This window comes from Methanobrevibacter sp., assembly GCF_017409525.1.
In the GTDB taxonomy this organism is placed as follows: Archaea; Methanobacteriota; Methanobacteria; order Methanobacteriales; family Methanobacteriaceae; genus Methanocatella.
Map to the genome: position 1 here is coordinate 1 of NZ_JAFQSO010000002.1, position 57,671 is coordinate 57,671.

The window sequence follows — 57,671 nt, forward strand, 5'->3', positions numbered from 1 at the left end:
ATCCAGTGGTAATTATAATAGGGATACTGGTGTTTGGACTATTGGCAACTTAAATAAGGGGGCAAGCGTCAGTTTAGATATTACCTGTAGAGTTAATGCAACCGGTTTGATTGAAAATGAGGTATCTGTTTCAGGAAATGAATACGACTATGATGAAACAAATAATTTTGACTCTAAAAGCATAATGGTTAAGCCGGCAAGCGATTTAGCAATCTCAAAGTTAGTCGATAAAAGCATTGTGAATTACTTGGATGTAGTTAAGTGGACTCTAATTGTTACTAATAATGGTCCTGATGCTGCTACTGGTGTTAAGGTTTATGATGCTTTGCCTAGGGGTTTTGTTTATTTGAATTCCACTATGCCTTTGGTTAATAATGAGATTGAAATTGGTAATCTGGCTGTTGGAAGAACAGTAACTGTGGATATTTATACTAAGGTCAATATCACTGGTAGCTTTGTTAATGTTGCTAGTGTCAGTGGTAATGAGTTTGATCAGGATTTATCCAATAACAAAGCCAATGCATCAATTCTTGTTAAGCCCGCAACTGATTTGGTAGTCAGTAAAGTAGTTAATCAATCCAAGCCTAACTTCGGTGATTTGGTAAAATGGGCTATTTCAGTTTTCAACAGGGGTCCTGATTCTGCAAATGGTGTTGTAGTAAACGATTTGCTTCCAAAATCATTGATTTGGATTAGCGATAATTCATTAGATAAATATGATGCCGCCACTGGAATCTGGAATGTTGGAACTATAAATAAAGGGGAAACAAAAACCTTAGAGATAATTACCAAAGTCAATGCAACTGGTCTATTTACAAATAATGTTTCTGTTTCAGGCAATGAATTTGATTACAACATGTCAAATAATCAGGATAATGAAACAATCAACGTTTCAAAAGCATCTGATCTATCTGTTGTCAAATTCGTCAATTCTACTTCAGTAGAGTACCTCCAACTAGTGAAATGGACAGTAATTGCATATAATAATGGACCGGATAAGGCCACTGAAGTCATAGTCGATGATATCTTGCCGGATGGTTTAATTTTACTTAACTATACTGCAACAAAAGGAGTTTATGACAATGGAATGTGGTCGGTATGCTGCATTGAAAATGGGGATAGTCAATCATTGGAATTAATATGCCAAGTAAACAAGACAGGAACATTGACAAACATTGTTGGAATCACCGGAAAGGAATACGATCCGGATTTATCAAATAATGCCGACAATGCATCTGTTTTTGTACCTACTTCATGTGACCTTGCAATTGCTAAAACAGTTGATAATTCATTCCCTGATTTTGGAGATATTGTCGAGTGGCATATTGTAGTCACTAATAATGGTCCTGATGACGCATTTGATGTTACTGTAGTTGACAGGATGCCTGATGGTTTGGAACTGATAGAGTCCATTGTCAGTGCTGGAAGTTTTGGTGAGAATATCTGGTATATTCCTAATTTGGAAAATGGCGCCAGCGAATATCTCACTCTACGTTGCCTGGTTAAGACATTGAATGATGTTGAAAACATTGCAGAGGTAATCCCATCTCAATACGATTGGAACAAATCAAATAATAGGGATGATGCATCAATTACCATAAATCCTGTTGCCGATTTGGGCATAATAAAATTCATTGATGAGCCTCAAGCAAATTATTTGGATTTGGTTAAATGGACATTGATGGTTTTCAATTATGGGCCAAATGATGCAACAAATGTCTTTGCAAGAGATGTCATTCCTGATGGTTTAACTGTTGTTAGCGTAACTGGAGATGGAGAATATTTCGATTCAATATGGGAAATCGGCAATCTAAAAAACGGTGAATCCAGAAGATTGGATATTGTATGCAAAATCACCTCAACCGGTAAGTTCACCAATGTCGCTGAAGTCTGGGGTGATGAGACTGACCCTGATTTGTATAATAATGACTGTGAGGAATACCTTTTTGTACCTCCGGCAAGTGATTTGTCCATTACAAAAACAGTTTCCAAATATACGTATTCAGTAGGGAATATGGTTAGATATTCAATAAAGTTATCCAATAACGGTCCGGATGTGGCTGAAAATATTGAAGTCAATGAAATTATGGATGATTCCTTAATGATGCAATCATTTAAGGTTAGTGCTGGCAATTTCAATAAATTGAATGATGTTTGGTCATTGGATTTATTGGATGTAGGCGAATCAGCATTCCTAAAAATTAATGCAATAGCTAAAAAATCAGGTTCTGCTAGAAATAATGTTTCCGTTACTAGTGATAATTATGACCCTGATTTGAGCAACAACGATGATACTGTTTTGGTAAACATCATCAATGATTCACATAAGCATAATTATCCTAAAAACAATAAGACAATTGAAAATGATCCATTAGGGAAGTTTTCTTCTATTATTTTAGAAAACTACAGGTCAGGCAATCCATTTGCCGTGGTTCTGATTTTAATTGTGCTTTTGATGGGTACATTTTGTACTAGCGATATCTTAAAGAAAAGATGATTTAAAGTAGCTTTTAAGCTACTATTTTTTATTTTTTTAAAACAGTTTTTTCAAATTTTGTAACTATCAAAATTATTAATTTCACGACAAATTATTTTTATAGTTGTGTCTATAACTTGCCAAATAAAGCCCCATTTTTACAATTTAATCAATACCTTTAAATAAAAGTTCTGATAAATGTATTAGTAGATATTGATGTATTCATGATTTTTTTTAAAATTTGAAGCATAAATCAATATTCTTAATTAATTAAATGAGGTGTAATTATGTCTGACGAAGAAATGATTGAAACTTCTGAAGAATATCTTGATGAAGACGAAGAAAAATTACCTTTCGCTAAAGCTGAAGTTGTACGTTTAATGAAAGAAAATCTTGATGATGACAAGATGATTAGGGAAAGAGTAAAAGTAGAAATGAATAAGTTCTTAGGCGATGTCTTAAAAAACGTATGTAAACAATTAAACGATTATCCATACACCACAATCGAATATGAAATGCTTAAAGAATCTACTTACCCATACACCAACATCGAAAGAATCAATCAAGAAAAAGAAAGAATATTATTACACTTAGAAGCTATCAAAGCAGATTGTAACGCTTTAGCTATGGATGTTCAAAAAACTTTAAAATTAAAAGATGTTGTTGAAGAGGATTCATTTGCCAGTTTTTCAGCAAATGATGATGAAGAGGAAGAAGAATAATTCTCTTCCTAACCATCTTCAATATGGCTAAAACCTGTTTTTAATTCACGCAATTCCTCTTCGGGAATTTCTAAAATTTTCACACTATCACTTACGATATTGCTTTGTCCGAATGGATCTTGGATAATTAATGTAGCGGTGCCATTTCCTTTTTTTAGTTCTTGAATCTGATTGAGGGTGTTTTTCGCATTTTTTTGAGATTCGTCATCTTCAAACAATTTCAATGCCTTTTTCACGGCATCTTCGAAGCGATTGAGTATTCCTTCAACATTAGTAACATATCCCTCTGACTTTGGACCAGGCTCTACTTTAATTCCAATTTCAGGTATTGAAACGGTAGCTGATTGTGACCTTACAACACGCACTGTCAATGTGTTTTTGTTTATTTCAAGCACATATTTTGCAGGGTCGTTCTGTTCAAGTGCAATGATGTCGCTGTGTTTGAATCCGCATGATGGGCATTGGATGGTTGTTTCCAAAACCTTTCCAAAATGAGGTATTTCAAGCTCTTTCATAATCGATTTGGCTTTGCCTTCAACAGAACATGCAGGACATTTTATAATCATTTCAGTTAATTGGTCTTCATTCATTTAAAACATATCCTCTTTCGGTTAATTCATTTATGATATTATCTAATTTTTCCTGGTTGGAAGCGCAGATGGTTGTCTTCCTGTATTCGGATAAGTTATATAACTCATTTAAGTATTCTTTTTTATTTTTATCCTCATTAATATTTTTAATAAACTTTTCGGCAGCAGAAACATCAGATACATTGATATTTCTAATCAGCGGTTCCTTAAACCCTTTAATGTTGTAGACGATTTTTTCTATACTTCCATTATTCTGGTTGATGATGATGTCAATTACATCGGCCAATTCATCAACGCTGTTGGTCAAGTTTATTGTTGCGCAGGATTTATTGATTATTGCCAGGATTTTATCGAGAGTCTTATCGATAGTTTCAGTATTGATGATGTTCACGTCATTTGCACGGGCCTGCTTTAAGAGATGGTCATGGATAATTCTATTTTCTCTAAAGAAATCCAATTGTTTTCCACCCCTATGTATTTGAACTGCCCTTTTCACGAACCTCTCCTTATGGGAATCTTCATCGGAACTCAATACAAAGAAATAGATGTTTGCATATTCTTTGAATTGTTCAATATTGATCAATCCCGGAACCAAATGGACTCCTTCAATGATTATATCATCATAATCGGTAATTGCCCTTTGGATAACTTTTTCTAAAGCAGGAATAACAGATGCAGCATGCTCATCGAATCCTGCTGAAACTAACTCATTATAGCTTTCATAGCGATTTTTGTTTCTTAAATGTTTATATGCATCATAAGATGAGCTGTGAAGTGCGGGAGCATACTCTTTTCCTATGATTCCTCTGACAACCGCTCTGATGAAGTCACTTTCAATCAAATGCTTTATGTTCAATGTTTTAGCTAGTTCGGCAGCGATTGTTGATTTTCCAATTCCTGATGCGCTCCCGATTAGTATAACATAAGGTTTTCTCATGTTAATTTCTCCTATTTAATTGAATTTTCACAAATATTTTTATAATTATATATTGAATAATATAACATAAAACATTATACTTTATTAATGTGAAAATCAATAGTTAATTATATATCATTTTTTGAAATAATTTTTTGAAAAATTAGGATAATGAAATTACATGGTTAGTTATAAGTTATAAATTATAGGATTAGGGGTGAAGTTATTGTATTCAATTAAATCAGTTAAAGAAATTCAGGATTTAAATCCATTCATTGTTGTCGGTTGTGGCGGAGGTGGAGAAAAGTTCTCCAACCTTGATGGTGTTGAAACAGTAGGTTTCATTGATGATGATGAAAGAAAGCAAGGAAAACAGTTTTGCAATCATGTTGTTTCCGGTAGCTTGAAGAAATGTTTAGAGGGAGCTCCAGATGCAAAATCACTTGTAATAATGTTGCCTATTGGTGCTGAAGGTTCTGCATTAAAATATGCAGTTCAAGCCATTGACGCTGGTTTAAATGTTGTTACATCTTTTAGGTCTTTATCCCTTGAAGATAACTTGTCATTAAAGAAATTTGCCGATTCAAAAAATCTTGTAATTAAAGACATCGGCCCAAGATTAGATGTTGTTGAACAAATAGCTGGAGTTGCCCCTGAAAAATCATGTGAAGTTTTACCGAAAATATCCTATAATCCTAAAGCTCCAGTAATTTTTGTTGGAGGCACTTCTCAAGAGTGCGGTAAGAGGACTACTACAAAAATGCTTGGTGTGGCTAGTAGTCAGAGAGGTTTGACTCCTGCAATCATATCAACTGATGAAATGGGTTTGGAAGAACCTACTGATTTTAATTTCAGAGCAGGAAGCTTGTCTGCTATGGATGTTCCTGCAGCAGTATTGTCTGCAATCAAATATGTTGAAGAAACCAAACATCCAGATATTATTTTTATTGAAGGTCAATCTAGCTTAACTGAAAATGGCAATCCTCATCCAAGGGGTTTATCTGCAGCAATTTTAATTGGTGCCGCTCCGGATGCTGTTATTGTTGGACACAGGCCAAATCATCCTTATAGGGAGCCTAGAGGTATTGTGGAAGAAATCAAAGCTATTGAAGCTGTAGAACCAACTAAAGTTGTTGGTTTATCTATCAACTTTAAAAATGCCAGCTTGGATTTATGTCCTGAATACTTCGAGTCCAAGTTTAATTTGCCGGCTGAAGATGTTTACAATAACGGTGCTGATAAGTTATTAGATGCAATTCTTGAATATTTAGAGGGGTAATTGAAATGAGTTTTATGGATAATTTAAAAAGAAGTTTAGGTTTTGAAGAAAATGAAACTGGCGATAATAAGGAAAGCGCTCTTTCCAATATATCTAACATGTTAAATAATCTGACAAATTCTTCAAATAAAAATGATGGACATCAAAAGCATAATAATAAACAATACGGGCAAAATTCAAGACCTACACCAAATCCCGCTCCTACTCCAACCCCGGTTTATGATGAGTATGAGGGGTATGATGAGTATGAGGTAATTATTCCGGATCAATCATTTTATGAAATTGTTCTAATTAGACCGAAAACTATTGATGATATCAATTACGTTATAGATCAAGTAATTGAAGAGAAAAATCCTGTTATTTTAGATTTATCCTTTTTGGAAAGAGAAAGTGCTGCTAACTTTAAACTAGCTGGAGAAAAAATTAAACAGATGAGAGAAAGATTCGGCGCTCAGGCATTATTGCTTGCAAGAACTGAGGATAAGGATTTGCTTATTGTCTCTCCTAAAAAGGTAAGAGTAATTAACAAGGGATAAGTAGATTAATTTCTACTTGTTACTTTTTTTAAAAATTTCAAATATCTTATTAAGATATATGTCACGATTATAATAGCTATTGCTATTTCTATTTTTAATATTGGGCTTAATATGGTGGCATATCCTATTTTGCTTACCACTCCTTTTGTTGCAATGGCGCTTATTACGAATGGGAATGTAAATGCCGCAAAACTGGGGAAGAAATCTAAATTTCTATATTCTATGAGCTTAAATAGGGCGAATATGTAGAAAATACATGCAAAGAAGTATAGGATTATTATAAACTCATTGGAAATGTTTTGCGCTGAATTTAGATATCCTACTATTAATATGCTTAAAAGTGCCGTAAAGATACAGATTAATGGTTTATTAGCATCAGGGATATTGGGATATTTCAAATATCTATAGATTACAAGGGGCAGGGTGATTATCATTGCTATGAATCCGACAATGAAAAATAAGAATCCGATTTCTTCCACTCCATGCACATTGGATGTAATCGCACACATTGTAATTCCGACAAACACTATCCAGTATGTGGGATAGACATCGGAAATATTGAAATTGTGTGCAATAAAATGGTAGGAAAAGTAAAACATCAGTAGAATGTGTAAAGCTATTCCACATATCCATAGTGCATATGCCAAAGTCGAGTCAAATTGGATGACATATGTAGATAGAATCATCAAACTCATGGAAAATGTTCCGGAACTGCTTACAATTACCGGATTTTTAAAGTCCTCTTCAATGTTTTTCGGATAAGAAAAGATTTTTATAATTATTAAAATTAGGAGTATTGTCCCAATGCCTCCAAACAGGTACCTTAAATACGGATGGAGGTCTTGTGTTAAATTTCCAAGGGACAACAATGCAAGAATCAATCCGCAAATGGGTATTGGGATATTTTTAATCAAATTCATCATGTGCTCCTAATGGGGTTTTTAGATTCCGAAGTATTCCTGAGCATTCCTATGGGAAATTTTTTCAATTTCCTTTTTTTCAAATCCTAATCGTGTTAATTCACGGATAGTCTTTGCAACAGAAAGGGGATCTGACGGTTTGTTACTGATGTCACTATTTAATAGAAATCTGTCAAAACCATATTCTTCTAAAATAGCTATCGCATCCTCTTTTTCCATTTTTTGGGGCTGAACAGTTAACCCCAACATGCAATCACTATTTATGGCCTCGCTTATAACGTTTGGATTGATATGGTCAATAACTGCTTGTTTTTCATCTAAATGTTGGGGAACAATATCTAAAATTTCTTTTAGGACTTTTTCTTTATTTTTTCTTGGGGTGTGAATAATCACTTTTGAATTGGTCTCGTCTGCAATGTCTAGCTGTTTTTTAAAGATTGATATTTCACTTTCAGTTAGGTCTTCAAGACCAATTTCTCCAATCGCTACAATGGAGTCATTTTCAATCCATTTGTATAGATTTTCATATATTGGTTCAGGGTTATCGATTGTGTTTGCAGGATGTATTCCCAATGCTACTTTCAAATCAAGGCCATATTCGGATGCCCTTTTTGTATCATAATTTAAAATTCTATTCAGATGATTTAAAAGCACGCTTTCATTGTCGATTTTATATGGATAAAAACTACAAGTTATGGCTGTATCAATTCCTGCTAAATACATTTTTTCAAAATCTTCACTGCTTCTTGAGTCGGCATGCATGTGGGTATCAATCATTTAATCACGTCTGTAAAATTTATCTAAGTTCATTTTTGTTAGTTATATTTTAAATAAATATTTAATAATTATAATCTTTTTTAAATCTTTTGGAAGTGTTATTTGGTGTAGTTGTTCACTTTAATAGATTTTATATTTTTTAGTAATAAAAATATCACTATAAGTAATACTACATAGGTGGTTTAAAATGTTTGAAAATCAAGAAAGTCTGAAAAATTTTGAATCTATTTTTGAGGATGTAAAATTTGTATCAAATTCGTTTGTAAGGCTTAAAATATTGGCTGCCTTATTTATCATACCTCAAAATATGAAAGCATTGACAGAAAGTACAAATTTAAGTTATAGCTCAATTTCAAGCAATATGCATGAATTAGAGCTTAAAGGTTTTGTATATCGTGAACAAAATAAATATTTCTTATCCAATTCTGCAAAAGTTAGAATTGAGGACATGATAGAATTTAAAAGAATTATAGATTTATTAAATGATTTTTTTAATATTTTAGATAGTCATGTTGTTGACATGATTCCAAATGAATCTGTAGCTGAACTGTATTTGCTTGGAAAAGCAAATTTGATTGAATCCAGTGGAATCGATGCATACAAAACATATAATTTCATTAATAAATGTTTGGCAATGGCGGATGATGTAAAATGCGTATTGCCCTTTTATTACAAACCTTTTTTTGATAGTTTAGAAAGTTTGGTTTCTCAAAATAAAGAAGTTGAATTGTTTGTTCCTGAAGCTATATTGGAGAGATTTGATGAAAGCTTTAAAGTTAAAAATATTTCCTTTTTTAAAGAGGATAATATCTTTTTGTTAATCGTCACAAATCAGGTCATGATTTTAGGTTTATTTATGGATAATGGTTATTTCGACCAAAACAGATTGTTGGCTTCTAAAAATGATGATTCGATAAAATGGGCAAATAACCTATTTGAAAATTTTAAAAAGTTAAATAAATGAGTTTCAAACTCATTTATAATATTTTTCCAGATATTCGTTAATTTCAGAAATTGCCACTCTCTCCTGTGCTTCTGTATCCCTGTCTCTTATGGTTACTTGATTATCTTCAAGTGTTTCAAAATCAACAGTTATTGCGAGAGGAATGCCGATTTCATCAGCTCTAGCATATCTTTTTCCTATTGTTCCAACAGCATCGTATTCAACAGTAAACCCTGCCATCCTTAATTTTTCAGTTAATTCCTGAGCAATTTCACGAGGGCCTTCTTTGTTTACGAGAGGGAAAATTCCAAGTTGCACTGGAGCTACGGATTTGTCAAATTTAAAGTAATCTTTCTCTTCGGTTTCACAGAACGAATGCAATAACACGGAATAGGTTATACGATCGATACCGAAAGATGGTTCAATTACATGAGGAGTAATTTTTTCTCCGGTAATTTTTTCCTCAACCTCTTCAAAAATGAGCAAATCTTCAGTTACTTCATAAGTTTTGTCTAATTCAACTGCAAATTTCCCGTCGTTTTCTATTGCTTTTTTAATTTCATCAACGTCTGCAGTTTCAATAGCCTGTTTTACTTTTGGAGAATCTCCTTTAAATATAGGTCCAAATTTGGATAAATTAGGCTTTACAATAGTTTTTTTAACTATTTTAGGTTCATCATATTCAACAAACACATTCAGCTCATCGTTACTGTACTCGGAGTGGGAAGTTAAGTCATAGTCGCCTCTATCAGCTATTCCTATAATTTCAACCCAACCATATTTGTCGGTTTTTACTTCCACATCCCAACAATCAAGAGCATAATGAGCCATCTCTCCAGCCAAATGCTGTCTAAACCTTAAAACATCTTCAGGAATTCCAATTTCAGTTAAAAATTTACGGGCCAGGTACAATTGATAAATTAACATTTCATTTGCTACAATTCCTTTATCAAGTGCTTCACGTGCAGTAATTTCTAAAGGTTCTAAGTTTTTTTCCTGAACTTCCTGTGAATTTAAGCGCAAAATCACCTCTTCAATTTGTGAGAATTTTGGATGAGTTTTATCTTTTGGATTTAAAAATATTTCAGCTTCGGCTTGTGTGAATTCTCTAAGTCTTATGACTCCTTGTCTTGGTGAAATTTCATTTCTATATGCTTTTCCAAGCTGTACTGCACCAAATGGAAGTTTTCCTCTGAAAAATCTTTCCAATCTTTTAAATAAAATGAAGATGCCTTGTGCTGTTTCCGGTCTCATGTATCCGACTTTATCTCCTTTAGCACCAATTTCAGTTTTAAACATCAGATTATAATTCCAAATGTTTGATAGTTTCCCTCCACATTCTGGGCAAGTGATATTGTTGTCAATGACAATTTGGTCTAATTCTTCATTTTCAAGACTCTCTACATCTTCACCAATTACCTCTTCAATAATATGGTCCGCTCTAAAAACTTCTCCACAGTTTTCACATTTGCACATCGGGTCTGTAAAGTTGTCAACATGTCCTGATGCTTTTAAAACTTCTTTCGGCATCACGGTTGGGCCTTCAATTTCGTAAAATCCTTCACCAGAAACATATTGTTTTCTCCATTTTTGCATGATATTGTTTTTTAAACTTGCTCCAAGAGGACCATAATCTGTAAAGCCGGATACTCCTGAATAAATTTCAAAAGATGGCCATAAAAATCCTCTTTTTGCACTGATATTTGACATTTTATCATGATTCATAAATATTATCTCCAATTATTTTTTTAATTCATAATCAAGTTTTACTCTACTACTTTCCGGGCTGGTTTGCCCCATATATTTACTATTCCTATCCGGATGTCCGTAAGGTATTTCTGATGGGCTTGTCATTGTTTCGAAAACAATTTGACAAACTCTTTGGCCAGGATAAAGAGCTACGGGCATTGCACCGATATTAGATATTTCCAAAGTGATTTTTCCTTCAAAACCAGGGTCTATAAATCCTGCGGTTACATGCATTGTAACGCCAAGTCTACCCATACTTGAACGACCTTCAACTCTTGCAACCAAATCAGCAGGTAGTTTTACATATTCTAAAGTAGTAGCCAAGGCAAATTCATTAGGATGGATTATGAATGCTTCACCTTCTTCAACAGTTGTTGATTCCATATATGATGTAAGGTCATCTTCATCTTTAGGATCAATAAATGGTTTTCTGATAACTTTAAATACTTTAAATTCATCTCCTAATCTCATATCAACAGAAGATGGTTGTATTTGTTTTTCATCCATAATGGGTTCAATCGCTATTTTGCCTTCATTTAAATATTTCTTTATATCTTTATCGCTTAAAATTGCCATTTTTTCACACAAGTAAGTTTATAAGTATTATAATTCTTTAATTTCTATTAGATTGTCTAGTCTATTAACTACATTGTCAATAGCCTCTTTAGTGTAACTGATGCTGATTGCATCAAATTTGCATGTATTTGAGCAAAGACCGCAACCTTTGCAGATGTCATAATCAATTGTAATCTTATTGTTTTCCATTGAAATCGCATCAAACATGCAAACTTCATCTAAGCACTTTTTACATTTCTTACAATTCTCTTCATGAAGTTCTACAGTAACTCCTTCGAGTTTTTCTAATTTATCGCTAATTTCATCATCTAAATTAGGATAAACTTTCCACAAACAACAGCATGGACAGCAATGACAGATTGTTAGAAGTCCTTTTCCAGGGTGCACATTCATCCAAACGGTATCTATTTTATTTCTTCCAATAATATGGCTTAAACCTGCAGCATCAGCTTTGTCCACTTGCGCTAAAGCTTCTTTCACTGTTGCCTTTTTTCCAACATGTTTTGGAATTTTTGCGGCTGTTGGTCCAAGGAAAATACATCCAAGGTCTTGAGGATAATCTTGACAGTTATTTGAGGTTCTACAAAGGCAGGAATTCATAATAACAATTTCATCATTACGTTTAATTACTTCTTTAATTATTTCAGTGGGCAGGAATTCAGAGCCTTCAGATTCGACTTTTTTATTAATAGGGATAGTATTTGGCACAACAATAATCTCATCATCTTTAAATAATGCAAAATCGATTATTTTTTTATAGATTTTTGATTTTTTAGTAAATTCAGCTATTCTAAATCTCCAATTGAAGATGTACTTAAGGATAAATCTGCTGAAATCTACAATTCTAGGTCGTCTCATTGTTCACCAAGTTTATTTTTCAATCTTCTCAATATACCTTTAAAGGTATGTGCTTCTCGCCCTGTTATAAATGCTCTTGAAATGATGTTATTGAATGTTTTAAGACCATTTCTTTTCTTATGTTCTGGAATATCCAGATAATCAATTATTTCTTCCATGTCTTTGATTAAATATTCTTTTTCTAAATCTGTACTCTCATTTACTCCTTCAACACCGTATTCATGTTTGTTTTTAAATAATTCATAGAATATAATTGCTGCCGCATGAGATATATTCATTATTGGATAAGTCGGATCAGTTGGAATGGAAACGCAAATATCACAATCTTCTATTTCTTTATTTGTAAGTCCGTTTCCTTCTCTTCCAAATAAAATTGCAATTTTATTTGAAATATTCATAGATTTGCCAAGTTCTTCGGGTCTAATTGGAATTCTTGATAAATTATAGCTTCCTCCAGCCATTCCGGTAGAAGCAACTTTAAAATCAATTCTTTGGGATTGATAAAAGTCATCAAGTGTGGGAAATATTTTAGCATTTTCCACTATGTATTTTCCATGAGTGGCTTGATAATATGCCTCATTTGTTAATGTTGGAGGATTGATTAATACCAAATTTTTCAATCCAAAGTTAGCCATTGTTCTTGCAAGAAAACCAATGTTTCCAGGGGTTTCACACTCCACGAAAATAATGTAAATATTTTCTTTAAAAAGACGGATTTCTTTTTCTTCTTCTCTTGCAAGTTTTGCTCTAGCAGCTCCTCGGGATTGTTTAGTTGATTTTGCTTTTTTTGTTGAAGTTGATTTCTTTTCGGGTTTGCTTTCTTTTTCTGCATCCGGTGAACTCATAGTTGTGGTTTCCACAACTTTTTCTTCACTTACAGCGGCATCTCCTCCTATTTTAATCAACTCCTAATATAATTATTCATAAGCTTTATCCAACAATTCTAATAGATGCATGCATTTAATATCTTCACAACCTATTGAGTTTAGACCATCTTGTAAGTTCAATTGGCAAAATGGACAGATAGTAATCACGGCATCAGCACCTGTGTCTTTAATCATTTTTGCTTTTGACTGGGATAATTCTAGTGCAATTTCTGGTTTTCCGGATTTGATTCCTCCACCGGCGCCACAGCATTGGCAAGGATATAGCATTTCCTTAAATTCAATGCCGGGTATTTTTTCAATAATGTCTCTTGGCGCATCTTTAATGCCCTGTCCTCTTCCTAAGTGGCAAGGGTCATGATAGGTAACAGTCATATTGACCTCTTTTAGTTTACTTTCATCAAGTTTATCTACTAAAAATTCACTGATGTCCATTACATTTAATTTTGAGCCAAATTCCGGGTGGTTATTCTTCAAAGTAGAGCCGCATCCAGAGCAAATAGTTATTATTGTATCATAATCTTTAAAGACTTCTTTGTTTTTATCAACGAGATTTTGAACGATATCGGTCTGCCCGGTTCTTAAAAGTGGGGAGCCACAACAGACCTGCCCTTCAGGAACGTCAATATCAATTCCATTTTCTTTTAGGATTTTAACTAAAGTATGGCCAATTTCAGGGAATTTATAATCAACCATGCAACCGGTAAAGAAAGCTACTTTCGAACCGGTATAGTTATCTGCCTCTTCAATAAATGATGTTTTATCAGTTTTTATGGACCTTCCGCTATTTAGGATATTTTCTCTAAATGCTACATGTTCTGGAAGAGGTCCTGAACCATTTGCAACCGCAATAGCCCTCATTTTTTCTATTGCATCTCCAAATGTATTGATATTTTTTGGACAGACTGCTAAACATTTGCCGCAACTTGTACAATTATAGAGGCCTTCATCCAATGCTTCTTTTAATCTATCAAAATCTTCTCTAGGGTCACTTTCAAATTTACGTATGTACCTCATTAGGTAAGGTCCGCCAAATTCTTCTGTGGCAATATTTACAACAGGGCATGTTGAATAGCAGGAATAACATTCAATACAGCTTCTAACATTTTTAGTGTCTTTTGTCTCGTCTTTGGTAATTGAATTATCAAGTTCACTACATTCATGGTCACATTGAAGGGATAACTCTAAATCTTTAACCTTAGCTTCAATACTGGATTTGTCAACGATTAAATCTTTAATGACCGGGAATCTGAGAGGTTCAATGATTGCTCCATCCTTTATTTCTTTTTGACAAGCCAGGGCCCCATTTCCTTTAAATAGTATTCCGCAAGATCCGCACTGGCCAGCTCTACAAGAACTTCTAAAACTAATGTCTGCATCATATTTTTCGTTAATAGCTTGCAGGGCATCGAGAACTTTCATGTGAGGTGTTTTTTCAATTTCATAACACTCTAAATGAGGTTCTTCATCTGTTTCTCTATCAAATCTTGAAACATAAACTTTAATCATCATTTACCTCCAATTTTGTTAAAAGCTTATAAACCATTATAATATACATATTTATACATCAAACTATTATATAATATATTGTATTAATGATTTTTTTGAGGAAAATATAATGAATTTAAAAGAATTAGTTACGGGAGTTGCCGGTGATAAGCAATTTTTGCTTGGTAATGAAGCTGCTGTAAGGGGAGTTATAGAAGCTGGTGTTTCTATTGCAGCCACTTATCCAGGGACTCCATCATCAGAAATTGGAAATGTATTATCTTTGTTGGCTAAAGAAGCCAATATTTATTTTGAATTTTCTACTAATGAAAAAGTCGCAATGGAGGTCGCTGCTACTGCAGCCGCTTCTGGACTTAGGTCATTTACATTTATGAAGCATGTAGGTATGAATGTAGCTAGTGATTCCTTCATGACAACTGCATATTCTGGTGTCAATGGGGGCATGGTTATTTTATCTGCAGATGATCCATCACTTTTTTCATCTCAAAACGAGCAAGACACTCGTAATTATGCAAGGTTAGCTAATGTGCCTATTTTGGAACCGTCCAATTGTCAGGAAGTTAAAGATATGGTTAAATATGCATTTGATTTATCCGAACAATTTAACTTGCCTGTTATAGTAAGAACAACCACTCGTGTATCCCACATGAGGGGAGTTGTTGAATTTGGTGATGTGAATGATAATTCATCAAACAATGAAAATCATTGGAAAAGAGGTCATTTTAACAAGGACCCTTCAAAATATGTTCCGGTTCCTGCATTTGCGGGAGATATGCATGTAAGATTGTGGGATAAAATCCATAAAATCGAAGAAATTACAAATAAAAGTGAATATAACTTTGAAATGGATTTTGCTAGTGATAAAAAATACGGCCTCATATCATCCAGTAGTGCATATAACTATGCTCATGACGTTGTCAAATTCAATGGTTTGGATGTTGATGTTTTAAAATTGGGGTTCTCTTATCCTTTTCCACAGGATTTGGTTGCCGAATTTTTGGATGATTTGGATGAGGTATTCATAGTTGAGGAAGTTGACCCAATTATTGAAAGGGATGTTTTGGCCACAATTGGAGCTAAAAATCTCAATGTTTCTGTTCATGGAAAATTGGATGGGACTTTTCCACTTTTCCACGAGTTTAACTCTGATGTTGTAAGTGATGGTTTAAATAAGATATTAAACTTTAAAGATGATGAATTAATTAAGTATTCTTCAAGTTTAGAAAAGCTTGAAGAAGATATTCCAAACAGAGCACCGGTTTTATGTGCCGGATGCCCTCACAGAGCAATGTATTATGGAATCAATAAGGCAATTGATGAATTAGGTTTGAAAGCATCTGACGTGGTGTTTGCGTCAGATATCGGATGTTACACATTAGGTATCAATCCTCCTTATAACTGTGCGGATTATTTATTGTCTATGGGTTCTAGCGTTGGAGACGGATGCGGATTTTCAGTTTCAACTGATCAAAAGGTAGCTAGTTTCATTGGAGATTCAACATTTTTCCATAGTGGTGTTTCACCGTTAATCAATGCGGTTCACAATAAGCATAACTTTGTTTTAACAGTTTTGGATAATAGGATTACTGCTATGACTGGAGGTCAGCCAAACCCTGGAATTCCTATTGATGGGATGGGTGATGAGGCGCCGGAGATATCAATTAGAAAACTGGCTGCTGCATGCGGATGCGATTATGTACGTGTAATAAATCCATTTAACTTGGAACAAGTAATCAAAACCTATAAAGAAGCATTCCAAAGAGAGGATACTGCAGTCATTGTTTCAAAAGCTCCATGTACATTGATTAAAGGTTTAACTAAAAAACCGCCAGTTAATTTTGTTGAAAGTAATTGTAATAATTGTGATAAATGCGTAAGTGAACTTGCATGTCCGGCTATTTCAAAACTAAATGGTAAAATCACTGTTGATAAATCTCAATGTGATGGATGTAATGTATGCATTCAAGTTTGTAAATATGGGGCGCTAGAGGCAGGTAGGTGAGAAAATGGATAATCATTATAGTATTTATATTTGTGGTGTAGGGGGCCAAGGAATTATTAAAACTTCTACAATAATTGGAGAAGCTGCTATGAATCAGGGTTTGGATGTTGTCATGAGTGAAATTCATGGAATGTCCCAACGAGGAGGATCAGTTTCCACGGAACTAAAAATCGGCGGATATAACTCTTCAATTATTCCAAATAATGGGGCAGATATGCTGCTTGCTTTTGAACCAATTGAGACAATCAGGGGCCTTGATAAGGTAAATTCAGAAACTAAGATTGTATATAATACTCATCCAATTGTCCCTTCGTCTTCTGATAAGGCATATCCTAATGTCGATAACATTACTAAAATATTGAAAGAAAACTTTAAACATGTCCTTCCAATCAATGGAACTGAACTGGCTATTGAAGCGGGAAGCGTTTTGGCTTTAAACATGGTTCTTTTGGGTGCAGTCACTGCTGATGATAAGTTTCCACTAACAAAAGAGTCTGTAATTGATGCAATGAAAAACAACTTGAAACCAAAATTCCATGATATGAATCTGAAAGCTATTGAAAGCGGATACGATTCTATCAAAGGTTAAATTTTAAATAGTATTTTAACTAAAAATTTAAGTAGATAATAAAGTTGTGGTATTATGGCTTATAAAATTGACAATGCTATTGTAAAAAAAGATATTGCAGGTAATTTGACATTAATTGACCCAGATAATGTTTTCGAAGATGAAGATGCATTTATAGCTGTTAAAAGTGATGATTTAATTACTATCCAACTATTAATCAACGGTATTATGAGTAATGATTTTAAAAGTTGGAGAGAATTAGGCGTTATTCCTGAAACCGAACCTTTAAAAAGCATTTTTGTACGCTTAGGTTATTCTAAAGAAGACATAGCTAATTTATTAAAAGAATTTTAGTTATTCTTTTACTATTTTTTTTTAAACTATATTTTTAATGCATATTAATCTTTAAAAATAGGATGTAGAAAAGAAATTAATCTTTTCTATAAATCTTTAATGTCGTTTTCATCTAAAATTTTAACATTGCTTTCATTTAAAGCATCGATGGCTTTTTCCATGTTTTCCAATCTCATCACTACAATAGCTTCATCAGTTTTGCTGCTTACAAATGCATATAAATATTCTAGATTAATCCCTTTTTCATCAAAAACAGCTAATGTAGAGTTTAATCCATTAGGTTCATCTGGAACAGATAAGATAATCACTTCATTTTCCTTTACAATGAAATTGTCTTTTTCAAGAGCTTCTATTGCTTTTTGATTGTCTGAAACGATTAGTCTTAAAATTCCGTATTTTGTAGTGTCGGCTATTGAAAGTGCACGAATATTAATGTTTTCTTTAGCTAGTGTATCAATAGCTTTTTTGATTCTACCTTCTTTGTTTTCCACGAAAATTGAAATTTGTTTCACTGCCATTTTATCACCTATTCAAAATTCCTTTCATCAATTACGCGAACAGCTTTACCTTCACTTCTTGGAAGTGTTTCCGGTTCACAGATTGTAACATCTACTCTTAAACCGGTTTCTGATCTAATGGATGCTTGAATCTCTTTTTCAACTCTTTCCATTTCTTTCATTTCATCTGAGAATAGTTCTTTGGATGCTTCTACTTTTACTTCAACTTCATCTAATATGTCTGGTCTTGTTACATGAATCATGTAATTAGGGCTTATGCCGCTAATTTTAAGCAATGCCTTTTCGATTTGTGATGGGAAAACCATGACTCCTTTGATTTTCAACATGTCGTCACTTCTTCCAGTGATTCTTGTCATTCTAACTGTGGTTCTTCCGCATTCACATTTTTCAGCTATAAGTGAAGTTAAATCTTTTGTTCTAAACCTTAAAATTGGCATTCCTGTTTTGGTTAGGGAAGTCAATACCAGCTCACCTTTTTCGCCATAATCCAAGGTTTCACCAGTTTCGGGGTTAATCAGTTCTGGATAAAATTGATCGTCTTGGATGTGCATTCCATTTTGGTATTTGCATTCTTGAGCAACACCTGGCCCCATGACTTCAGTTAGGCCGTATATATTATGTGTTTTAATTCCCAATGATGATTCGATTCTTTTTCTCATCTCATCAGTCCACATTTCGGCTCCATGAATTCCTGCTTTTAGATTTATGTCATCTAGAGAGATTCCTGCTTTTTCTCTTGATTCACCAAGATACATTGCATAAGAGGGGGTGCATGTTAAAATATCACTTTGGAAATCGACCATTGTATCAAGTTGTCTTTGCGTATTTCCTGCAGATATTGGTATTGTGATTGCTCCCATTTTATTTCCTCCATGATGGATACCGAATCCTCCAGTAAACAAACCATATCCATATGCATTTTGAATAATGTATTCTTTTTCTGCTCCTGCCATTTTAAGTCCACGTGCAATACATTCTCCCCAAATGTCCAAGTCATTTTGGGTGTATGCGGTAACGGTAGGTTTTCCGGTTGTGCCTGAAGATGCATGAACTTCTACAATTTCTTCACGAGGAACAGCAAGTAAACCTAATGGATAAGCTTCTCTTAAATCACTTTTAGTTGTAAATGGAATTTTTTCAATATCTTTTAAAGTTTTGATGTCCTCTGGCTTAATGCCCGCTTCATCGAATCTTCTTTTGTAAAATTCAACATTTTCATATGCTATTTTTACAGTTTTTTGCAATCTTTCAAGTTGAATTTTCTCTTTTTCGTCTTTATCCATACATTCTGATTTTTCATTCCAAAACATGATATCCCTATTTTATGAATTTTTTATTCACTGTTTAATTTTGATATTCATTTAATATAAAGTTTATAATATTGTTTAGTTTTTTTTAGGTTAATTTAGGTTCATTGTCTACATTCAAATTTTCATATTGATTTAAGAGTGTTATTTTACTAAATAATGTAAATATTTACTTTATTTTTTCAATAAAGTATTTATAATCATTTAAAAATAAATTTAACCGGTGTTTAATATGGATTCTAAAATTAACAGAGGAAGAATCGAATTTAATAATGAAAATTATGAAAAGGCATTAAATTATTTTGATGCTGTAGATGAGGACGATGAAGATTATGATTATGTTTTGATATTTAAGATTACTTGTTTGATGGAATTGGAGCGATATGACAAAGCATTATTCATTATTGAATCTCTTTTAAAGGAAGAGCCTGCTGATGAGCTGTTATTGTATGAAAAAATCAGATGTCACATTGCATTAAGTGAAAAAGTTGAAGCTATGGAAACTCTGAAAAACTTTGAACGCATTATTGCAAAGGACAACAAACAAATGATTTTGGATGTGGCTAGGTTTTATAAGGTTTTGGGTGAGTTTAAAAAAGCTTTAAGATTTTGTAATCTTGCCTTGTCAGTTGATGAGGATTTTGAAGAAGCATTATATGAAAAATCGTTGGTTGCAATAGCATTGAATAATGATGATATAATCAATAATTGTGCTGATAAACTTTTAACTATGGTTGATGAGGATAAATATATTGTTATCCATGTGTTCTTGTTGAAAATGTATTCTGGGAGATTGAGGGATTGTGTGGATATAATTGATGATTATGGGGGTAAATTTGAAAATGACATATGTGAAATGCTTAAGACAGTCGTTTTCAATCAATTATGCGAAAAATTGGATGTCAATGTCCATCTCATTGAAGAGGGTGATGTGTCTGTCAGTGAGGCTATTGAATTGCTGTTTGATTATGAACGAAACGGCATAAAATACGGAATCATAAACGATGTTGGTTTTGTAATAATGTGATTGTACAAAAATGTACATCAATGTACTTTAATAGTAATGTTTAAATAATTTCATCTATTAAATTAAATATTGTAAATATTATTTTGTATTAATATTTTTTTTAGAGGTAATTATTTATGGACGTAATGATTTTGGCAATTGTATTTATAATCTACATTTTTGCACTTGTTTTTGTAGGTTATTATGCATACAAAAAAACTAATTCCTCTGAAGACTTTATGATTGCTGGTAAAGATACGCATCCATTTATCATGGCAATGAGTTATGGAGCTACTTTTATTTCGACAGCAGCTATTGTTGGTTTTGGAGGGGTTGCTGGTGAATATGGTATGAGTGTTTTATGGTTAGCATTCTTGAACATTATTATTGGAGTATTCATCGCATTTGTATTTTTAGGAAAACGAACTCGTAGAATGGGTCATGCTTTAGGATCACTTACATTCCCTGAGTTTTTAGGAAAACGTTTTGATAGTAAATTTATCCAATATGCTTCTGGTTTGATTATTTTCTGTGCAATGCCGATTTATGCGGCAGTAGTATTAATCGGGGCAGCAAGATTTTTAGAATCATCTCTATTAATTGATTTCAGTATTGCACTGTTAATTTTATCAATTATTATTACATTTTATGTATTATTCGGTGGAATACGTGGTGTAATGTATACCGATGCGCTCCAAGGGACAATCATGGTTCTTGCAATGGTATTCTTACTTGTATTTGTATATTGGTTGCTTGGAGGAATTGACACTGCAAATACTGCACTTTCGAATATGGTTAATTTGTATCCTGCCGACGCTATTGCAACGGGCGGAACGGGATGGACGGCATTTCCGGAATTTGGAACTCCATTCTGGTGGTCTTTGGTTTCATCCACTCTTATCGGTGTAGGTATTGGAGTGCTTGCTCAACCTTCATTAATTGTAAGGTTCATGACAGTTAAATCAGATAAGGAATTAAACAGGTCTGTTTTAATTGGAGGTATTTTCATTGCAATCATGCCGACTACAGCATATATTGTAGGATCACTTTCAAATGTTTATTTCTTCGATAAATTAGGTCAGATTGCAGTGGATGTTGTTGGAGGAAATATCGATAAGATTATTCCAACATTCATTACAATGGCATTGCCGGAGTGGTTTGTATACATTTTCCTGCTCTCTTTAATTGCAGCTGCAATGTCTACAATATCCTCACAGCTTCACACCCAAGGAACTGCATTTGGTGTGGACATATATTCAACTTTGAGAGATAAAACAAAAAGAAAGTTGGATGATGTTTCCATATCAAGGATAGGTATTTTAGTAGCTATTATATTGGCATTAATTATGGCATATTCACTTCCGGGAAGTGTAGTTGCACTTGGAACAAGTTTGTTCTTTGAAATTTGTGCAGCGGCATTCCTGCCAGTATTTTTAGGAGCACTTTACTGGAAAGGAATTACAAGACTGGGGGCCATTGCAGGTATTCTTTCAGGAACATTCGTCAGTTTATTCTGGTTAATATTTGTATTTAAAAAGACTGCAGTAGGGCTTGGAATCTGTAAATTCATTTTAGGTGTAGAGACAATATTGCCTAATGCTCCATGGCCATTTATTGATGTGATGTTAATAGCTGTGCCGTTTTCTGCTTTATGTACAATTATAGTAAGTTTACTTACCAAACCTCCTGCAGATGAGGTTGTAGATAAGGCATTTTCAAACATAGACAAAAAAGGAAGTGATGCATAATGGGAATTTTAGGTATTGAAGACCCATGGATTTGGGGTGTATATCTTGGAATTATATTATCCACACTTTTATGTGTTGTTTATGGTATTGTAAATTGGAATAAGGGAGATTAATTTCCCCCATTCTATTTTTTTTATTTTTTAACTACAGCTGTTTTTGTAACACTTAATGAAGAGTATTTTGCTTGATATTTAATGGTTGCACCTACTTTAAGCTTTTTAAGTATATTTTTTCCAATAGTTACTTTTGCAACTCCTTTTGTGTTGGTTTTAGCTTTGTAAGTTTTACCATTAAATTTAAAAGTAATCTGTTTGCCGCTTATTAATGTAGTCCCTTTTTTAAGTGCTGCTGTTAAAACAAGTTTGTTTGCAGATTTTTTAACGCTGACAGTATTCAAGGTTAGTTTCAAATAGTTGAACACGCAGTTTGATGTAGTTCCGCCGTAGATGTCTCTTCCTGTTTGAGCTTTATTGTCAGTGAAAGTACATTTAACGGCTTTTGCACAGTGTATCTTGTCACTGTCGGAGTGTCTAAATCCATATATTGCTCCACCTTTGCTTGCAGAGTTTTTGGTGAATGTTGAGCCTTGTATTAGATTAGAATAATACACGATTTTAGGAGTCCAGGTACCATTTATATAGCTTCCGCTTTGTTCATGGCATTTGAAGTAGACAGCTCCACCATACAATGAAACGGTGTTGCTGTTGAATTTGGAATTTGTTATGTATAAGTCCATATTTCCAAATACGGCGCCTCCTTTCTCACCAGCTTTATTGGAATTGAAGGTACAGGAAGTAATGTCTATGTTGGTAAATGCATATAATGCACCGCCATTTGCATTAGCACTATTTTTTGTAAATGTGCAGTTGTACACATATTCTTTTCCAAATTTGATGTTCAAATCGATTTCGGAGATGAGTTTTGCTAAGATGGCTTTTGTTAAATTTTCTCCAATTATGTCTTTGTCGAATTCATCGAAAAAGTTGACCGATTCAATTGATAGTGAAAACATGGCTCCTGCACTGCCATCAGCTGAATTTTTATAAAAGATGCAATTGTTTGCATTTAACCATCCTAAAGAATTAATTGCTCCACCTGCAGTTCCTGCATGATTATTTGTAAAAGCGCAATTGTTGATTGTTAAATTTGCAAAGTTCAATATTGCCCCTCCGTAAATTTCAGCATTGCCGTTTTTGAGGTTAATGTCGTTTAATGTAACCTTGTTGTTGTTTATCAAACCGGGGGTTATGAAAAAAATTCGAGAATTAGACAATCCATTTAAAGTGTGTCCATTACCATTTATAGTTAAACTTTTTGCAATAACTATTCCAGCATCGCTAAATCCTTCATTGTAGGTATAATCTCTTTCTAAAGTAATGATGTCGCCAACTGAAGCGTTATTAATTTTCTTTTGCAGAGCTGTAAAAGTTCCATCATCACTATCCAGCAGTAAATCGTCTTGTGATGTTGCAAGAACATCACCATTTCCATCTTCAGTTACTTCGTTTGCACTGGTTACTGTATCATTAACATCACTGGCCGCAACACAAGAAATGCTAAACAATATACATAGAATCAACGAAATAACAAGTAATAATCCTTTAAATTTCATTGTTTAACTCCCTATATCAATGTATATAATTTTTTTTGTTTTACCTATTTATTTGTTTGGATGATTTAAAGCAATTTTTAAGTTAAAATACATAGTTTTATATAAATTTAAGAATAAATCTTATATTATTAGTTTAAAATGGGAGTCGAAATTAATATATTTTAATTTGAATAATTGTGATTTGATTTAATAAATTTTTAAATCAATTTTAATATTTTTCCAACATATGAAAAGTGAAGACTTCCTATAGCATATATTAAGTGAGGTATCAAATGAGTGGGAGAGATGTAGGCAATATTGTTGAGATAATGAAGAATGACTTTAAGAGTGCATTTTCAAATCCTATAGTGACAATTGTATTGATTGCAATTATTATTTTGCCGTCCCTTTATGCCCTTTTAAATATTCAGGCATGTTGGGATCCTTATGGGAATACTGGTGACATTCAATTTGCAATTGCCAATCTTGATGAAGGAGCTTCCTTTGATGGTGTGGAAATAAATGTTGGAAATGAACTGGTTAGCGATCTTAAGAATAATGATAAGTTTAATTGGACATTTGTCACGGAAGATGAGCTGCGGCAAGGCGTTTATGAGGGCAAGTATTATGCTGGAATTATAATACCCAAAAATCTGAGTTCGAATATAGTTTCGATTATGGGCGATGACCCTCAACAGGCAAAACTTGAATATGTTGTAAATGTCAAATCAAATCCAGTGGCAACCAAATTAACTGATTCTGGTGCAAATGCTGTTTATATGAATCTTAATGCGAGAATAGTTCAAATCATAAATCTGGCAGCATATGGAAAACTTGGAGATTTGCAAGCTGGTCTTTCCTCAGGCGCAAACCAATTAGCCAGTGGTGGAAGTCAACTTGCGGCAGGTTCATCACTAATATCTTCGGGTGCAGGCCAGGTTCAAAATGGTGTAGGTCAGGTTCAAAGTGGGTCCAATGCTGTTTCTCAAGGTGCAGATCAAATTCGCCAAGGTTCGTCAGCAGTTTCTCAAGGTGCAGACCAAGTTCAACAAGGTTCGGAAGAATTGCAATCCACTGTTGACCCATCATTATTGCCTGATGGTCCTGTGAGGGATTTTGTAGACGGAAATATGAGGCTTGCAAATGCTAGTAGTCAGCTGGCCAGCGGTTCTTCTCAACTTGCTGGAGGTTCATCGCAATTAGCTGATGGAGCTAATGATTTGGCTGCAGGTTCTGTAGAATTGGCTGAAGGTTCATTAAGCCTTGCAGCTGGAGCTCAATTACTTTCATCGTCTGCATCACAAGCGCTATTTACTGCAGCAAGTGCATTATCTGCTTCCGCTAATTCACTTTCAGACATAACTGGAATTAATGAGACCATGCTTGGAGAATATTTCTATGCCCCTATAAAATTGGAAAGAAATGAAGTATTTTCAGTACCGGATTATGGATCTAATGTGGCTCCATTCTATATTGTGCTGTCAATGTGGGTTGGTGCTTTGATTACATGTGTCATGATAGAGCCTAAATCCAGTGTCGGAACCAAGTATTCTCCATTTGAGATGTATGCCGGTAAGCTATTGATATACATTATAATGAGCATATTTCAGGCATGCGTAACGATAATTGGGGCTTGTATTTTAGGGGTCTATATAGATAATTATCTGTTATTCATATTTTCCGCAATATTAGTGTCGGTAATATTCATGATTTTGATATACTCGATAATTTCTGCACTCAGAACTGTTGGAAAAGGTATTTGTGTAGTTTTATTGGTACTTCAAATATCTGCAACAGGTGGAATTTATCCGATTCAAATCATGCATCCGTTTTTCCAAACATTGTATCCGTATATGCCGATGACGTATGCGATATCATTAATGCGTGAAGCACAGTTGGGTGTGGTCTGGTCTAATTACATACCTGCATTAATTATTCTTCTAGCTATCGGTATTGTAACTGTTATTGTTGCAATATTTATTAAAGAAAGAGCGGATAAACGTTCAAAATACTTTGAAGAAAAATTAGAAGAAAGCGGACTATTTTAGAAGTTTTTAACTTCTATTTTCTATTTTATTTTTTTTTAACAACTTTTTTTATAAATTATTTTCAATTCTTTTTCTTGGTTAAATCGTAGGGTCAATTCAATCAAATTTACAAATAACTATATATAGTATCATTCATCACATTAAATCAAATGGAAGTGGTATTATGATATACAAATGTACAATTTGTGGTCACATACATAACGAAGAAGCAACCGGAATACTTTTAAATGAGCTAGATGAATGTCCAATATGCAAACAGGACATTTCCAAATTCGTTGAGGTTGAAAATTCCAAATCCAGTGAAAATATAGAGATAAACACAGAATTAGCTTATGATAAGAATTATGCAAAAAGCGATAAAGACATAAGGGCAATGGATGCAATTCATCAGATGGCCATTACAGGTGAAAGCATTGTTGCTGCAATGTATACTGAACTTCCAATGCCAAACTGGGATGATATTTTGCTTTTAGGTTGTCAGCTAAATCCACAACCCTTGGAAAGCGATGTCGAGGTAAATGCCCAAACAATAATTGGAAAAAATGCCAAAAAGCCATTAGTCATTGAAAGTCCAATCTATATAACTCACATGTCTTTCGGTGCTCTTTCAAGGGAAACTAAAATCGCTCTTGCAAAAGGCAGTGCAGCCGTTAAAACCGCTCAATGCAGTGGTGAGGGAGGAATATTAACAGAAGAGATGGAAAATGCATATAAATATATTTTTGAATATGTTCCAAATAAATACTCGGTTACAGATGATAATCTAAGGAATGCAGATGCAATTGAGATAAAGATTGGCCAATCTACAAAACCTGGTCTTGGAGGTCAGCTTCAGGGTGAAAAGGTTACTCCGGAGATTGCAGATGTGAGGGGAAAGCCTGTTGGTGAGGATATTCATTCTCCGGCAACAATACCCGAGGTCAATTCAAAAGAGGATTTAAAGGAATTGGTTAAGGAGTTAAGGCAATGTTCTGATGGACGGCCAATAGGTTTGAAATTTGCAGCAGGCCGGATTGAAGATGATTTGGAGCATGTGATATATGCAGAGCCTGATTTCATTACAATTGACGGGCGTGGAGGATCAACCGGTGCAAGTCCAAAATTGATTAGGGATTCAACATCCGTTCCAACAATTTACGCTCTTTCAAGGGCTCGCAGGTTCTTGGATGAACATGGAAGTGATATTGATTTAACAATAACTGGGGGTTTGCGGGTATCCTCTGATTTTGCAAAGGCTCTGGCTATGGGTGCAAATGCAGTTGCTGTCGGAACAGGGGCAATGATTGCGGCCGCTTGTCAACAGTATAAGATCTGTGATACTGGAGAGTGTCCGGTTGGTGTTGCAACTCAAGATGATGAGTTGAGAAAAAGATTAAAAATAGATGTTTCAGCTAAAAGGGTTGAAAACTATCTTAAGGTATCCACTGAAGAGTTAAAAACCTTTGCAAGAATCACTGGACATGATGATGTGCATGATTTAAATATTGATGATTTGTGCACTACCAACTCTGAAATATCGGATTTCACGGATATTAAACATGTTTAATTAAATATTGTAGAAATGATGATGCATTTGATGATGTTGTGGTTATTTATCACTTTTGGTATTTGGTGCAATGTCATTGAATTTGCATTTTCTACATAAACTTAGTTTTCAGTGATTTCAATAGTAAATTTATTTATTTCGATTTTTGATGGAGTGTTGTGAATTATAGTAATGCTCGTTATTTTACTTAAAAGTTGTTTTTTATAGGTTTTAACTTTATTTAATGGAGATTTAATTTTTCGATATTATTATATTTTCTTATTTTCACAACAAAACTTTTATATTTACATTACAAAAAAATATAACTGATATAAGTATTTTTCACAACGTTATATTTAGAATTGGTGTGTACATTATGGAGAATAAGAAAATATTTATGATTGGGGTTATCATAGCAGTCATTGCGGTTATAGGCATTGCTTACTTTACAGGAGCATTTGGAAATACCAATGGGGGTTCTAATGAAACGGGCTCCATTACTGTGTATGCAGGAGCGGGTTTTTCAGAACTTGGGGACGATTTGGTAGAGGAATTTAATAAAAAATATCCTAATATTGAAGTAAACATGAGGTATGGTGGAAGTGGTGAACTGTTCTCCACCATGGAAACTCAAAGAGACGGGGATGTTTTCTTCCCAGCTGCATACAAATACATGGGCGAAGCTATAGAAAACGGCTATGTTGAAAATGACACTGTAAAAAATGTAACCAAGAACATTCCGGTTATTATTGTACAACCTGGAAATCCTAAAAACATCACCGGAATAGAGGATTTGGCGAGAGATGATGTGAAAGTTGGTTTAGGAGATCCTGAAGGCCCAGCTATTGGCAAGTCTTCACAGGAAATTTTAAATAAATCTAATGTTACTGTTGATCCTACAGTGACAACAACCACAGTCAATCAACTTGTAACTTACATTACTTCCGGCGAGATTGACGCTACAATCGTCTGGAAAGCAATGACTACATGGTCTGATAATCAGGGTAAATTTGATGTGATTGAAATTCCTGAAGACCAAAACAAGATAAGTACCATTCCTATTGCGGTTACAACATTTACTGAAGATGAGGACTCTTCCCATGCATTTGTGGACTTTGTAACTAACGATCCGGATGCACATGCTTTATTTGAAAAATGGGGATATGAATTATTATAATTAACTCCTTTTTTCTTTTTTCAAATTTAATTAAGGATTGAGTTTATGCGTTCAAAATTTGAAATCTCATTTATTTCCATAACTGTAATTATTACTTTAATTTTATTTTTAGTCATTGGAAGCATGTTTTTGGTGACAACCCCTGAAGGTTTTGTAAAATCTTTATTCTCACATGAGCTTGCTTATTCTATCTGGTTAACCATCTCCACATCTTTAATATCTGCGACTTTAGTTATTCTTTGCTGCATTCCAATGGCATATAGTTTAACTAGATTTGATTTTCCGGGAAAATGGTTTTTTAGAATAATTTTAGATATCCCTATGGCTCTTCCAGAGATTGTTGTGGGTATTGCTCTTTTAATGTTTTTGGGAAACTATGGGATTGGGGGTTGGTTAGATGATTTGGGAATTAAGCTTGTGTTTAATAGCGTTGGTATAATTATAGCCGAGTTTTTGGTTGCTCTTCCATATGCAATTAAAATGTTGCATTCGACATTTAATTATATTGACCCCAGATATGAATTTGTTTCAAGAAGTTTAGGTTACAGTGATGTGGATACTTTCTTTAATATTACGCTCCCTCTTTCTAAACAAGGTTTATTTGCAACTATCATTATTACAATTGCAAGATGCATAGGCACTTTTGCAGCAGTGCTTTTTGTTGGTGGGGGCATATTGCAAAAAACGGATACATTATCAATTACAATGTATTTGCATTTATCTACAGGAAATATGGACTTGGCGATTACTGCAGGCATTATTTTAGTAATAATATCAGTTATTACAATTGCCATTATGGAGAAATATGCTCCTGAAACTTATAATCATAGGTGAAATTATGTATTTGGAAATTGAGAACTTAAATGTTGATCTTGGTGAGTTTCACCTAAAGGATATTAGTTTTGAAATTGAAAAGGGAGAATATGTAGTTTTAATCGGCCCTACCGGTTCTGGAAAATCTGTCCTACTTGAAACGATAATTGGATTTTATCAACCCGATTCAGGAACTGTAAAACTTGATGGAAATGTGTTAAATGATGTTCCTCCAGAAGAAAGAAACATTGGTATCGTATATCAGGACCATGTATTGTTCCCGAATATGAATGTTTATGACAATATTGCATATGGTCTGAGAAAGGACAAGTCTTTATCAAAAGAGGAAATAGACAAAAAAGTAAAAAACATTGCAGAAACAATGAATATTTCACATATTCTTCATAGGGACATATTAACGTTAAGTGGTGGAGAATCTCAAAGGACTGCCCTTGCACGCGCACTCATAGTTGGGCCTGATATTATTTTGATGGATGAACCTTTCTCTGCATTGGATGTGACAACACAGGCAAAACTAACATCCTTGATTAAAGACATAGGTGCGAAGTATGAAACAACATTTCTTCATGTGACTCATAACTTTAATGACGTATGGAACTTAGCAGATAAGGTGGGGGTCATGAAAGATGGCATTCTTCATCAATTGGACTATATCAATAAAGTGTTTTCAAAGCCGGCAAATGATTTTGTGGCTAGTTTTGTAGGTGTAAACAATATCTTTGATGGAGAAATAATAAACACCAAACAAAATTCCGTTACAGTGAAATTAAATGAAAATATTGAAATTCAAAGTACTGATGATGAATATTGTAACTTGGCATCCCATGAAGTTATTGGAGAAAATGTTTTAGTTGCAATTAGGCCTGAAAATATAATTTTTGCAAAATCCACATTCGAATCATCTGCAAGAAACCAACTTAAAGGTAAGATTACTAAAATAAATGAATCAGGACCTATTGTTAATGTTGAAACTGATGTTGAAGGCATATTATTTAAAGGAATTTTAACAAGAAATTCATTTGAAAATCTTGATTTAAACATGGGTAGTGATGTGTATTTAATCTTTAAATCAGTTAATGTAAATATCTTAGATAGTTATAATACATTTAAACTATCTTAATTTTTCTTTTAAAATTTAAAGCAATATTTTTGATGATTATCAATGATTCCAATAGCTTCAAGATAGGAATAGATTATTGTTGGGCCTACAAATCTCATTCCTCGCTTTTTTAAATCTTTTGAAATAGATTTAGATAACTCTGATTCGGTTAAATATTCATGTTTTATAACATTTCCATCAGTAAAACTCCAAATATATTTGTCAAAGCTTCCGAACTCTTTTTGAATTGCAATAAATACTTGCGCATTGTTGATGGCTGAAGTAATTTTGCCTTTATGGCGGATTATCCCCTCATTTTCTCTTAACTCATTAACTTTATCCTCATTATAATCGGCCACTTTCACAACATCAAAATTGTCAAATGCTCTTTTGAAGTTTTCACGCTTTTTTAAAATGGTAATCCATGATAATCCTGCTTGAAATGATTCCAAAACCAGCAATTCAAATAAATCTCTATCATCATGGGTTGGAACTCCCCATTCTTCGTCGTGATATCTTATATAAACTTCATCATCAGTTACCCAATCGCATCGCTTTTTATTCATGATAAATACTTATTATAGACTTCACTTAAATATATTATCATACATTAAATCACGTTAGATTTAAACGTTAAGATAAAGCAATTGCATATTCTGCATCAAATGTATAAAATTATTTTAAGAAGAGGGGATTAGTATGACAAATTTGGGCTTTGGGATGATGAGGCTTCCGCTATTGGATGAAAATGACTTTACAAAGATTGACTATAATCAAGTTAACCAGATGGTTGATGCATATATGGATGCAGGTTTTAATCACTTTGACACTGCATATATTTATCATGAGGGAATAGGCGAGATTGCATTTAGGAAAAGCGTAGTTGAAAGATATCCTCGCGATTCATTTAAGATAGCTACTAAATTGCCTTTATTTGTAATTACTGAAGAATCGCAATTGGAACCAATATTCGCTGAACAACTTAAAAATTGTGGTGTTGATTACTTTGATTATTATATGTTGCATAATGTAAGTGGATATACGGAAAACGCATGGAAAAATGTTGATTTGTACTCATTCATCAATAAGAAAAAAGAAGAGGGATGCATTAAGCATATAGGATTGTCCACACATGGAAATGCCGAATTTTTGGAAGAAATTTTATTCGAACATCCCGAATTAGAATTTGTCCTGCTCCAGATAAATTATCTTGACTGGGAAGATGAAGGAATAGAATCTAGGAAATGTTTGGAAGTTGCAAGAAAATACGGCAAACCTGTAATGATAATGGAACCTTATAAAGGCGGATTTTTAGCTGATGTGCCTGAAGAAGCGGAGAAAATCATGAAAGAATATGATTCTGATAGGTCTGTCGTTTCTTGGGCGATGAGATTTGTAGCTAATCTGGATGCATGTGTTGTTTTAACTGGAGCCAGTAGTCTGGAACAGCTTGAAGACAATATCAAAGAATTCGAGAATGCAAATCCGTTAAATGATGCTGAATTGAAAATTCTAGAGGAAGTTTCAGAGATAATTAACAGTAACATTACAGTGGACTGTACAAAATGCAGATACTGCGTTGATGCTTGCTCTGAAGACATTGACATTGCCAAACTCTTCGATTTATACAATAAGCATAAAATGCAGGGAGAAAACGATTGGACACAGTATGGAAATGCATATTTAAATTATTCTAAGCTTCCGGATGTTGGAATAGCTTCAGATTGTATAGAATGTGAGGTCTGCATTGAAGAATGCCCTCAGCAAATCAATATTCCTGAAGTCTTGAAAGATGTTGCAAAAACATTCGAAACTGAAGGTTATGGATTCACAGATTAATCCATATTTTTATTTTTTTATAAATGGGAGCAAATTTTAATAATAATTAATATTAAATCTATTTATAGTTAATTGATTGAAGGTTTTAAAATGATACCTGGTATGAATAAAAAACAAATGAAACAAATGGAAAGACAAATGAAAAAGATGGGTATGAAGATGGAAGACCTTGACGGTGTTCGTGAAGTAATTATCCGTTTTGATGATAAAGAGTTAATCATCGATGATCCTAGTGTAAGTTTAATGAATGTAATGGGTCAGGAAACTTATCAAGTTGAAGGTAAAGCACGTGAAGTGGAACTTGAATATGAAGTAGAGATTCCTGATGAAGATGTTGAAATGGTGGCCAATAGCGCTAATGTTTCTGAAGATGAAGCAAGGGCTGCACTTGAAGAATGTAAAGGCGATTTAGCAGAAGCTATCATGAAATTAAATCAATAGATAAAAATGACAATCATTGCACATATCTCTGATTTGCATGTCAGCAAATCTGAATTTGATGAGGAAATGTTCATGCAAGCTGTAAGCGAGATAAATCACTTGCAGCCGGATATGATTATTTTAACAGGGGATGTCACGGAACATGGATATCATGTTGAATATAAACAAGCAACCAGATATCTTGCGATGTTTGAAGCACCTTTATTCGCTGTTCCTGGAAACCATGATTCTCGTAATTTAGGTTATCAAAGTTTTGAAGAATTGATAGGTGAGAGAAGTTGGAAATTGACATTAGGTGAAAAATTCACTGTTGTTGGCCTTGACAGTAGTTCTCCAGATGAGAATAGGGGCCATATTGGTGCTCCTCAGCATATGTGGTTAGAACATCAATTAGATGAATGTGTAATTAATGAAAATTTTTCTATTGTGGCCTTACATCACCATGTAATTTCCATACCTCAAACAGGTCGTGAACGTAATGTTTTATCTGATGCAGGCGATATTTTAAAGACATTAACCACTCATGAAGTGGACATGGTTTTATCAGGGCATAAACATGTTCCCAATATTTGGAGAATCAATGATTCTATTGTCGTTAATGCAGGTTCATTATGTTCTAGCAAGCTGAGAGGAAAAAATTGCAATTCTTATAATGTTTACAATATTTCAGATAGGGAAATTGAAATATTCCTCCATAATGTCGGTGGCGAAAAATTTTTATTTGGAAAATATCCAAGAAATAGATTATAAATATAAAATTTAAATATTGAATAAAATAAATATAGTATACTGAATAATTTTTTAGGTGATATTATGAAAGTTGTCGTTGATGCTTCTAATGTAGCACACTATGTAAAAAACGAAAATGGCCAGCCAAAAATGGCTAATATTCTTGCTGCTGTTAAAGCATTAGAAGAAGGTGAAGATGAATTTGTAATTATTGCTGATGCATCACTCCGTCATGAAATTGATGATAAGGAAAAATTCTCAAAATTATTGGAAAGTGAGAATGTGGAAGAAGTTCCTGCTGGAAATGATGCAGATCATTTTATTCTTGAAATTGCCACTAATGAAAAAGCAAAAATTTTATCTAATGATAAATTTAGAGATTATGCTGCCGAATTTAGAAATATCTCTTCAATGAGGATTCCATTTGTGATAGATAATAATAGGCTCACATTCGGAAAACCAAAACAGCCTAAAAAAGACAAAAACATTCTTCAACACATTTGTGATGAAATTATTAAGGAATTAAACTTTAAAAGATGGGAAATCTATACAGGTAAAGAGGGATTGGAGATTTCTCCATTAAATATAGCTAAACAGGCTATTATCCGCATTGATAATGAGAGCAACACTGAATCTAAACTGGAAAACATCTTTTCAAAAATTCCAATGTTCAATAAAATTGTAGAAATGGTTGATGATGTTGAAATTGCCGCTCCTTATGTGATTTTTGTATTGGTTCATCCTAAAGATTACAAACTTGCCGTTAAAAATGCAGGCAATATTTCAGTCACTATAGCTGACAGATTAGGTCTTGAGAAAAAGCCTCTAATTGCAGTTCGTAATGATTTATTCACTAAACCAGGTAATTTTGAATTAAATATCTTGCTTGCGGATGAAGTGACTGAAAATGCGCCATATAATATTTTGGTTCGTGTAAGTGCTCATGATGAAGTATTCATTAAAAGAAACTCCAGAAATATTGCAAGTACTATAGCTGGTAGGCTTGGGTCATGGAAGTTTCCTTTTGTATCTGTTAAACCAGACATGCTTTTAGAAAAACCAGGTGAATTTGAGATAGAGCTGGAGAAGGGAGGATCATTTGATGACTAGTTTTTTTACTAAGTCTTTAATTAAAACAACCACTAAACTCACTCCCATTTCAGTTGGAACAAAATTTTTTCCAACCAATAATCTTGAAACGGAATATGTAGAGTTATTCAATTATACTCAAACCATTCTATTTGAACTTGAAAAGGCTGAAATCACATCAGATACGATTTTGCAGAACTTGATTCGTGATGTTGGAGCCGAAAACATTCCAACAGATTACACATTTTACGAATTGAAACCTGCAGAAAATAAAATTGAAGAGTATGCTTTAGTAAGTAATATTATCATGGGTAGTGACCGTTATTTGTACATTGAACTTCAACATCCTTCTAATTTAATTAATATATTTGTTAAGATCATTCAAAATGAAAAAGGAGAAATTGTCGAAAAAACTGCAACAGAACTTGTTGCAAAAATGTTAAGTAAAAACGATGCTATTCGTGTTGCAATCGAACTTATAGGTATAGGATTGTCAGAAGGAATTCAGGTTATTTCGGCTGTAGGAATGACTGGTGCCGCTTCAATCGAGAGAGCTATTCACTACACTCAAAATGTTGGGAGTTTTCCAGGCATTGCATTTACAAAGCTTGGCGGTGAATACGCTTTAGTTTTTGATGAACCGTTTTTGCTTAGAGAATCTAGACCTATTGATTTGGAAAATTATTTATTCATCGATTTAATCGATTCCACTAAATTCATAGATAAAAAAGGTAGAAATCAACTTGTTGACCTTATGACTGGAATAAAAAATTTCATCGAAACGGAATGTGAAGGTGAACTAGAAGGTTATAGGGAAGGAGGGGATGATTTTATTGCAAGATTCCCATCTAAAGATTTAGCTATTCGTGCAGGACTTGATGCCGCTTGGTTTGCTCTTGATAATGGTGCAAAGATTAGAGCAGGTGTTGGTAGAAGTAGGCGTGAAGCAGGCGAGAGGGCTCAACTTGTTGATAATATTGACTCCACATCTCCTTTATCATTGGTGGTGTTTGAATTAGCTAATGGATTATATGCTTACAATATTCCATCCGAATTTACAAGAACCTTGATTAATTTGGTTGAAAATGAAAAATCTAAATTAATTGGCGTTTTCATATTTGTATTCGTATTTGTATATTTGATGTCTATTTTAGGACTAGGCATCTTTGGATTTATTGGAATTATATTGGCTTTAGTTTATGCACTTGTGGCATGATAAATTAAGAAGAGAATTACTATGAGACGAAAAAAAGACGATAAGAGAGTATTAAGGCCGGGAAACGGTTCTTCCTCTCCTCGAGGTGGTCGAAAAAACACTAGATTTAAGTCAAAAAATAATAGATTTAAATCAAACAGGAATCGTAGTTCTCCACCCCACATGAAGCAAAAAAAGAAAAGAAAAAATAATGGCAAGCTGGTTCTTGTAATGATTATTGCATTAATTGCATTTATTATCGGAGCGGCCGCCGGAATCTCTTTGAGTTTTGATGATGGAAGTGTGGATGAAAATACCACCCAATATGAAAATGTTACAGACCAGATGGTTACTAATGTAACTGACTCAGGCCCTGTCGTTTATAATAGTCCAGATTCGGCTGACAGTAATCAAAATCAGTCAAGTTCAATTTCAAATCATAGTAGAAATTCAAATTAATTTATGATAATTTATTGATTTTTGTGATTATTATGAGTTTTATTAGAAATCTAGATGGTGGATTTTCAGTAATTGAAAATCTTAAGGTGTCTGGAGCTAAAGAAGGGAAATATGGAGTAAGCATTATTCTTTGTCCGGATAGTAATGCTTCTGCAGTATTCACTACAAATAAAGTCGTTGCAGCTCCAGTTAAGTATACTAAGAATGTAATTAAAAACGGTGTTGTTTCTGCTGTTTTTGTAAATAGCGGTAATGCTAACTGCTTTACTGGTGAACAGGGGTTCAAAGATTGTGAAACCTTAGTTGAACTGGTTGCTAAAGATTTAAAAATACCAGTTAGTGAAATTGCAATAGCCTCAACAGGGGTTATTGGTCGTGAAATGCCTATTGATATCATCTCTAAAGTGGCTTACGAATCTCTTTCTAAATTAGGAAATGGGGCGGAGAATTCTCTTGCAGCTGCAAAAGCTATCATGACTACAGACACTTTTCCAAAAGAATGCGCTGTTGAAGTTACTTTGACAACTGGAGAGGCAGTTAAAATTGCTGGAATTACAAAAGGAAGTGGGATGATTGCCCCAAATATGGGAACAATGTTATCTTTTATTGTAACTGATGCAGTTATTCCTCCTAAGGAGATTAATAAGGCATTAAAACAGGCGGTTGAAACCAGCTTTAACATGATTGTTGTCGATGGTGATGAAAGTACTAATGACACTTGCTTGATGATGGCAAATGGGGCATCAGGTGTGGAAGTAATAAAAGATGGTGAAATTGATTCGAATTTCCAGAAAGCTTTAAATTATCTATGCATTGATTTGGCTAAAAAAATGGCTCGTGATGGTGAAGGAGCTACAAAATTCATAGAAGCAAATGTTTTTGGTGCAAAAGATTTAAATGATGCGCGTCTTGCTGCAAAATCCATTATATCATCAAGCCTTTTTAAGTCTGCAGTATTTGGCGGCGATCCAAATTGGGGCAGGATTGTTGCGGCAATTGGTTATTCAGGCTGTGATTTAAATCCCGACATTGTTACAATAGCTATTGCAGATGATGCCGATGAAGTGGATCTAGTTAAAAATGGTGAAATATTGGCATTTGAAGGAACTCCTTATCTTGAAAGAGCTGAAAAGATAATGCAGTCAAAAAATGTTATTGTAAATGTGGATATGGATTTAGGTGATGGTGAAGCAACCGCTTGGGGTTGTGATTTAACTTACGATTATGTTAAAATAAATGCAGAATACACCACATAAAGAAAAGCTTTAAATATCTTGAAAACATATATTTTTTTGTTATACAATAATTCTAATATTATTATTATCAAATTTAAGGAGGGGAAAATATGGCAAAAGTTAAAGGAACTAACAGAAGAACCAGGCAAAAAAGAAGTTATACCAAACCTGGTAGTAAAAGGGGCAGAGGAGTAAAACAAACTTGGAAAAAATAATCCTCTTTAACTTTTTTTATTTATTTTTAACTATTTTTACACTGTTTTGTAATTGATTTCACATTGAAAATTATTATATACTATTTTTTTAAGAAATTATAATTAAGGTGAAATTATGATGATGCCGGAAAATGGACACAGAGCTCATGGATTTTCAAGCGCTTTCTTTTTGGATTCCGATGAGATTTTAAAAGAATTAGATATTCAGAGTGATGAAACTTTTATGGATGCTGGATGTGGCGATGGACACAATGCGATAAAAGTTTTGGAAGATTATAATCATAAAGGAACAGTTTATGCAGTAGATATTTATGATGCATCCATTGAAGATATGGAAGCATATAAGAAAGAAAACAATGTTGAAAATTTAATCAATATTGAAGCGGACATCACTGAAGGCATTCCTGGAGTTGAAGATTCTTCAATTGATATTGTATTGATGGTGAATGTTTTCCATGGTTTTAAAGCATCTAGAAAATTGGATGAAGCTATCGAAGAGCTTAAAAGAATAGTCTCTGATGACGGTAAAATAGTCATTATGGATTATAAGGCATGGGATGTTCCAAATGGACCTCCAACAAAAGTGAGAAGTTCTCCTGATGAGTTGGAAGAATTATTCAATAGGCATGGACTTAAAAAGATTTACTTGAATGAGGAAATAGGGGAAGACATTCCTGAAGGAAAGTCCCACTATTTAATAATGTTTAAGAAAGATTAGTTTTTTTTCTAAAATTTTTTTCCTCTTTTTTTTTAAATTGAAAATAATTAAATACTATTTTTTAAAGATTAATATTTAATTAAATATGGTGATTAATATGGAACATAAGCATCATGGAAAGTCAAGTGCGACCTTTCTAAACTCTGATGAGATTATTAAAGAATTGAATTTCAAAGGCAATGAAACATTTATGGATGTTGGCTGCGGTGATGGTTATATTTCACTTAAAGCAATCGATGAATATCTTCCGGAGGGAACCGTTTATGCGGTGGATATTTATGATAAGGCTATTGAAGATTTAAAAGAGTATAAAAGTGAAAAAAATATCGAAAACTTAATTCCGATTGAAGCGGACATCACTAAAGGAATATCCTTAATTGATGATGATTCAATCGATGTTATTTTAATGCTTAATGTATTCCATGGTTTTAAGGAATCAGAAATTAGAGCTGATGTGATAGAAGAACTTAAAAGACTAATAAAGAATGATGGAAAAATTGCCATCATGGAATTCAAGCCGATTGAAATGCAAAAAGGACCTCCAGTTGATATTAGAGTTTCTCATTTTGAACTAGAGGAGCTATTTGTTAAGCATGGTCTTAAAAAAGTTTACTTGAACGTGGACATTGGTGAGAAAATTCCTGAAGGCAAGTCCCATTATATCATAATATTTCAAAAGGAGTAATCGCAGATGATTTTTGCAGCTATTTTAGCAGGAGGTATTGGATCTAGAATGGGGGGAACGGACACTCCTAAGCAATTCCTGCCCCTTGGCGACCGCCCGGTAATTATTCACACTATTGAAAAATTCATAATCAATAAAAGCGTAGACAGAATCATCGTTTTAACTCCTCAAAACTTTATCAATCATACTGTTCATTTAATCGAGGAATATATTGATGATAACTCTAGGATTGTAGTTATTGAGGGTGGTAAAACAAGAAACGATACCCTGATAAACAGTATTGGTTATATTGATGAAAATTTCGGAATGGATGATGAATCAATTATCATAACCCATGATTCGGTAAGGCCTTTTGTAACTCATAGGATTATTGAGGACAACATCGATGCTGCAAAAAAATATGGGGCCTGCGATACAGTTGTTCCGGCTACAGATACAATTGTCGAAAGTGTGAACGGTGAGAAAATTTCAAACATTCCTGTGAGGTCAAATTATTACCAAGGCCAAACGCCACAGAGCTTCAATATAAACAAACTTTCTTCATTGATTAATAGTTTAACCGAAGATGAAACCAATATTCTAACAGATGCTTGTAAAATTTTCACATTGAAAGGTGAAGATGTATATCTAGTGGAGGGTGAAGTGACAAATATTAAAATCACATACCCTTACGATTTAAAATTAGCCAATACGATACTTGAGGATAATCATGATTAACATTGTTTACAGATTAAAATCTCCAAAATTTTTTGAGGAGTCAATAGATGAAATTGAATTGGATGGTGTTGTCGTCAGACCAACTTATTTGTCCATCTGTCAGGCGGACCAAAGATACTATCAGGGGTCAAGACCTGCAGAAATATTAGATAAAAAGTTACCAATGGCTTTAATCCATGAAGGAATCGGCGAAGTTGTCTTTGACAGTGAAGATAATTTCAAATCTGGCGACAAAGTTGTGATGATTCCTAACACTCCTTTTGGAGAGGATGTTTGCAGAGCCAATTATTCTTATAAATCTAAATTCAGAGGCAGCGGATTTGATGGATTTACTTCTGATTTGATTAAATTGGAATCCGATAGGGTTGTGAAAATTCCTGAAAATTTTAATTTACAAGTTTCAGCTTTCATTGAGTTAATCACTGTTGCCTATCAGGGAATTTCCAAATTTGAAGAGATATGCGTTACTCCAAAAGATGTGCTGGGTGTTTGGGGTGATGGAAACTTAGGTTTTATTACAACATTGCTCTTAAAGGAAAAGTTTCCTGAATCTAAAGTAATTATATTCGGCAAGCATCAGGATAATCTTGATTTGTTTTCGTTTGCCGATGAGATTTATAGGATTCATGACGTGCCCGAAGAGTTCGCTGTTGATCATGGATTTGAATGTGTCGGTTCAAGTGCTTCCCAATTAGCCATTGACCAAATAATAAATTTAATTAACCCTCAAGGAACAATCAATCTATTTGGTGTAAGTGAATATCCTATTCCCCTTAACACTCGGCTTGTTTTAGAGAAAGGATTGACTATACAGGGAAATAGCAGGTCTGATAGGGAAGATTTTGTTGGTGTTGTTGAAATGCTTTCAAAAAATCCTAAGCTATTTGATTATTTGGAAAAATTAATCACCAATGTATGCGAAGTGAACTCTTTAGATGATTTAAAAGAAGCATTTGATAAGGATTATATTTCCAAATTCGGCAAGACAATTTTAAAATGGAATAAATGATTAATAGTGAAGTCTATTAATTATTTTGAATGCTTCTCTTCTATAGTAGTTTCTTTTTTCTTTTTCACATATTACGGGTATCATTTCCAGAGCATGATAATCATCTTCATCAAGTACCTCATTGTTTCTAAGTTTATGTTTTATCATTTTTAGGATTATGGCCGCAGGGTCTTCATCAATTTTTGCCAGTTTGATTGTGAAGCAGGCTTCTGATTTTATTTCAAATTCCCTAACGTAGATGTTGATGTCCCCTGGACAGATTATGTAAATTGAAACGGGTTGGTGTTGTTTTTCATATAAACTTTCTGCGAATTCAACATATTTTACAAGTTCATCCTCGTCAAAATCTTTCATTTGCAATTCCAGAACAATAAACTCATCATCTTTAGTTTTAAATATGTCTCCACCTTGATAAACATTTTCGTCAAGTTGCAATTCCTCTGCACTTACACAACATTTTATCCTTCGGTTGTCATAAAATGTTTCTCGTATAATTTTTGTTCTAACTTCGTAATCTTTTGTATTCATAGTATAACCTTTTAAATTAAATTTGTAATTGTTATATATGAATTAAAAGTTAATAAATTGTTTAGTAGTTTTATAAAGCAATTTAACAAGATTAAATTAATTTTAGGCGATGATTACAATATTTCTGTAAATGGTAAAAGAGTGAAAAGAACTAATATCTAGTTTCCGAATTTGGCGCGATTTCTTTTGACTTCATATCTTGCAAAGAAGTAATTTATAACACTTGCAATTGCTCTTCCAATACATAAACCTAACCAGATACCAATAAGGCCTAAATTGAACCAGAATACAAATATATAGATTAAAGGAACTACGAATATGATTTCCCTTAAAATTGTAAACATTAGGCTGTAAGTTCCTTTCCCGATTCCTTGATAGAAAAAGCTGGATGGTATTCCAATACCTGTTAGAATCAAAGTAGGACATGCAATCTGAAGATATTGTGCAATTCCTGGAACTAAATTGGCGGTTTCTGGGGTATATGCAAACAATGTAGCTAACGGTGTTGCGAATATAACTAAAATCAATGTTATGACAGTTCCCAAAGCAAGTCCAAATTTGGCACCATATTTGTGGGTTCGTGATAGATAGTCTCCATTTCTAGCACCGAATGCGCTTCCGGACACTGCAATAACTGCAGATCCGATAGCTGTTAGGGGCATAATTGCAAATAGGTATAGTCTTTGACCTGAGGTGAATACGGCGATTCCGTAATCTCCCCCAACCATGGCTATTACAATCAAATAGATTGACATTGCGATTGCCATAATCAGCATGTCAAGTGAAGATGGAATTCCTACTTTCAGAATGTCTTTTGTTAATTTTGAATCGAATTTAAATCCCCTAAGGCTGACATCAACATATGTGTCTTTTTTAATCAAAATCCAATATAGCATCACCAATGCCGCAATTGCTGAACTTACAATTGTTGCAAGGGATGCTCCTGCAGAACCAAATCCTAAGGTATAAATGAATATCGGGTCAAGTGTTGCATTCAGGATAACTGTAATGATGACGACATACATTGCACGTTTCATGTCCCCTTCGCCACGAAGGATTCCGCTGCAGCCGTTGGAATACATAAAAGCAATCAGGCCTAAAAACAATGGGGTCGCATATGCAATGCCCTCTTTTAGTGTCTGTCCTGTGGCCCCATAGCTTCTAAGCAATGGCTCTTGTATGATTATAAAAATTATTGTTAAAATTATTGAAGCTATAAAAAAGATAATTAACGAGTGGGTTGCGGATTCATTGGCTTTTTGGTGATTTTTAGCACCGATAAATCTTGAAATGCTGCTTGTTGCACCATTTCCGAGCCCTACACTTGCCCCATTCAACACCATAAAGATTGGTGTAACAAATCCGATTCCTGCAATGGCTGTAGGACCAAGTCCGGCTACCCAAATTCCATCAACGATATTGTACAATGCTGTCAGAATCATTGAAATCATGATTGGGATGGCCAATTTTTTCACAGCTTTCTCCGGTTCTCCCCTCATTAACTCCACATTTTCATTAGCCATGTTTTAAATATTGGTTTTACTCATATTTAATTAGTGGTGATGTTGTGGACTATGAAGCAATTATTAGTGAGAAGTATCCAAATTGTGATGTTGAAGTACTGACTCCCGGCGTTTTTGAAATGGAAAAATTAGTGGAATACATTACAGATGACATTGTTGTTTATAAACCTTTTTCAATCATGGTAAACAGGCATTTCATAAGATTCATGATGAATGTTGGTCATAGGGGCAAAATCTATTATCTGGATGGTTTTTCAGATGAGGATTTAAAGACTGTTCATGCGGGACTTTTGAAATTCACATGGAAAAGCGATGTCAAAATAAATTTGTTCAAGAATGCAAATCCTGATAGGGATATCTTAGGGTTATAGCTGGAAAAATTCATCACAATATTCACAATAGTAGTTTAAATTGCCATCACAGTAGTTTCCAATAATTATATCATTATCCAGTGACTCAATAGCTAGTTCATCAGTTGGGTCGCCATGAAATACTTTTTTTAATTCTCTCTTGCATTTGGGACATCTTTTCATATTATTCAATTATATTAATAATGAATTTTAAATATTATTGTAGGTGTAAAAAAATGCTTATCAATGTTGGTGCCGAATTCGGCACACACTTGGAATCAAATGAAGAGGCAGTAGAACTAATTGAAATTTTAAATAAGATTCCCGAGGATAATTTCATCATCGATTTTAAGGATGTCATTTTCGTAACAATGAATTATGCTCAAGCGTATTATTCTGCTAAATTGGAGTCTTCTAAAAACATATCAGAAATTAATTTATCGGATGAAATCAGTGTTGTTATGGGTGCGGCTGATGAGGCATGCAATCCATAATTTTATTGCAACATGCTAATTTTGTCCTCGCAACTTTCAATGCACTCCCCGCAGAAGTTGCAGATACGGCAGTTTGAATTAAAAATGTAGAAATTTAACGTATTGTCATTGATGGAATCCGAAGAAATGCACTGATTTAGAGTGGTGAGACTATGCTTGCAAAAAAGATGATAAGGGACATATTGAATCATAAGACTCTATTCATATCTATCTTTTTAATGGCATTTTTGGGAGTTTTTGTTTTTGCAGGGGTAGGCGGTGAATCTGTCGGTCTTGAAGTTAATATAGACAATTATTATGAAGAGACTAACTTGGCTGACGGTTGGATTTATTCTCCTTATTTGAATGATTTGTTTTTAGAGCAAGTGAATCTTTTAGGTCCAACTACACAAATGGAAAGGCAATTAGTTGTTGATTCTGTAGCGGACTTTGAAAATGGTCCTGAAGTCACGCTGCACTTTGTTGAAAACAACACAATATCCAAATTCTATTTGCTGGAAGGTGAACCGTTAGACATTAATGACAGTGAGGGAGTGTGGCTTGATAAAAGCTTTGCTGATGCTAAAGGATTGGAAGTTGGGGACAACATCAGCTTTGAATGTGAAGGTTACACTATTGAAAAAGAAATTAAGGGATTGGGATACTCTCCAGAATATGTTTATCATGCTTCATCCAATTCATTGTTGCCTGATTTTAACGAAATTGGTTTTGCTTACATGTCCTATAAGGCATTTCCAGAGGATACGGTTCCATATAATGTTTTAAATGTTAAATTTAAGGGCAGTCCTGATACTTTTGGCAAATTATTGGATTATCGGTTAGAGGGCTATTACAGCACATTCGTTGAAAGGTCTGAGCATCCAAGTGTTAATCAATTTTCACAGGAAATTACCAAACACAAAATGATGGCAGACGTTTTTCCGGTAGTGTTCATCATAATTACAATGTTGATTCTTTTCACAACAATGACAAGGATTATTGCTCATCAGCGAACTCAAATAGGCATATTAAAAGCCAGCGGATTTAAAAACACAACGATAATGTGGCATTATATATCATATGGATTTTGGCCAGTTTTGATTGGATCGGTTTTAGGTTTGATTTTGGGGCCAATAATACTGCCTCAAATATTTCATCCGTCAATGGTTAGGACATATAAAATGCCATTATGGAGTCCCGCTTGGGACATGACTTTCGTATATGTAATGGCTTTCATGGTTATAGTTTCACTTGTGGTTTCATATTATGCCATTTCGAGCATAACAAATGAAAAGCCTTCCGACACTATAAAGCCCAAAGCGCCTAAGGCATCAACTTCAGGATTTATTGAAAAATCAAAGATTTGGAAAAGATTATCATTCAACATTCGTTGGAATTATAGGGATGCTAAAAGAAATAAATTGAGAGGGATTATGACCATTATAGGGGTCATGGGTTGCAGTGCACTTTTAGTTGGCTCATTTGGTTTACATGATGGAATGAATGATATAAAAGAATGGGAATACAGTCAAATTAACCATTATGACTCGAAATTAGTAATCGATAATGCATCAGCATCGCAAATTGATGTTGTTGTTGCTGAGGTTAATGGGGAAAGCATAATGGAAAAAGCTATTGAAATAGAATCAGATGATGTGAAAAAGTCGGGTTCGCTTCTGGTTTTAGATAGCACGGATTTAATAACACCAACAGATGATGATTGGAATAAAGTAGACATTGCAAATGATGAGGTTTCGATTTCAAAAAAAATGGCCGATATATTGGGAGTTGGTGTTGGCGACACTGTAAAGTGGCATATTATGGGTTCAAACAAATGGGTTGAAGTAAAAATTGATAAAATCCATGCAGACCCAATATCACAAGGTTTTATCATGTCTTCAGATAAGCTAGAGGAGTTGGGCTTAAATTACACACCAACAAGTGTGATTACCTCAGAGCATGTGGATGGAACATACGATGGCTTTAAAGAAACCAATCATCTCAGTGATATTGAAATTAGTTGGAGTGAGATAACCCAGACCATGTGGCTAATAATCTACGTATTGATGTTCTTTGCTTGTACTCTAGCAATCATAGTTTTATATAATTTAGGATTGCTGTCCTTTACAGAAATTGAAAGGGAAATTTCAACTCTTAAAGTACTTGGATTTAAAAGCAATGATTTGAGGAGATTGTTGTTAACCCAAAATCTATTTTTCACAGTTATTGGATTTATATTGGGCATACCGTTAGGTTTATATATTCTGACAGTAATGTGGCAGTCTTCAGGAGATTCATTTTGCATAGTACCTTCATTAACTCTTACAAATGTTATGTTAACTGCCATGATAACGTTTTCATTGTCAATTATTGTAAACCTAATGTTTTCAAGTAAAATCAAGAAATTGGACATGGTCGAATCTCTGAAAGGGGCAGAATAGATTATGCTATCGAATTCAATTATTATATGCAAAATATTAAATTAACTAAAAGAGATATATTAATGTGTAGCTACAGTTTTGAATAGCTATTATTTGATATTTTTTTCAATATGTCCTTTCGTAATTGGAAGGTTACTTATAAATTCGGCAATTTCAATGCATTGCCGGGAAATATAAAGGGTGTTTAAGTGAGTGAACAAAAATTAGAAGTATTCAATGTTTTGAATTTTTTAAACAGTGGTTATGAACTGGAAGACATTTTAAAAGAAGGTCAATTTGGAACTTTTTCATCTGCTGAAGATTGCATTCAATATTTGGTTGATGAAGGTTATCTTGAAGGGGATGTGACCGTTAGCGCAAATGTAGAAGTAACTGCTGAGGCAATATCTAAAAAATACGTAGTTTCCGAACTTAAAGACATTTTAAGGGAAAATGGCCTAAAAGTTTCAGGAAAAAAACATGAATTGGTTGAAAGAGTATTGCCGGTATTGAAAGAAGCTAAAGATTCAAGAAATTTAAATGTGGCTGTTGAAAAGGAAAAATCATATGATAATCTGGAATTGACTGACAAAGCATTCGAGTTTTTAAAAGAAAATGAATGGATAGACTTGTACATGTTTGCTCTTGTCGCATTCAGATTCGATGATTATGAAACTTATGTAAAAGGGTCAAGCGCAGGCATAATAGAAACTGCATTAAATTTCTGCGATGAAATCCTTTCAAGAGCATTGGTTGCCAATCAATTTCTGGTATTCATCGATGCGTTATCTGCAAAGGCGCATGTTTATGCATATGGCGGGGATTATGACTCATTCATGGATTATGATTTGCAAAGATATATATTGGGTTTAAACCCTATCGTATTGGATGCTCAAAGTTATGCTTCCTATGATGTTATAAACGAAGCCAATATTATTAATTTAAGAAATGTCTTGGAAAAGCTAGAAATGGGCAGTTTAAAGAAAAGATTTGATAGAATTTGGAACATATGCAATATCAAGAGCATTACTGTGCCTAAAAAGACTTGCTATAAAATATTGCAAAAGGCTATTGCCGGTGCAGATATTGAAGAGCTTAACTTTGACTTGAAAGAGAAATATTTTGATAAAAAATTCGGAATCTAAAAAATGAAATCTAAAGTTGCCGGATATGTCCTTATAATTGGTAGTTTATATTATATTATAGCTGAAGCCATCTCTGCAACTTTTTTCAATTCCTCTTTGATGAGTACTTATCTTTTCCATACAATATCCGAATTGGGCATTCCCAATGCCAATTCCCCATTGTTTTGGTTAATGAACAGTGCTTTCATTTTAATTGGTTTAACCCTTATTTTTGGTTATTTTTATAAATTTAGAGATTTCATTATTAAAAATAAAATCGTTTGTTCTGTTTTGGCATTAGTGACCGCTTTCGGTGTCATTATTGTTGGTCTCATTCATGGCGGCAATCCATTGACTTCCGGTTACCATACCTTGGGGGCAGTAATGGCAATTTTGGGCGGAAATGTATTGTTGGTCTTAATTTCAAGATCTATGAATAACTTTGGCAAATATCAAAAAGCCACATTAACGTTAGGCATTTTTGGATTAATAGCTTTTTGGATATTGTTTTTCAACATGGAAAGCATCTACATGCCTGTTTTTGAGAGATTGTCCGTTTATACTTTGGTCATATGGAGTTTCATAACAGGGGTCTATCTGATTAAATGAGATTTTCAGGTAACCTTTTTTTCACTAAAAGTTTAAATAGTCCTTTGAATAATTATAGTTAAAGGTGATAATATGGTAAATCTAGATAAAGCTATTGAAGAAGAAATTTTGGCAATCGTCGAAAAATACCAAAAAGAAAACACAAAACTTCTAAACTACCTGATTACTGATGATGAGATTACCTTTTTCTCCCCATTGGGAAATGGTAAGGCAATAACTGCAGAAGATTTGCAAAAAGTTGCTGATATCTTAAAAGGTTCATTCATCGGAATGGAAATTGTAAATCAGGAATACAGGTTTAAATTCAAAATGGGTTTGTAGGAGTTGCATTTAACTCCTAACTTACTTTTTTTTAAAATCCTCAGGATACAATTCATATTTTATTGCTCATTTTCATTTTTTAAGTACTCTTGTGTGAGCTTGCATTCGCTCATGCACTTTGTGCAGCCAAGCCCTGCCTTGTATTGGTCCATTATATATTCAAAGCAGGCATCAATATCAATAATGTCTTCTCTATCTAATCTATCATTCCATTTTTGAGGGTTGATTGCATTAACAGGGCATGCTTCCTGACAATTAGTGCATTCCTCACACTCTGAATCGGTAATGGGTTCTCCAAAATCCATAGGCATATCAGTTAATATTGCACCTAAAACAACTGCTGAGCCGTATTCTGGAGTTACAAACAGTGCAGAGCGTCCAATCCAGCCAAGACCTGATTTGGTGGCTATTGTTTTATAAGGCAATATGCTTAATAGCTTTTTCATGTCACATTCATTTCTTGTCATGGTCAATGCAAAGGCATCATATCCAAGGCGTTTAATGTATTCCTCGCCTTTAATGGCAATTTTACTTAATTCGGCGACTTTCGCATGAAAGCACTTCCAATATGCTTCATAATCTTCATCTTCAACTAGATGCATGGCCTTTTTGGGTAATTTCATAACCAAGCTTATTCCATTTGGCAGATCAACTAAATCACTAGCCAGTCCATCAACATTTGCATAGCCGACCTTGCTTGCACCAAGTCCAAGAAGATATTTTTTAACTTCATCCATATACTTAATTTTATAAACCATAAAATAAAATATTAATTGTAGTGATTAAATGAAAGATATAGATGTTTTAATTGAAGCTTTGCCTTATATCAAAAAGTTTCATGATAAAAAAATTTTAATTAAATATGGTGGACATGCAATGGTGGATGATGAAGCAAAGTCATCTACGGCTCGCGATACTGTTTTACTAAAATATGTGGGAATGAAACCTCTTATTGTTCATGGTGGAGGTCCTGAAATTTCAAGATCAATGGATAAATTAGGAAAAGAACCTAAATTTATTAAGGGACTTCGTGTAACTGATGAGGAGACCATGGAAATTATTGAAATGGTGCTGGTCGGTAAAATCTCAACCGAGATAGTTTCTGAGTTAATCAAGCATGATGGTGAAGCAATAAGTTTATCAGGAAAGGATTCAAGTTTAATTTTTGCCCATAAAAAGCAGGCAAGCAAAATCGATGAGGAGATTGTTGATTTGGGTCTTGTCGGTGAAGTTGATTGTATAAACACAGATTTGCTTGACATGTTCATAGATAACGATTATATTCCTGTAATATCTCCAGTGGGCATTGCAGAAGACGGAACCAGCTTGAATCTAAATGCAGATACTGCAGCGGGTGAAGTCGCAGGTGCGATAGGTGCAGAAAAGTTAATAATTCTAACTGATGTTCCGGGTGTTTTAAGAGACCCAAATGATCCAGAGTCATTGATTCAAAAAATTAATGTCGATGAGATTCCAGGTTTAATTGAAGAAGGCATCATTTCAGGCGGAATGATTCCAAAAATTGAAACCTGTGTTCATGCCATTGAAAATGGTGTTCAATCATGCCACATTATCGACGGGCGTAAAAAACACTCTTTGCTTTTAGAAATATTTACCACTGATGGTATTGGAACTATGATTTCTAAATAATCATAGTTTTATTCTTTTTTTTTAATTTTGAGGATGTGACGCAAAATTTTTAATTGAATTTTGTGTTTTTGATTTTTTTTATAGTTTTTCTTATTTTTAGTTGTTTTTTCTGTTTATTTCATTGTATATTCTTTTTAAGTTATGTCCGATTGTGTATAGTTTGAATTCTGTGTTTGTGTTTTTTATTCCTGTTGTGGTGAATTCATGCAGTTTCATATTTTGTTTTATGTGTGCAAATGGTAGTTCTGCTGTTTTTGATCGTTTTTTGTAGATTTTTTGTGCCCAGTCTGTTTCCATTTTCCGTTGCATTCTGATTTTGGAAGGGTTTCCATAGTCTTGAATTGTTCTGTAGTTCTTTTTCTTGCAGCAGATTTCTTTCATTATGCAGTTTTTGCATTCGTTTGTCCAATAGGTTATTCTTTGTTTGTTTTTGTATTCGTATGTTTTTCTTCGATATAAAATTTCGCCCAAAGGGCAGATATAGGTTTCAATTTCAGCATCGTAAGTGAAATTGTCTTTTTTGAATGGTTTATCCCATAGATTGTACTTTTTTTCTTTTCTTGAGAGTTTTCTTGTGGATATGTATCCATCAAGTCCTTTTTCTTCGAGATAGGTTGTGTTTTCATCTGTGGAATATCCATTATCAGCACTGAATTGGAAATTAGAAGGCATTTCATCGTAAATTCCTTCTAAATTGCTTTCTAATTGTTCTATTGATGGAATTAGTTCGAAATGGTCTGTTGGATTTTGTGTTACGTATGATGAAAGTATTATTCCTTTGTATTCGTCTACAATGATTTGTGCATTGTAATCCCATTCCCATTTGCCTTTTTTATTCATCATCAAGCGAGCATCAGGGTCATTAATACCAATTACATCTTTTGGTGACTCTTTTACTTTTTCTTCGAGTTCATTGAGTTTTTTTAAAACTTTTTCCGGATTTTTTTCAGCCTGTTTTAAAAGATTTAAACTTGAAGAACGCAATTTATCTTTGTTTCTATTATCTTTAGAAGATTTTTCTATTTCTTTTACTGTTTTTTTGAATTTTTCTTTGTCAGTTAAGGATTCTGGAACACTATTTCCAGATTCATCTCCAAGTTCTTCATCTTCTTGTTGATCTCTTTCAATACTTTTTTGGAGGTGTTCTTTCATGATTTTGATTTGATTTTCATCTGTTAATTTGTTAATTGATGTTTTTGCTTTGATTTTAGTTCCGTCCAAGCTCAAATGATGGATTTTTATTAAATCATTATCTTTTGCAATTTTAATGGTTGTTTTGAATGCTTCGTCGATTAAATCGGAATATTCGACTTTAAATCTTGCTATTGTCCTATATGGTGGTTTTTCCATTGCTGCAAGATACATATATGCAATGTCCGTACGTGTTTTCCTCTCAATTTCCCTTGAAGATAATCCCCCATCGAAAACACTCATTAAAATGAGTCTAAGCAATAATTCGCGCGGATAAGCAAATTCACCAGGAGTTCCACGAAACTCCTGGTTCGCTTTCGAACAATCAATTAAATCAACCACATTTTTAATAAAATAACACGGATGATCTTTAGGAATCAAATTCCGCAAGTCCAACGGGACTAACATACTCTGATTAATATTATCATCTTTCAAAACCATGAATAAAACAACCATAAATATTAATATCTATAATAAAAGATTGTACTTCATAGTATATAAAATTAAAGAAAAAATAAGCAAAATAAAATTAAAAAAATAGTGACTTCGTGTTACATCCTCAAATTTAAGATAGTAAAGTAAAAACTTTAAACGGCAGGTTTCTATCCTGAATACCCTCCAGATTCGAAAAACATTAAAATATTCCTCATTAAATGTTCCGAATCCATGATTTCCATGTTGTTCTAGCATTGCCTTCTGTTAAATCGAATACCTATGTTGTTATTGTCATTCTTTTGGTTTTGGATTTAATTTGGATTTTGATTGCCATGAAAAATTCCTGCCTCTGATGGCAGACAATTCCTCCAAAAAGGAGCAGCCGCTGAACAGGCACCCGATATATCTTGCATTGTAACGTTCCAACCAGCTATGGGAGAAATGTCCTTCAATGCGCAAATGATTAAAAAAATCATCAAAAGTTGACATTATAAACAATGGAAGAAATATATGTCATGAAAGGTTTAATAATATGAAAGGTATATTATAATATAATTATCATTTCATTAAACAATCTATAAGCAAAACCTTTTAAAATTGACTCTTCAAGACTTAATTTCATAATATTATGAAAAATTTGATTAGGTGATATGATGATGAAAGCATATGCGGTTGTATCTCATTTCAGAGATGACATACCCGAACAAAAAGAAGTAATGAAAATTTTAAAAGAGCATTTGAAATATTTCGCAAAATGTAGTGAAGAAGGCAAAGTTCTTATTGCAGGTCCTCATGCTTTGGAAGACGGTTCCTTTGGTGGAGGCGGAGTCATGGTATTGAAAACCAATTCAAAAGAAGAAGCTGAAGAGCTCATGGCTAACGATCCGTTTGTAACAGGAAACATTGTAGATTATACAATCTATGAATTTAGAGTAGTTAATCTAAGACCTGAATTAGAAGAATGGTTTAAATCATAACCTTCATTTTTTTCTTTTTTTCTTTAATTTTTTAATTTTTAAGATTGCTTTGCCTTTGCTGCTTTTAATAAATCTATAATTAAATATATAGAAAAAGCAACTAAAAAAAATAAGTCCACGAAATTGTTTTAAGAAAGTTCATGGCACATCATCATTTTTAAACATTTTTCTAAGTTCTCTTCTAAGCAATTTCCAACCGTTTACTCTTGGAAGTTCGTCGAGTGCAAATATTTTTCTTGGAACTTTATATCTGGATAAGTTTTCACGTGCATATTCTATTAATCCTTCATCATCAGACTCATTTTCCCATACGACTGCCGCAACAGGGATTTCTCCTCTGTGACAGTCATTTATGCTGAAAATAGCTATCTCTTTGACTGCAGGATATTTTATTAGGACTTCCTCCACTTCTGTTGGGTAGATTTTCCATCCGCTCATTACAATCATGTCTTTTTTACGGTCTGTAATAAATAACCGATTATCTTCATCAAGGTATCCGATGTCTCCTGTTAAAAACCAGCCGTCATCTAAAAATGATGCTTTTGTTTTTTTTTCATTTCCCCAATATCCTTTTGCAATTGCAGGTCCTCTAAGTGCAATTTCGCCCTGTTCATATTTCGGCAATGTTATTGAGGAGTCCAGTTCATCCACTATTTTAACTTCTGAAAAACAAACAGGATGGCCTACACTTTCAAATCTGTCTGCTTCCCAGTAATCTTCCGGTCTGATGACGGTTCCGGTCCCGATTACAATAGACTCTGATAATCCATATGCGTTTATGATTGGAATCTGGTAGGTTTGATGGAAATCTTTCCATATCTTTTTATGCAGTGGTCCTCCACCTGAAATTATTTCTCGAACTGTTTTAAGGTGTTTTCTTGCATCCATAGTGGTTAGTGAATGTATTACTGGAGGCATTCCGCTTAAAACAGTAACTTTTTCCTTTTCACATAACTCCAAATATTCATCCAAGTTGAACTGTTCCATCATGATGTAATAAGCTGCAGCCCTTAGGGCTGAAATTGCCCAGGATAAGCCTACATGCGCCATAGGATAAATTCCCAGGAACACGTCGTCTTGTTTTAAGGTTAAAACATCACATTCATTGTGGATTGCAGTAAAGTAGTTTCCATGTGTAAGCATTGCACCTTTAGGTTTTCCGGTTGTTCCTGAGGTATATTGCAATTGGCATAAGTCATCCCATTCTGTTGCTTCAGCTTCCAAAACTTCGCTATCCTTGAAATCAATTATTTTTTGTGGAATGTAAGTGTCAATGTCAATAATGCCTTTAGCTTCAATATCAGTAATCATTAATTTTGCCTGTGAGTCATCTACAATGTATTCAAGTTCTGCTGCTGTAAAGACTCTGTTTGTCGGAATGGCTATTGCCCCTATTCTCCATATTGCGAAAAGAGAAAATAAATATTCTTCTGAGTTGTTCAAGTAAATTAATACTCTATCTCCTTTATTCACTCTTAAATTTTTCAATTCACGTCCAATTTCAGAAACAATAGATAAGATTTCTCCGGAGGTGTATTTTTCTCCATTTTTGGGGTTGTATAAAACGTTTTTGTCTAATCTTTTTGAGTTCGCATCTAAAAAAGTGGTAATGTTTAACATTAGATTAACTCCTTAACAATGGCTTTTGTAATGTCAATGGTGCTTGCATCTCCCCCTAAATCGGGGGTTTTTATTTTGCATTCTGCAATTACTTTTTCCACTGCATTTTTGATGTCATTTGCAGTTTCCCATTCTCCCAAATAATCAAGCATCATTGAAGCGGAAAGTATCATTGAACATGGATTTGCTATATGTTTTCCTGCAATGTCTGGTGCAGATCCATGCACGGGTTCAAACAATCCGTTGTGATCTCCAATATTTCCTGATGGTGCAAGCCCTAATCCTCCTACAAGCCCTGCACTTTCATCGGATAGGATGTCTCCAAACAAGTTGGTTGACACGATGACATTGAAGGTTTGTGGCTGTGTGATAAGATACATGGCCATTGCATCCACGTAATAATCTTCAGTATTGATTTGAGGGTACTGCTTTGCTACATTGTAGAAACTTTCTTTAAAAACACTGTCTGTCTTTTTCAGGACATTGCTTTTGTGAACGCATGTGACTTTTGTCTGACCTCTTTTAATGCATAAATTGAAGGCTGCTTTTGAGATTCTCTCAGACGCTTTTTTCGTGATGATTCTTTCGGCTATCATTTTGTTTTCATCACCATATTCGACTTGGGAATAAAGTCCTTCGGTGTTTTCCCTTACAATTACAAAATCGATGTCGTTTCTTAAACAGTTAACGCCTTTATAGGATTTAATTGGTCTGATATTTGCATATACGTTCAATGCTTTTCTTAAATTGATGATTGGGCTTGGTTGGCCTGGAGTGGATGTTGATGCTCCAAATAATACTGCATCGCTTTTGTTTGCTAGTTTCAATGTTTCATCAGGTAATGTTGTACCATTCTTGTTGAAACACTCAAAGCCTGCCTCACCATATTCAAAACTAAATTCCAAATCCAGCTTATCAAGTAAATATTCGCAGGCATTCATGACTTCCTTTCCTATTCCATCTCCGCTTATAACTGCAATATTATACATTGTTTTACCTTGAATACAATTTTGTTCGTATACTTATAATATTGATATTTATTCTATTTAAGTTAAATTAAAATTTGTTCGTATGTTATCGAAATATTTTTATATCTCAATTAGTATAATAATAAGTAATAACAAAAATAAGGTTAGTTTTTCCTTGTCGAATTAGTGAGGGTTTAAAATGGAAAGAAGTATTGATGAATTAATTGAATTATTGAATGATAAAGATGACTTCGTTGTTGAAGATGTCATTGGAGAATTGGAGTTAAGAAAAGAGGAGTCATTGGATCCATTAATTGATGCATTATCCAGCAGAAAGAAAAATATCAGATTGCATGCTGCAACTTTACTTGGCGCAATCAATGACCCAAAAGCAATTCCTGCTTTAATCGCAACTTTAAAAGACAACAACAAATTGGTAAGAAGAGAAGCTTCTACAGCTTTAAGCCGTATGGGCGAGCCTGCTGTTGATCCTTTAATTGAAACTTTAGATGATGAAGATTGGAGAGTAAGGGGAGCAGCTGCTTGGGCACTTGGAAACCTAGGTGATGAAAAAGCCATTCCTGCACTTGAAAAATTGCTTGATGATGAAAGCGGTTTTGTAAAACAAGGTGCACAAAGTGCAATAGCTTCAATTAAGAAATAATCTTATTTCTTATTCTTTTTTTTTATTTGCTTTTTTTGTAAATGTCTTATTAATGATTTAATTAACAAAAATTAAATTCCTTCATTTTTTTAACTTTATTTAATTAATTTTTTAAACATTGTTTAATTATTTTTTTATTTTAATGATTTTTTTCAGAATTTTTATTCATCGGAAGGCATTTTCCAACACATTTATATACTTGTATAATTAAAGTATAATACGGAAGTCATATTCCGACTATAATAATTTTATGTGGAGGATTAAAATTGTGCGGAATCGCAGGAATCGTTTATAAAGATAAAAAATTACATGATATTGGAAATGATATGACCAATATGCTTCATCAATTGCAACACAGGGGGCCTGACTCAGCAGGATACTCTATTTATGGAGGTACTGGTCTTGAAGAGAATGAATACATCTTAAAAATTCAAGTAAAAGAAAGCGACAAATTGCTTGAGAAAGTTAAAGATACAATTAACTTCATAACTCCAATTAAACAGGATGCCATCCTTCCTTCCGTTGGGGAATCATTCATTTATAAATGTAAAATATCTTTAGATAGATTTTGTGAGCTCAAGCCCTTGATTACAAAAGTTGACACTATAGATGATGTAATCGTAATTAACGGCAGTCATGATTTTGAAATGATAAAGGATGTAGGTTCCGTACTTGATATTGCAAACAGATATGATGTGAGGTCTGTAAAAGGAACACATGCAATTGGCCACACTAGATTTTCAACTGAAAGTGGAGTGGACAGATATCATGCACACCCTTTCCAGACATACATTGTTCGTGATATTTCAGTTGTACACAACGGACAGATCACAAACTATTGGAAAGTTCGTGATCCTTTAGAGAGAAAAGGCCACACATTCGAAACATTCAATGATACTGAATGTCTTGTTCACTACATTGCAGATAAACTGGATACCGGTTACTCTCTAGAGGAAGCGCTAGAGCAATCTGTAGAGGATATGGACGGTCCATTTTCATACATTATAGGAACTCCACAAGGAATCGGAATAGCTAAAGATAAGTTAGGTTTAAGGCCGGGTGTGATGGCAGAAAATGATGACGTATTTGCAATTGCATCTGAAGAGGTATCTCTAAGGGAAGTAGTTGACACAAGCCATGTAGAACAAATTTCTCCTGGCGAAGTAATGGTATATGAAATTTAGGTGATTTTATGGAAGTCTTCGAAATTGATGCAGAAAATTTAACTCCTCGTGAGGTGAATTCACAAGTAAAAGAAGCTGCACCGGAATATGATAAAATCATCATCAGAAATCCGAATGCAAAACATTATCTTGTTGCAGGAGTGACAGAAGATGTTGAAATAGAACTTGACGGTTCTGTCGGATACTTTGGAGGATGTATGTGTGATGGGCCTAAAATCAAAATCAACGGAAATGCCGGTTGGTTTGTTGGAGATAACATCACCGGTGGTGAAATAATCGTTGAAGGAACTGCGGGTGATGGTGCAGGTCAAGGAATATATGATGGAACTGTAGTTGTCAGGGAATCAGTTGGTTCCAGAACCGGTGAAATCATGAAAAACGGAACAATAATCATTGGGGGAAACTCCGGATTTATGACAGGTATTTTCATGATGGGCGGTCGCATCATTATTTTAGGTGATGTTGGTGATGATGTTGCAGAATCCATTATTCGTGGTGTAATCTATGTTCGGGGTGAAATCAAAAGCTTAGGTTACAATGCAAAACTTGAAGAGTTGACCTTTGAAGATACGTTGGATCTTGAAGAAACATTATCAGAATATGACTTTGACATTGATGATTATTCAGAATTTAAAAAAATCGTTCCGGAGAGTACAAGGCCATTTTACGGTCATTAGGAGGAAATAAGCATGCCATATAGAGTTGAAAGAAATCCAGATTTATGTAAAAAAAATTTTGGCCGTCCAGGATGCTGCTGGTATTTATGTGATGACAGGGATGAAAAAATCTGC

General features: G+C 33.9%; 60 protein-coding genes (1 of these 60 running past the window's edge). 39 read left to right on the forward strand and 21 right to left on the reverse strand.

The genetic code is table 11. The features are described from left to right. Together IJE64_RS00580 and IJE64_RS00585 are read left to right on the forward strand one after the other, a co-directional pair. Positions 1 to 2,497: DUF11 domain-containing protein (locus IJE64_RS00580; protein WP_292780541.1), on the forward strand; the 2,497-nt coding region annotated here is incomplete at its 5' end. Positions 2,498 to 2,763: 266 nt separating this feature from the next. Beyond that, positions 2,764 to 3,198 (forward strand): hypothetical protein, encoded by a 435-nt coding sequence (locus IJE64_RS00585; protein ID WP_292780543.1) that lies wholly within the window; start codon positions 2,764 to 2,766, stop codon positions 3,196 to 3,198. A gap of 8 nt (positions 3,199 to 3,206) precedes the next feature. Here IJE64_RS00585 and IJE64_RS00590 read toward each other — a convergent pair whose 3' ends face one another. Next, positions 3,207 to 3,788 carry a ZPR1 zinc finger domain-containing protein gene (locus IJE64_RS00590; RefSeq protein ID WP_292780546.1) on the reverse strand — a complete coding sequence of 194 codons (582 nt, stop codon included), beginning with the start codon at positions 3,786 to 3,788 and terminating at the stop codon, positions 3,207 to 3,209. Further along, on the reverse strand, positions 3,781 to 4,725 hold the full coding sequence (locus IJE64_RS00595; protein ID WP_292780549.1) for a 3H domain-containing protein: 945 nt from the start codon (positions 4,723 to 4,725) through the stop codon (positions 3,781 to 3,783). Before IJE64_RS00595 ends, IJE64_RS00590 begins: the two co-directional genes overlap by 8 nt. A gap of 205 nt (positions 4,726 to 4,930) precedes the next feature. On the opposite strand from IJE64_RS00595, the gene IJE64_RS00600 reads away from it, so the two are divergent. Both IJE64_RS00600 and IJE64_RS00605 read left to right on the forward strand, forming a co-directional pair. Continuing rightward, positions 4,931 to 5,983: a DUF1611 domain-containing protein gene (locus tag IJE64_RS00600; RefSeq protein WP_292780552.1), complete on the forward strand. Its 1,053-nt coding sequence runs from the start codon at positions 4,931 to 4,933 to the stop codon at positions 5,981 to 5,983. A gap of 5 nt (positions 5,984 to 5,988) precedes the next feature. Then, positions 5,989 to 6,519 (forward strand): cell division protein SepF, encoded by a 531-nt coding sequence (locus IJE64_RS00605; protein WP_292780554.1) that lies wholly within the window; start codon positions 5,989 to 5,991, stop codon positions 6,517 to 6,519. Between the two features lie 5 nt (positions 6,520 to 6,524). Here the strand turns inward: IJE64_RS00605 and IJE64_RS00610 are convergent, their stop codons facing one another. Further along, entirely contained in the window at positions 6,525 to 7,439 is a 915-nt protein-coding gene (locus IJE64_RS00610) for a TDT family transporter (RefSeq protein WP_292780557.1), read from the reverse strand. Between the two features lie 21 nt (positions 7,440 to 7,460). Next, positions 7,461 to 8,216, reverse strand: a complete 756-nt coding sequence (locus IJE64_RS00615) for a TatD family hydrolase (RefSeq protein WP_292780560.1) — start codon at positions 8,214 to 8,216, stop codon at positions 7,461 to 7,463. A gap of 187 nt (positions 8,217 to 8,403) precedes the next feature. Between IJE64_RS00615 and IJE64_RS00620 the strand changes: the two genes are divergently transcribed. Then, entirely contained in the window at positions 8,404 to 9,180 is a 777-nt protein-coding gene (locus tag IJE64_RS00620) for a winged helix-turn-helix domain-containing protein (RefSeq protein ID WP_292780562.1), read from the forward strand. Between the two features lie 9 nt (positions 9,181 to 9,189). On the opposite strand, the gene glyS is transcribed toward IJE64_RS00620, so the two are convergent. Genes glyS through tfrB form a run of 5 tightly spaced genes read right to left on the reverse strand, consistent with a single transcriptional unit; the run spans position 9,190 to position 14,735 of the window. Beyond that, entirely contained in the window at positions 9,190 to 10,884 is a 1,695-nt protein-coding gene (gene glyS, locus IJE64_RS00625) for a glycine--tRNA ligase (RefSeq protein ID WP_292780566.1), read from the reverse strand. Between the two features lie 15 nt (positions 10,885 to 10,899). Continuing rightward, positions 10,900 to 11,484: a dCTP deaminase gene (gene dcd / locus IJE64_RS00630; protein WP_292780570.1), complete on the reverse strand. Its 585-nt coding sequence runs from the start codon at positions 11,482 to 11,484 to the stop codon at positions 10,900 to 10,902. Positions 11,485 to 11,511: 27 nt separating this feature from the next. Then, positions 11,512 to 12,342: a DUF362 domain-containing protein gene (locus tag IJE64_RS00635; protein WP_292780573.1), complete on the reverse strand. Its 831-nt coding sequence runs from the start codon at positions 12,340 to 12,342 to the stop codon at positions 11,512 to 11,514. Further along, positions 12,339 to 13,247 carry a TrmJ/YjtD family RNA methyltransferase gene (locus tag IJE64_RS00640; RefSeq protein ID WP_292780576.1) on the reverse strand — a complete coding sequence of 303 codons (909 nt, stop codon included), beginning with the start codon at positions 13,245 to 13,247 and terminating at the stop codon, positions 12,339 to 12,341. The genes IJE64_RS00635 and IJE64_RS00640 overlap by 4 nt, the downstream gene beginning before the upstream one ends. Before the next feature lie 12 nt (positions 13,248 to 13,259). After that, positions 13,260 to 14,735, reverse strand: a complete 1,476-nt coding sequence (gene tfrB, locus IJE64_RS00645) for a fumarate reductase (CoM/CoB) subunit TfrB (RefSeq protein ID WP_292780740.1) — start codon at positions 14,733 to 14,735, stop codon at positions 13,260 to 13,262. Between the two features lie 109 nt (positions 14,736 to 14,844). On the opposite strand from tfrB, the gene iorA reads away from it, so the two are divergent. From iorA to IJE64_RS00660, 3 genes are read left to right on the forward strand one after another with little or no spacing between them, the layout of a single operon-like run. Then, positions 14,845 to 16,737 carry an indolepyruvate ferredoxin oxidoreductase subunit alpha gene (gene iorA / locus IJE64_RS00650; RefSeq protein WP_292780578.1) on the forward strand — a complete coding sequence of 631 codons (1,893 nt, stop codon included), beginning with the start codon at positions 14,845 to 14,847 and terminating at the stop codon, positions 16,735 to 16,737. 4 nt (positions 16,738 to 16,741) lie between these two features. Next, entirely contained in the window at positions 16,742 to 17,326 is a 585-nt protein-coding gene (locus tag IJE64_RS00655; protein WP_292780580.1) for an indolepyruvate oxidoreductase subunit beta, read from the forward strand. Between the two features lie 54 nt (positions 17,327 to 17,380). Then, positions 17,381 to 17,659, forward strand: coding sequence for a hypothetical protein (locus IJE64_RS00660; RefSeq protein WP_292780583.1), 279 nt, complete (start codon positions 17,381 to 17,383; stop codon positions 17,657 to 17,659). Between the two features lie 86 nt (positions 17,660 to 17,745). On the opposite strand, the gene IJE64_RS00665 is transcribed toward IJE64_RS00660, so the two are convergent. After that, positions 17,746 to 18,177, reverse strand: a complete 432-nt coding sequence (locus tag IJE64_RS00665) for an amino acid-binding protein (RefSeq protein ID WP_292780586.1) — start codon at positions 18,175 to 18,177, stop codon at positions 17,746 to 17,748. 8 nt (positions 18,178 to 18,185) lie between these two features. Continuing rightward, positions 18,186 to 19,487, reverse strand: a complete 1,302-nt coding sequence (locus IJE64_RS00670) for a phenylacetate--CoA ligase family protein (protein WP_292780589.1) — start codon at positions 19,485 to 19,487, stop codon at positions 18,186 to 18,188. 229 nt (positions 19,488 to 19,716) lie between these two features. Between IJE64_RS00670 and IJE64_RS00675 the strand changes: the two genes are divergently transcribed. From IJE64_RS00675 to IJE64_RS10640, 3 genes are all read left to right on the forward strand, one after another. Further along, the gene (locus IJE64_RS00675) at positions 19,717 to 20,511 is read left to right on the forward strand and encodes a tetratricopeptide repeat protein (protein WP_292780591.1); all 795 of its coding nucleotides are present in this window, start codon (positions 19,717 to 19,719) and stop codon (positions 20,509 to 20,511) included. Between the two features lie 116 nt (positions 20,512 to 20,627). After that, positions 20,628 to 22,238 carry a sodium:solute symporter gene (locus IJE64_RS00680; RefSeq protein WP_292780594.1) on the forward strand — a complete coding sequence of 537 codons (1,611 nt, stop codon included), beginning with the start codon at positions 20,628 to 20,630 and terminating at the stop codon, positions 22,236 to 22,238. Continuing rightward, complete coding sequence (locus tag IJE64_RS10640; RefSeq protein WP_342764982.1) at positions 22,238 to 22,351, forward strand: symporter small accessory protein; 114 nt, start codon at positions 22,238 to 22,240, stop codon at positions 22,349 to 22,351. The genes IJE64_RS00680 and IJE64_RS10640 overlap by 1 nt, the downstream gene beginning before the upstream one ends. A 20-nt stretch (positions 22,352 to 22,371) precedes the next feature. Here IJE64_RS10640 and IJE64_RS00685 read toward each other — a convergent pair whose 3' ends face one another. Continuing rightward, on the reverse strand, positions 22,372 to 23,850 hold the full coding sequence (locus IJE64_RS00685; protein ID WP_292780597.1) for a hypothetical protein: 1,479 nt from the start codon (positions 23,848 to 23,850) through the stop codon (positions 22,372 to 22,374). A 272-nt stretch (positions 23,851 to 24,122) separates the two neighbouring features. Between IJE64_RS00685 and IJE64_RS00690 the strand changes: the two genes are divergently transcribed. The 5 genes from IJE64_RS00690 to IJE64_RS00710 all read left to right on the forward strand — a co-directional run bounded on the left by IJE64_RS00690 (position 24,123) and on the right by IJE64_RS00710 (position 30,533). Further along, positions 24,123 to 25,877 (forward strand): YhgE/Pip domain-containing protein, encoded by a 1,755-nt coding sequence (locus tag IJE64_RS00690; protein WP_292780599.1) that lies wholly within the window; start codon positions 24,123 to 24,125, stop codon positions 25,875 to 25,877. A gap of 163 nt (positions 25,878 to 26,040) precedes the next feature. Then, on the forward strand, positions 26,041 to 27,423 hold the full coding sequence (locus tag IJE64_RS00695) for a glutamate synthase-related protein (protein ID WP_292780601.1): 1,383 nt from the start codon (positions 26,041 to 26,043) through the stop codon (positions 27,421 to 27,423). Between the two features lie 355 nt (positions 27,424 to 27,778). Further along, positions 27,779 to 28,579: a molybdate ABC transporter substrate-binding protein gene (gene modA, locus IJE64_RS00700; RefSeq protein WP_292780603.1), complete on the forward strand. Its 801-nt coding sequence runs from the start codon at positions 27,779 to 27,781 to the stop codon at positions 28,577 to 28,579. Between the two features lie 45 nt (positions 28,580 to 28,624). Further along, complete coding sequence (locus IJE64_RS00705) at positions 28,625 to 29,413, forward strand: ABC transporter permease (RefSeq protein ID WP_292780607.1); 789 nt, start codon at positions 28,625 to 28,627, stop codon at positions 29,411 to 29,413. A gap of 4 nt (positions 29,414 to 29,417) precedes the next feature. After that, positions 29,418 to 30,533, forward strand: a complete 1,116-nt coding sequence (locus IJE64_RS00710; protein WP_292780610.1) for an ATP-binding cassette domain-containing protein — start codon at positions 29,418 to 29,420, stop codon at positions 30,531 to 30,533. Positions 30,534 to 30,541: 8 nt separating this feature from the next. On the opposite strand, the gene IJE64_RS00715 is transcribed toward IJE64_RS00710, so the two are convergent. Beyond that, entirely contained in the window at positions 30,542 to 31,078 is a 537-nt protein-coding gene (locus tag IJE64_RS00715; protein ID WP_292780613.1) for a DNA-3-methyladenine glycosylase I, read from the reverse strand. Positions 31,079 to 31,211: 133 nt separating this feature from the next. Here IJE64_RS00715 and IJE64_RS00720 point away from each other — a divergent pair, with 133 nt between their 5' ends. From IJE64_RS00720 to IJE64_RS00770, 11 genes are all read left to right on the forward strand, one after another. Continuing rightward, entirely contained in the window at positions 31,212 to 32,351 is a 1,140-nt protein-coding gene (locus IJE64_RS00720) for an aldo/keto reductase (protein ID WP_292780616.1), read from the forward strand. A 90-nt stretch (positions 32,352 to 32,441) separates the two neighbouring features. Next, positions 32,442 to 32,792: a nascent polypeptide-associated complex protein gene (locus tag IJE64_RS00725; RefSeq protein WP_292780619.1), complete on the forward strand. Its 351-nt coding sequence runs from the start codon at positions 32,442 to 32,444 to the stop codon at positions 32,790 to 32,792. A gap of 6 nt (positions 32,793 to 32,798) precedes the next feature. Beyond that, entirely contained in the window at positions 32,799 to 33,542 is a 744-nt protein-coding gene (locus IJE64_RS00730) for a metallophosphoesterase (RefSeq protein WP_292780622.1), read from the forward strand. Between the two features lie 63 nt (positions 33,543 to 33,605). Next, positions 33,606 to 34,631 carry a Zc3h12a-like ribonuclease gene (locus IJE64_RS00735; RefSeq protein ID WP_292780625.1) on the forward strand — a complete coding sequence of 342 codons (1,026 nt, stop codon included), beginning with the start codon at positions 33,606 to 33,608 and terminating at the stop codon, positions 34,629 to 34,631. Beyond that, positions 34,624 to 35,826 carry a hypothetical protein gene (locus IJE64_RS00740; protein WP_292780628.1) on the forward strand — a complete coding sequence of 401 codons (1,203 nt, stop codon included), beginning with the start codon at positions 34,624 to 34,626 and terminating at the stop codon, positions 35,824 to 35,826. Before IJE64_RS00735 ends, IJE64_RS00740 begins: the two co-directional genes overlap by 8 nt. 21 nt (positions 35,827 to 35,847) lie before the next feature. Then, positions 35,848 to 36,264, forward strand: a complete 417-nt coding sequence (locus IJE64_RS00745) for a hypothetical protein (RefSeq protein WP_292780630.1) — start codon at positions 35,848 to 35,850, stop codon at positions 36,262 to 36,264. A gap of 32 nt (positions 36,265 to 36,296) precedes the next feature. Beyond that, entirely contained in the window at positions 36,297 to 37,520 is a 1,224-nt protein-coding gene (gene argJ, locus IJE64_RS00750; RefSeq protein WP_292780633.1) for a bifunctional ornithine acetyltransferase/N-acetylglutamate synthase, read from the forward strand. Positions 37,521 to 37,829: 309 nt separating this feature from the next. Next, positions 37,830 to 38,432 carry a class I SAM-dependent methyltransferase gene (locus IJE64_RS00755; RefSeq protein ID WP_292780635.1) on the forward strand — a complete coding sequence of 201 codons (603 nt, stop codon included), beginning with the start codon at positions 37,830 to 37,832 and terminating at the stop codon, positions 38,430 to 38,432. 97 nt (positions 38,433 to 38,529) lie between these two features. Further along, a complete protein-coding gene (locus tag IJE64_RS00760; RefSeq protein WP_292780637.1) occupies positions 38,530 to 39,117 on the forward strand; it encodes a class I SAM-dependent methyltransferase in 588 nt (195 codons plus the stop codon). A gap of 6 nt (positions 39,118 to 39,123) precedes the next feature. Beyond that, positions 39,124 to 39,834, forward strand: a complete 711-nt coding sequence (locus IJE64_RS00765) for a 2-C-methyl-D-erythritol 4-phosphate cytidylyltransferase (RefSeq protein ID WP_292780640.1) — start codon at positions 39,124 to 39,126, stop codon at positions 39,832 to 39,834. After that, entirely contained in the window at positions 39,827 to 40,843 is a 1,017-nt protein-coding gene (locus IJE64_RS00770; RefSeq protein ID WP_292780642.1) for an alcohol dehydrogenase catalytic domain-containing protein, read from the forward strand. Before IJE64_RS00765 ends, IJE64_RS00770 begins: the two co-directional genes overlap by 8 nt. On the opposite strand, the gene IJE64_RS00775 is transcribed toward IJE64_RS00770, so the two are convergent. After that, positions 40,844 to 41,278: a hypothetical protein gene (locus IJE64_RS00775; RefSeq protein WP_292780645.1), complete on the reverse strand. Its 435-nt coding sequence runs from the start codon at positions 41,276 to 41,278 to the stop codon at positions 40,844 to 40,846. It abuts the gene before it with no gap. Positions 41,279 to 41,529: 251 nt separating this feature from the next. Beyond that, positions 41,530 to 42,894 carry an MATE family efflux transporter gene (locus IJE64_RS00780; RefSeq protein ID WP_292780647.1) on the reverse strand — a complete coding sequence of 455 codons (1,365 nt, stop codon included), beginning with the start codon at positions 42,892 to 42,894 and terminating at the stop codon, positions 41,530 to 41,532. A 44-nt stretch (positions 42,895 to 42,938) separates the two neighbouring features. On the opposite strand from IJE64_RS00780, the gene IJE64_RS00785 reads away from it, so the two are divergent. Continuing rightward, the gene (locus IJE64_RS00785) at positions 42,939 to 43,265 is read left to right on the forward strand and encodes a hypothetical protein (RefSeq protein ID WP_292780649.1); all 327 of its coding nucleotides are present in this window, start codon (positions 42,939 to 42,941) and stop codon (positions 43,263 to 43,265) included. On the opposite strand, the gene IJE64_RS00790 is transcribed toward IJE64_RS00785, so the two are convergent. Further along, positions 43,260 to 43,427: a hypothetical protein gene (locus tag IJE64_RS00790; RefSeq protein WP_292780651.1), complete on the reverse strand. Its 168-nt coding sequence runs from the start codon at positions 43,425 to 43,427 to the stop codon at positions 43,260 to 43,262. The genes IJE64_RS00785 and IJE64_RS00790 overlap by 6 nt on opposite strands. A 53-nt stretch (positions 43,428 to 43,480) precedes the next feature. On the opposite strand from IJE64_RS00790, the gene IJE64_RS00795 reads away from it, so the two are divergent. From IJE64_RS00795 to IJE64_RS00815, 5 genes are all read left to right on the forward strand, one after another. Beyond that, complete coding sequence (locus IJE64_RS00795) at positions 43,481 to 43,738, forward strand: hypothetical protein (protein ID WP_292780653.1); 258 nt, start codon at positions 43,481 to 43,483, stop codon at positions 43,736 to 43,738. Between the two features lie 152 nt (positions 43,739 to 43,890). After that, a complete protein-coding gene (locus tag IJE64_RS00800) occupies positions 43,891 to 46,158 on the forward strand; it encodes an ABC transporter permease (RefSeq protein ID WP_292780656.1) in 2,268 nt (755 codons plus the stop codon). Between the two features lie 188 nt (positions 46,159 to 46,346). Beyond that, on the forward strand, positions 46,347 to 47,282 hold the full coding sequence (locus IJE64_RS00805; protein ID WP_292780659.1) for an SAP domain-containing protein: 936 nt from the start codon (positions 46,347 to 46,349) through the stop codon (positions 47,280 to 47,282). Between the two features lie 3 nt (positions 47,283 to 47,285). Continuing rightward, positions 47,286 to 47,870: a DUF998 domain-containing protein gene (locus tag IJE64_RS00810; RefSeq protein ID WP_292780661.1), complete on the forward strand. Its 585-nt coding sequence runs from the start codon at positions 47,286 to 47,288 to the stop codon at positions 47,868 to 47,870. A 72-nt stretch (positions 47,871 to 47,942) separates the two neighbouring features. Next, positions 47,943 to 48,191, forward strand: coding sequence for a hypothetical protein (locus IJE64_RS00815; protein ID WP_292780663.1), 249 nt, complete (start codon positions 47,943 to 47,945; stop codon positions 48,189 to 48,191). A 59-nt stretch (positions 48,192 to 48,250) separates the two neighbouring features. On the opposite strand, the gene IJE64_RS00820 is transcribed toward IJE64_RS00815, so the two are convergent. After that, positions 48,251 to 48,949: a reductive dehalogenase domain-containing protein gene (locus tag IJE64_RS00820; protein ID WP_292780666.1), complete on the reverse strand. Its 699-nt coding sequence runs from the start codon at positions 48,947 to 48,949 to the stop codon at positions 48,251 to 48,253. Between the two features lie 28 nt (positions 48,950 to 48,977). On the opposite strand from IJE64_RS00820, the gene argB reads away from it, so the two are divergent. Then, the gene (argB, locus tag IJE64_RS00825; RefSeq protein WP_292780669.1) at positions 48,978 to 49,841 is read left to right on the forward strand and encodes an acetylglutamate kinase; all 864 of its coding nucleotides are present in this window, start codon (positions 48,978 to 48,980) and stop codon (positions 49,839 to 49,841) included. A 96-nt stretch (positions 49,842 to 49,937) separates the two neighbouring features. Here argB and IJE64_RS00830 read toward each other — a convergent pair whose 3' ends face one another. Together IJE64_RS00830 and IJE64_RS00835 are read right to left on the reverse strand one after the other, a co-directional pair. Then, positions 49,938 to 51,473, reverse strand: coding sequence for an IS1182 family transposase (locus tag IJE64_RS00830; protein WP_292780672.1), 1,536 nt, complete (start codon positions 51,471 to 51,473; stop codon positions 49,938 to 49,940). A gap of 285 nt (positions 51,474 to 51,758) precedes the next feature. Beyond that, positions 51,759 to 51,956 carry a hypothetical protein gene (locus IJE64_RS00835; RefSeq protein WP_292780675.1) on the reverse strand — a complete coding sequence of 66 codons (198 nt, stop codon included), beginning with the start codon at positions 51,954 to 51,956 and terminating at the stop codon, positions 51,759 to 51,761. A gap of 161 nt (positions 51,957 to 52,117) precedes the next feature. On the opposite strand from IJE64_RS00835, the gene IJE64_RS00840 reads away from it, so the two are divergent. Beyond that, positions 52,118 to 52,444: a YciI family protein gene (locus IJE64_RS00840; RefSeq protein ID WP_292780678.1), complete on the forward strand. Its 327-nt coding sequence runs from the start codon at positions 52,118 to 52,120 to the stop codon at positions 52,442 to 52,444. A 138-nt stretch (positions 52,445 to 52,582) separates the two neighbouring features. On the opposite strand, the gene IJE64_RS00845 is transcribed toward IJE64_RS00840, so the two are convergent. Continuing rightward, on the reverse strand, positions 52,583 to 54,064 hold the full coding sequence (locus tag IJE64_RS00845) for a class I adenylate-forming enzyme family protein (RefSeq protein ID WP_292780680.1): 1,482 nt from the start codon (positions 54,062 to 54,064) through the stop codon (positions 52,583 to 52,585). Next, positions 54,064 to 55,053, reverse strand: coding sequence for a homoisocitrate dehydrogenase (aksF, locus tag IJE64_RS00850; protein ID WP_292780682.1), 990 nt, complete (start codon positions 55,051 to 55,053; stop codon positions 54,064 to 54,066). The genes IJE64_RS00845 and aksF overlap by 1 nt, the downstream gene beginning before the upstream one ends. A 178-nt stretch (positions 55,054 to 55,231) precedes the next feature. Between aksF and IJE64_RS00855 the strand changes: the two genes are divergently transcribed. From IJE64_RS00855 to IJE64_RS00870, 4 genes are all read left to right on the forward strand, one after another. Next, positions 55,232 to 55,696: a HEAT repeat domain-containing protein gene (locus tag IJE64_RS00855; protein ID WP_292780684.1), complete on the forward strand. Its 465-nt coding sequence runs from the start codon at positions 55,232 to 55,234 to the stop codon at positions 55,694 to 55,696. A 266-nt stretch (positions 55,697 to 55,962) separates the two neighbouring features. After that, positions 55,963 to 56,880: a glutamine amidotransferase family protein gene (locus IJE64_RS00860; protein WP_292780687.1), complete on the forward strand. Its 918-nt coding sequence runs from the start codon at positions 55,963 to 55,965 to the stop codon at positions 56,878 to 56,880. A gap of 8 nt (positions 56,881 to 56,888) precedes the next feature. After that, a complete protein-coding gene (locus IJE64_RS00865; protein ID WP_292780689.1) occupies positions 56,889 to 57,557 on the forward strand; it encodes a GXGXG domain-containing protein in 669 nt (222 codons plus the stop codon). Positions 57,558 to 57,569: 12 nt separating this feature from the next. Continuing rightward, positions 57,570 to 57,671, forward strand: the beginning of a protein-coding gene (locus IJE64_RS00870; protein WP_292780693.1) for a glutamate synthase-related protein. Its footprint extends 1,389 nt past the window's final position; only the first 102 of its 1,491 coding nucleotides appear in the window; the start codon lies at positions 57,570 to 57,572; its stop codon lies off the right edge, out of view.

Bases quoted from the DNA above. Each gene is read 5' to 3' on its own strand.
- IJE64_RS00585 (WP_292780543.1), top strand. From the start codon at position 2,764: ATGTCTGACGAAGAAATGATTGAAACTTCTGAAGAATATCTTGATGAA.
- IJE64_RS00590 (WP_292780546.1), bottom strand. From the start codon at position 3,788: ATGAATGAAGACCAATTAACTGAAATGATTATAAAATGTCCTGCATGT.
- IJE64_RS00595 (WP_292780549.1), bottom strand. From the start codon at position 4,725: ATGAGAAAACCTTATGTTATACTAATCGGGAGCGCATCAGGAATTGGA.
- IJE64_RS00605 (WP_292780554.1), top strand. From the start codon at position 5,989: ATGAGTTTTATGGATAATTTAAAAAGAAGTTTAGGTTTTGAAGAAAAT.
- IJE64_RS00610 (WP_292780557.1), bottom strand. From the start codon at position 7,439: ATGAATTTGATTAAAAATATCCCAATACCCATTTGCGGATTGATTCTT.
- IJE64_RS00615 (WP_292780560.1), bottom strand. From the start codon at position 8,216: ATGATTGATACCCACATGCATGCCGACTCAAGAAGCAGTGAAGATTTT.
- IJE64_RS00620 (WP_292780562.1), top strand. From the start codon at position 8,404: ATGTTTGAAAATCAAGAAAGTCTGAAAAATTTTGAATCTATTTTTGAG.
- glyS (WP_292780566.1), bottom strand. From the start codon at position 10,884: ATGAATCATGATAAAATGTCAAATATCAGTGCAAAAAGAGGATTTTTA.
- dcd (WP_292780570.1), bottom strand. From the start codon at position 11,484: ATGGCAATTTTAAGCGATAAAGATATAAAGAAATATTTAAATGAAGGC.
- IJE64_RS00635 (WP_292780573.1), bottom strand. From the start codon at position 12,342: ATGAGACGACCTAGAATTGTAGATTTCAGCAGATTTATCCTTAAGTAC.
- tfrB (WP_292780740.1), bottom strand. From the start codon at position 14,735: ATGATTAAAGTTTATGTTTCAAGATTTGATAGAGAAACAGATGAAGAA.
- iorA (WP_292780578.1), top strand. From the start codon at position 14,845: ATGAATTTAAAAGAATTAGTTACGGGAGTTGCCGGTGATAAGCAATTT.
- IJE64_RS00655 (WP_292780580.1), top strand. From the start codon at position 16,742: ATGGATAATCATTATAGTATTTATATTTGTGGTGTAGGGGGCCAAGGA.
- IJE64_RS00660 (WP_292780583.1), top strand. From the start codon at position 17,381: ATGGCTTATAAAATTGACAATGCTATTGTAAAAAAAGATATTGCAGGT.
- IJE64_RS00665 (WP_292780586.1), bottom strand. From the start codon at position 18,177: ATGGCAGTGAAACAAATTTCAATTTTCGTGGAAAACAAAGAAGGTAGA.
- IJE64_RS00670 (WP_292780589.1), bottom strand. From the start codon at position 19,487: ATGTTTTGGAATGAAAAATCAGAATGTATGGATAAAGACGAAAAAGAG.
- IJE64_RS00675 (WP_292780591.1), top strand. From the start codon at position 19,717: ATGGATTCTAAAATTAACAGAGGAAGAATCGAATTTAATAATGAAAAT.
- IJE64_RS00680 (WP_292780594.1), top strand. From the start codon at position 20,628: ATGGACGTAATGATTTTGGCAATTGTATTTATAATCTACATTTTTGCA.
- IJE64_RS10640 (WP_342764982.1), top strand. From the start codon at position 22,238: ATGGGAATTTTAGGTATTGAAGACCCATGGATTTGGGGTGTATATCTT.
- IJE64_RS00685 (WP_292780597.1), bottom strand. From the start codon at position 23,850: ATGAAATTTAAAGGATTATTACTTGTTATTTCGTTGATTCTATGTATA.
- IJE64_RS00690 (WP_292780599.1), top strand. From the start codon at position 24,123: ATGAGTGGGAGAGATGTAGGCAATATTGTTGAGATAATGAAGAATGAC.
- IJE64_RS00695 (WP_292780601.1), top strand. From the start codon at position 26,041: ATGATATACAAATGTACAATTTGTGGTCACATACATAACGAAGAAGCA.
- modA (WP_292780603.1), top strand. From the start codon at position 27,779: ATGGAGAATAAGAAAATATTTATGATTGGGGTTATCATAGCAGTCATT.
- IJE64_RS00705 (WP_292780607.1), top strand. From the start codon at position 28,625: ATGCGTTCAAAATTTGAAATCTCATTTATTTCCATAACTGTAATTATT.
- IJE64_RS00710 (WP_292780610.1), top strand. From the start codon at position 29,418: ATGTATTTGGAAATTGAGAACTTAAATGTTGATCTTGGTGAGTTTCAC.
- IJE64_RS00715 (WP_292780613.1), bottom strand. From the start codon at position 31,078: ATGAATAAAAAGCGATGCGATTGGGTAACTGATGATGAAGTTTATATA.
- IJE64_RS00720 (WP_292780616.1), top strand. From the start codon at position 31,212: ATGACAAATTTGGGCTTTGGGATGATGAGGCTTCCGCTATTGGATGAA.
- IJE64_RS00725 (WP_292780619.1), top strand. From the start codon at position 32,442: ATGATACCTGGTATGAATAAAAAACAAATGAAACAAATGGAAAGACAA.
- IJE64_RS00730 (WP_292780622.1), top strand. From the start codon at position 32,799: ATGACAATCATTGCACATATCTCTGATTTGCATGTCAGCAAATCTGAA.
- IJE64_RS00735 (WP_292780625.1), top strand. From the start codon at position 33,606: ATGAAAGTTGTCGTTGATGCTTCTAATGTAGCACACTATGTAAAAAAC.
- IJE64_RS00740 (WP_292780628.1), top strand. From the start codon at position 34,624: ATGACTAGTTTTTTTACTAAGTCTTTAATTAAAACAACCACTAAACTC.
- IJE64_RS00745 (WP_292780630.1), top strand. From the start codon at position 35,848: ATGAGACGAAAAAAAGACGATAAGAGAGTATTAAGGCCGGGAAACGGT.
- argJ (WP_292780633.1), top strand. From the start codon at position 36,297: ATGAGTTTTATTAGAAATCTAGATGGTGGATTTTCAGTAATTGAAAAT.
- IJE64_RS00755 (WP_292780635.1), top strand. From the start codon at position 37,830: ATGATGATGCCGGAAAATGGACACAGAGCTCATGGATTTTCAAGCGCT.
- IJE64_RS00760 (WP_292780637.1), top strand. From the start codon at position 38,530: ATGGAACATAAGCATCATGGAAAGTCAAGTGCGACCTTTCTAAACTCT.
- IJE64_RS00765 (WP_292780640.1), top strand. From the start codon at position 39,124: ATGATTTTTGCAGCTATTTTAGCAGGAGGTATTGGATCTAGAATGGGG.
- IJE64_RS00770 (WP_292780642.1), top strand. From the start codon at position 39,827: ATGATTAACATTGTTTACAGATTAAAATCTCCAAAATTTTTTGAGGAG.
- IJE64_RS00780 (WP_292780647.1), bottom strand. From the start codon at position 42,894: ATGGCTAATGAAAATGTGGAGTTAATGAGGGGAGAACCGGAGAAAGCT.
- IJE64_RS00790 (WP_292780651.1), bottom strand. From the start codon at position 43,427: ATGAAAAGATGTCCCAAATGCAAGAGAGAATTAAAAAAAGTATTTCAT.
- IJE64_RS00795 (WP_292780653.1), top strand. From the start codon at position 43,481: ATGCTTATCAATGTTGGTGCCGAATTCGGCACACACTTGGAATCAAAT.
- IJE64_RS00800 (WP_292780656.1), top strand. From the start codon at position 43,891: ATGCTTGCAAAAAAGATGATAAGGGACATATTGAATCATAAGACTCTA.
- IJE64_RS00810 (WP_292780661.1), top strand. From the start codon at position 47,286: ATGAAATCTAAAGTTGCCGGATATGTCCTTATAATTGGTAGTTTATAT.
- IJE64_RS00815 (WP_292780663.1), top strand. From the start codon at position 47,943: ATGGTAAATCTAGATAAAGCTATTGAAGAAGAAATTTTGGCAATCGTC.
- IJE64_RS00820 (WP_292780666.1), bottom strand. From the start codon at position 48,949: ATGGTTTATAAAATTAAGTATATGGATGAAGTTAAAAAATATCTTCTT.
- argB (WP_292780669.1), top strand. From the start codon at position 48,978: ATGAAAGATATAGATGTTTTAATTGAAGCTTTGCCTTATATCAAAAAG.
- IJE64_RS00830 (WP_292780672.1), bottom strand. From the start codon at position 51,473: ATGGTTTTGAAAGATGATAATATTAATCAGAGTATGTTAGTCCCGTTG.
- IJE64_RS00835 (WP_292780675.1), bottom strand. From the start codon at position 51,956: ATGTCAACTTTTGATGATTTTTTTAATCATTTGCGCATTGAAGGACAT.
- IJE64_RS00840 (WP_292780678.1), top strand. From the start codon at position 52,118: ATGATGATGAAAGCATATGCGGTTGTATCTCATTTCAGAGATGACATA.
- IJE64_RS00845 (WP_292780680.1), bottom strand. From the start codon at position 54,064: ATGTTAAACATTACCACTTTTTTAGATGCGAACTCAAAAAGATTAGAC.
- aksF (WP_292780682.1), bottom strand. From the start codon at position 55,053: ATGTATAATATTGCAGTTATAAGCGGAGATGGAATAGGAAAGGAAGTC.
- IJE64_RS00855 (WP_292780684.1), top strand. From the start codon at position 55,232: ATGGAAAGAAGTATTGATGAATTAATTGAATTATTGAATGATAAAGAT.
- IJE64_RS00865 (WP_292780689.1), top strand. From the start codon at position 56,889: ATGGAAGTCTTCGAAATTGATGCAGAAAATTTAACTCCTCGTGAGGTG.